General features: G+C 71.1%; 52 protein-coding genes and 2 pseudogenes (1 of these 54 cut by a window edge). 23 read left to right on the top strand and 31 right to left on the bottom strand.

All coding sequences use genetic code 11. The annotated features are described in order from the left end of the window. Positions 1 to 421 precede the first annotated feature (421 nt). Together QP939_RS51740 and QP939_RS51735 are read right to left on the bottom strand one after the other, a co-directional pair. Positions 422 to 1,630 (bottom strand): L,D-transpeptidase, encoded by a 1,209-nt coding sequence (locus QP939_RS51740; RefSeq protein ID WP_285454362.1) that lies wholly within the window; start codon positions 1,628 to 1,630, stop codon positions 422 to 424. 104 nt (positions 1,631 to 1,734) lie between these two features. Further along, on the bottom strand, positions 1,735 to 2,604 hold the full coding sequence (locus QP939_RS51735) for a patatin-like phospholipase family protein (RefSeq protein ID WP_285454361.1): 870 nt from the start codon (positions 2,602 to 2,604) through the stop codon (positions 1,735 to 1,737). Positions 2,605 to 2,673: 69 nt separating this feature from the next. Between QP939_RS51735 and QP939_RS51730 the strand changes: the two genes are divergently transcribed. The 3 genes from QP939_RS51730 (at position 2,674) to QP939_RS51720 (ending at position 5,042) form a co-directional block, all read left to right on the top strand. Next, a complete protein-coding gene (locus tag QP939_RS51730; protein ID WP_285454360.1) occupies positions 2,674 to 3,624 on the top strand; it encodes a LysR family transcriptional regulator in 951 nt (316 codons plus the stop codon). 99 nt (positions 3,625 to 3,723) lie between these two features. Further along, positions 3,724 to 4,290 carry a papain-like cysteine protease family protein gene (locus tag QP939_RS51725; protein ID WP_285454359.1) on the top strand — a complete coding sequence of 189 codons (567 nt, stop codon included), beginning with the start codon at positions 3,724 to 3,726 and terminating at the stop codon, positions 4,288 to 4,290. A gap of 2 nt (positions 4,291 to 4,292) precedes the next feature. Further along, positions 4,293 to 5,042: a hypothetical protein gene (locus tag QP939_RS51720; protein ID WP_285454357.1), complete on the top strand. Its 750-nt coding sequence runs from the start codon at positions 4,293 to 4,295 to the stop codon at positions 5,040 to 5,042. A gap of 88 nt (positions 5,043 to 5,130) precedes the next feature. On the opposite strand, the gene QP939_RS51715 is transcribed toward QP939_RS51720, so the two are convergent. The 4 genes and pseudogenes from QP939_RS51715 to QP939_RS51700 all read right to left on the bottom strand — a co-directional run bounded on the left by QP939_RS51715 (position 5,131) and on the right by QP939_RS51700 (position 8,335). Beyond that, complete coding sequence (locus tag QP939_RS51715) at positions 5,131 to 5,784, bottom strand: DedA family protein (protein WP_285454355.1); 654 nt, start codon at positions 5,782 to 5,784, stop codon at positions 5,131 to 5,133. Positions 5,785 to 5,828: 44 nt separating this feature from the next. Beyond that, a complete protein-coding gene (gene lipA, locus QP939_RS51710; RefSeq protein ID WP_285454354.1) occupies positions 5,829 to 6,830 on the bottom strand; it encodes a lipoyl synthase in 1,002 nt (333 codons plus the stop codon). A gap of 25 nt (positions 6,831 to 6,855) precedes the next feature. Then, positions 6,856 to 7,795, bottom strand: a pseudogene (locus QP939_RS51705) (oxidoreductase). Between the two features lie 18 nt (positions 7,796 to 7,813). Beyond that, the gene (locus tag QP939_RS51700; protein ID WP_285454352.1) at positions 7,814 to 8,335 is read right to left on the bottom strand and encodes a hypothetical protein; all 522 of its coding nucleotides are present in this window, start codon (positions 8,333 to 8,335) and stop codon (positions 7,814 to 7,816) included. A gap of 131 nt (positions 8,336 to 8,466) precedes the next feature. Here QP939_RS51700 and QP939_RS51695 point away from each other — a divergent pair, with 131 nt between their 5' ends. Together QP939_RS51695 and QP939_RS51690 are read left to right on the top strand one after the other, a co-directional pair. Further along, on the top strand, positions 8,467 to 9,078 hold the full coding sequence (locus QP939_RS51695; RefSeq protein ID WP_285454350.1) for a TetR/AcrR family transcriptional regulator: 612 nt from the start codon (positions 8,467 to 8,469) through the stop codon (positions 9,076 to 9,078). Positions 9,079 to 9,083: 5 nt separating this feature from the next. Further along, positions 9,084 to 10,019 (top strand): LLM class F420-dependent oxidoreductase, encoded by a 936-nt coding sequence (locus tag QP939_RS51690; protein ID WP_285454349.1) that lies wholly within the window; start codon positions 9,084 to 9,086, stop codon positions 10,017 to 10,019. An 88-nt stretch (positions 10,020 to 10,107) separates the two neighbouring features. Here QP939_RS51690 and lipB read toward each other — a convergent pair whose 3' ends face one another. From lipB to lpdA, 5 genes and pseudogenes are all read right to left on the bottom strand, one after another. After that, positions 10,108 to 10,851, bottom strand: coding sequence for a lipoyl(octanoyl) transferase LipB (lipB, locus tag QP939_RS51685; protein ID WP_285454348.1), 744 nt, complete (start codon positions 10,849 to 10,851; stop codon positions 10,108 to 10,110). Continuing rightward, positions 10,848 to 11,471, bottom strand: coding sequence for a phosphatase PAP2 family protein (locus QP939_RS51680; RefSeq protein ID WP_285454346.1), 624 nt, complete (start codon positions 11,469 to 11,471; stop codon positions 10,848 to 10,850). Before QP939_RS51680 ends, lipB begins: the two co-directional genes overlap by 4 nt. Next, the gene (locus QP939_RS51675; protein ID WP_285454344.1) at positions 11,468 to 12,343 is read right to left on the bottom strand and encodes a TIGR01777 family oxidoreductase; all 876 of its coding nucleotides are present in this window, start codon (positions 12,341 to 12,343) and stop codon (positions 11,468 to 11,470) included. The genes QP939_RS51680 and QP939_RS51675 overlap by 4 nt, the downstream gene beginning before the upstream one ends. 94 nt (positions 12,344 to 12,437) lie before the next feature. Next, a pseudogene (sucB, locus tag QP939_RS51670) lies at positions 12,438 to 14,214 on the bottom strand (2-oxoglutarate dehydrogenase, E2 component, dihydrolipoamide succinyltransferase). 56 nt (positions 14,215 to 14,270) lie between these two features. Next, positions 14,271 to 15,644, bottom strand: coding sequence for a dihydrolipoyl dehydrogenase (gene lpdA / locus QP939_RS51665; protein ID WP_285454343.1), 1,374 nt, complete (start codon positions 15,642 to 15,644; stop codon positions 14,271 to 14,273). 182 nt (positions 15,645 to 15,826) lie between these two features. On the opposite strand from lpdA, the gene QP939_RS51660 reads away from it, so the two are divergent. Next, positions 15,827 to 16,171 (top strand): oxidoreductase, encoded by a 345-nt coding sequence (locus tag QP939_RS51660; protein ID WP_285454342.1) that lies wholly within the window; start codon positions 15,827 to 15,829, stop codon positions 16,169 to 16,171. Here QP939_RS51660 and QP939_RS51655 read toward each other — a convergent pair. The 6 genes from QP939_RS51655 to QP939_RS51630 all read right to left on the bottom strand — a co-directional run bounded on the left by QP939_RS51655 (position 16,168) and on the right by QP939_RS51630 (position 23,151). Further along, a complete protein-coding gene (locus QP939_RS51655; RefSeq protein WP_285454341.1) occupies positions 16,168 to 16,620 on the bottom strand; it encodes a GNAT family N-acetyltransferase in 453 nt (150 codons plus the stop codon). The two genes, QP939_RS51660 and QP939_RS51655, sit on opposite strands and share 4 nt — an antisense overlap. A 10-nt stretch (positions 16,621 to 16,630) precedes the next feature. Further along, complete coding sequence (locus QP939_RS51650; RefSeq protein ID WP_285454340.1) at positions 16,631 to 17,590, bottom strand: SMI1/KNR4 family protein; 960 nt, start codon at positions 17,588 to 17,590, stop codon at positions 16,631 to 16,633. A gap of 10 nt (positions 17,591 to 17,600) precedes the next feature. Continuing rightward, positions 17,601 to 18,575, bottom strand: a complete 975-nt coding sequence (locus QP939_RS51645; RefSeq protein WP_285454339.1) for a TAXI family TRAP transporter solute-binding subunit — start codon at positions 18,573 to 18,575, stop codon at positions 17,601 to 17,603. After that, a complete protein-coding gene (locus QP939_RS51640; RefSeq protein WP_285454338.1) occupies positions 18,572 to 20,536 on the bottom strand; it encodes a TRAP transporter permease in 1,965 nt (654 codons plus the stop codon). Before QP939_RS51640 ends, QP939_RS51645 begins: the two co-directional genes overlap by 4 nt. 147 nt (positions 20,537 to 20,683) lie before the next feature. Beyond that, a complete protein-coding gene (locus QP939_RS51635; RefSeq protein WP_285454337.1) occupies positions 20,684 to 21,526 on the bottom strand; it encodes a transposase family protein in 843 nt (280 codons plus the stop codon). Positions 21,527 to 21,651: 125 nt separating this feature from the next. Then, complete coding sequence (locus tag QP939_RS51630) at positions 21,652 to 23,151, bottom strand: leucyl aminopeptidase (RefSeq protein WP_285454336.1); 1,500 nt, start codon at positions 23,149 to 23,151, stop codon at positions 21,652 to 21,654. 110 nt (positions 23,152 to 23,261) lie between these two features. Here QP939_RS51630 and QP939_RS51625 point away from each other — a divergent pair, with 110 nt between their 5' ends. Together QP939_RS51625 and QP939_RS51620 are read left to right on the top strand one after the other, a co-directional pair. Then, positions 23,262 to 24,107: a hypothetical protein gene (locus tag QP939_RS51625; RefSeq protein ID WP_285454335.1), complete on the top strand. Its 846-nt coding sequence runs from the start codon at positions 23,262 to 23,264 to the stop codon at positions 24,105 to 24,107. Beyond that, positions 24,100 to 24,762, top strand: coding sequence for a ribonuclease FAU-1 family protein (locus QP939_RS51620; protein ID WP_285454334.1), 663 nt, complete (start codon positions 24,100 to 24,102; stop codon positions 24,760 to 24,762). Before QP939_RS51625 ends, QP939_RS51620 begins: the two co-directional genes overlap by 8 nt. On the opposite strand, the gene QP939_RS51615 is transcribed toward QP939_RS51620, so the two are convergent. Then, positions 24,719 to 25,018: a hypothetical protein gene (locus tag QP939_RS51615; protein ID WP_285454333.1), complete on the bottom strand. Its 300-nt coding sequence runs from the start codon at positions 25,016 to 25,018 to the stop codon at positions 24,719 to 24,721. The two genes, QP939_RS51620 and QP939_RS51615, sit on opposite strands and share 44 nt — an antisense overlap. 96 nt (positions 25,019 to 25,114) lie before the next feature. Here QP939_RS51615 and QP939_RS51610 point away from each other — a divergent pair, with 96 nt between their 5' ends. Beyond that, positions 25,115 to 26,218: a branched-chain amino acid aminotransferase gene (locus QP939_RS51610; protein WP_285454331.1), complete on the top strand. Its 1,104-nt coding sequence runs from the start codon at positions 25,115 to 25,117 to the stop codon at positions 26,216 to 26,218. 63 nt (positions 26,219 to 26,281) lie between these two features. Here the strand turns inward: QP939_RS51610 and cobT are convergent, their stop codons facing one another. Then, positions 26,282 to 27,358 (bottom strand): nicotinate-nucleotide--dimethylbenzimidazole phosphoribosyltransferase, encoded by a 1,077-nt coding sequence (gene cobT, locus QP939_RS51605; protein WP_285454330.1) that lies wholly within the window; start codon positions 27,356 to 27,358, stop codon positions 26,282 to 26,284. 241 nt (positions 27,359 to 27,599) lie between these two features. On the opposite strand from cobT, the gene QP939_RS51600 reads away from it, so the two are divergent. Continuing rightward, positions 27,600 to 28,286 (top strand): IspD/TarI family cytidylyltransferase, encoded by a 687-nt coding sequence (locus QP939_RS51600; protein WP_285454329.1) that lies wholly within the window; start codon positions 27,600 to 27,602, stop codon positions 28,284 to 28,286. On the opposite strand, the gene QP939_RS51595 is transcribed toward QP939_RS51600, so the two are convergent. Further along, positions 28,283 to 28,654, bottom strand: coding sequence for a hypothetical protein (locus QP939_RS51595; protein WP_285454328.1), 372 nt, complete (start codon positions 28,652 to 28,654; stop codon positions 28,283 to 28,285). The two genes, QP939_RS51600 and QP939_RS51595, sit on opposite strands and share 4 nt — an antisense overlap. Before the next feature lie 219 nt (positions 28,655 to 28,873). Between QP939_RS51595 and QP939_RS51590 the strand changes: the two genes are divergently transcribed. The 3 genes from QP939_RS51590 to QP939_RS51580 are packed head-to-tail and all read left to right on the top strand — an operon-like array spanning position 28,874 to position 30,667. Continuing rightward, entirely contained in the window at positions 28,874 to 29,623 is a 750-nt protein-coding gene (locus QP939_RS51590; protein ID WP_285454327.1) for a GntR family transcriptional regulator, read from the top strand. Further along, a complete protein-coding gene (locus QP939_RS51585) occupies positions 29,620 to 30,462 on the top strand; it encodes a phosphoribosylaminoimidazolesuccinocarboxamide synthase (protein ID WP_285454326.1) in 843 nt (280 codons plus the stop codon). The genes QP939_RS51590 and QP939_RS51585 overlap by 4 nt, the downstream gene beginning before the upstream one ends. Further along, positions 30,455 to 30,667: a hypothetical protein gene (locus QP939_RS51580; RefSeq protein ID WP_285454325.1), complete on the top strand. Its 213-nt coding sequence runs from the start codon at positions 30,455 to 30,457 to the stop codon at positions 30,665 to 30,667. The genes QP939_RS51585 and QP939_RS51580 overlap by 8 nt, the downstream gene beginning before the upstream one ends. Here QP939_RS51580 and QP939_RS51575 read toward each other — a convergent pair. Together QP939_RS51575 and QP939_RS51570 are read right to left on the bottom strand one after the other, a co-directional pair. Then, the gene (locus tag QP939_RS51575; protein ID WP_285454324.1) at positions 30,664 to 31,653 is read right to left on the bottom strand and encodes an aldo/keto reductase family protein; all 990 of its coding nucleotides are present in this window, start codon (positions 31,651 to 31,653) and stop codon (positions 30,664 to 30,666) included. The two genes, QP939_RS51580 and QP939_RS51575, sit on opposite strands and share 4 nt — an antisense overlap. A 202-nt stretch (positions 31,654 to 31,855) precedes the next feature. Beyond that, positions 31,856 to 32,503, bottom strand: coding sequence for a DUF3043 domain-containing protein (locus QP939_RS51570; protein WP_285454322.1), 648 nt, complete (start codon positions 32,501 to 32,503; stop codon positions 31,856 to 31,858). 145 nt (positions 32,504 to 32,648) lie between these two features. Here QP939_RS51570 and QP939_RS51565 point away from each other — a divergent pair, with 145 nt between their 5' ends. Next, positions 32,649 to 33,026: a HesB/IscA family protein gene (locus QP939_RS51565; RefSeq protein WP_004562664.1), complete on the top strand. Its 378-nt coding sequence runs from the start codon at positions 32,649 to 32,651 to the stop codon at positions 33,024 to 33,026. A gap of 63 nt (positions 33,027 to 33,089) precedes the next feature. On the opposite strand, the gene QP939_RS51560 is transcribed toward QP939_RS51565, so the two are convergent. After that, positions 33,090 to 33,260, bottom strand: a complete 171-nt coding sequence (locus QP939_RS51560; protein WP_285454319.1) for a hypothetical protein — start codon at positions 33,258 to 33,260, stop codon at positions 33,090 to 33,092. A gap of 147 nt (positions 33,261 to 33,407) precedes the next feature. On the opposite strand from QP939_RS51560, the gene QP939_RS51555 reads away from it, so the two are divergent. Beyond that, a complete protein-coding gene (locus QP939_RS51555) occupies positions 33,408 to 34,400 on the top strand; it encodes a carbohydrate kinase family protein (RefSeq protein WP_285454317.1) in 993 nt (330 codons plus the stop codon). Positions 34,401 to 34,462: 62 nt separating this feature from the next. Here the strand turns inward: QP939_RS51555 and asnB are convergent, their stop codons facing one another. Beyond that, positions 34,463 to 36,397, bottom strand: a complete 1,935-nt coding sequence (gene asnB / locus QP939_RS51550) for an asparagine synthase (glutamine-hydrolyzing) (RefSeq protein WP_285454316.1) — start codon at positions 36,395 to 36,397, stop codon at positions 34,463 to 34,465. A 276-nt stretch (positions 36,398 to 36,673) separates the two neighbouring features. On the opposite strand from asnB, the gene ctaC reads away from it, so the two are divergent. After that, positions 36,674 to 37,615: an aa3-type cytochrome oxidase subunit II gene (ctaC, locus tag QP939_RS51545; RefSeq protein WP_285454315.1), complete on the top strand. Its 942-nt coding sequence runs from the start codon at positions 36,674 to 36,676 to the stop codon at positions 37,613 to 37,615. Positions 37,616 to 37,647: 32 nt separating this feature from the next. Then, positions 37,648 to 38,067, top strand: coding sequence for a cytochrome c oxidase subunit 4 (locus QP939_RS51540; protein ID WP_285454314.1), 420 nt, complete (start codon positions 37,648 to 37,650; stop codon positions 38,065 to 38,067). 83 nt (positions 38,068 to 38,150) lie between these two features. Here QP939_RS51540 and QP939_RS51535 read toward each other — a convergent pair whose 3' ends face one another. Continuing rightward, on the bottom strand, positions 38,151 to 39,110 hold the full coding sequence (locus QP939_RS51535) for a GlxA family transcriptional regulator (protein WP_285454313.1): 960 nt from the start codon (positions 39,108 to 39,110) through the stop codon (positions 38,151 to 38,153). Positions 39,111 to 39,193: 83 nt separating this feature from the next. Here QP939_RS51535 and QP939_RS51530 point away from each other — a divergent pair, with 83 nt between their 5' ends. Further along, complete coding sequence (locus tag QP939_RS51530) at positions 39,194 to 40,090, top strand: DMT family transporter (RefSeq protein WP_285454312.1); 897 nt, start codon at positions 39,194 to 39,196, stop codon at positions 40,088 to 40,090. On the opposite strand, the gene trpD is transcribed toward QP939_RS51530, so the two are convergent. The 3 genes from trpD to QP939_RS51515 are packed head-to-tail and all read right to left on the bottom strand — an operon-like array spanning position 40,083 to position 42,002. Then, positions 40,083 to 41,117 (bottom strand): anthranilate phosphoribosyltransferase, encoded by a 1,035-nt coding sequence (gene trpD / locus QP939_RS51525; protein WP_285454311.1) that lies wholly within the window; start codon positions 41,115 to 41,117, stop codon positions 40,083 to 40,085. The genes QP939_RS51530 and trpD overlap by 8 nt on opposite strands. A 5-nt stretch (positions 41,118 to 41,122) precedes the next feature. Next, positions 41,123 to 41,530 carry a response regulator gene (locus tag QP939_RS51520; RefSeq protein WP_285454310.1) on the bottom strand — a complete coding sequence of 136 codons (408 nt, stop codon included), beginning with the start codon at positions 41,528 to 41,530 and terminating at the stop codon, positions 41,123 to 41,125. A 58-nt stretch (positions 41,531 to 41,588) separates the two neighbouring features. Continuing rightward, positions 41,589 to 42,002 carry a hypothetical protein gene (locus tag QP939_RS51515; RefSeq protein ID WP_285454309.1) on the bottom strand — a complete coding sequence of 138 codons (414 nt, stop codon included), beginning with the start codon at positions 42,000 to 42,002 and terminating at the stop codon, positions 41,589 to 41,591. Positions 42,003 to 42,097: 95 nt separating this feature from the next. Between QP939_RS51515 and ctaE the strand changes: the two genes are divergently transcribed. From ctaE to qcrB, 4 genes are all read left to right on the top strand, one after another. Further along, positions 42,098 to 42,721 (top strand): aa3-type cytochrome oxidase subunit III, encoded by a 624-nt coding sequence (ctaE, locus tag QP939_RS51510; protein WP_285454308.1) that lies wholly within the window; start codon positions 42,098 to 42,100, stop codon positions 42,719 to 42,721. Between the two features lie 61 nt (positions 42,722 to 42,782). Then, positions 42,783 to 43,601, top strand: a complete 819-nt coding sequence (qcrC, locus tag QP939_RS51505) for a cytochrome bc1 complex diheme cytochrome c subunit (protein WP_285454307.1) — start codon at positions 42,783 to 42,785, stop codon at positions 43,599 to 43,601. Then, a complete protein-coding gene (gene qcrA, locus QP939_RS51500; RefSeq protein ID WP_285454306.1) occupies positions 43,598 to 44,752 on the top strand; it encodes a cytochrome bc1 complex Rieske iron-sulfur subunit in 1,155 nt (384 codons plus the stop codon). Before qcrC ends, qcrA begins: the two co-directional genes overlap by 4 nt. After that, positions 44,749 to 46,431: a cytochrome bc1 complex cytochrome b subunit gene (gene qcrB / locus QP939_RS51495; RefSeq protein ID WP_285454305.1), complete on the top strand. Its 1,683-nt coding sequence runs from the start codon at positions 44,749 to 44,751 to the stop codon at positions 46,429 to 46,431. Before qcrA ends, qcrB begins: the two co-directional genes overlap by 4 nt. Before the next feature lie 66 nt (positions 46,432 to 46,497). Here qcrB and QP939_RS51490 read toward each other — a convergent pair whose 3' ends face one another. Both QP939_RS51490 and QP939_RS51485 read right to left on the bottom strand, forming a co-directional pair. Continuing rightward, positions 46,498 to 46,779, bottom strand: coding sequence for an Lrp/AsnC family transcriptional regulator (locus QP939_RS51490; protein ID WP_020644676.1), 282 nt, complete (start codon positions 46,777 to 46,779; stop codon positions 46,498 to 46,500). Between the two features lie 41 nt (positions 46,780 to 46,820). Then, positions 46,821 to 47,558: a maleylpyruvate isomerase family mycothiol-dependent enzyme gene (locus QP939_RS51485; protein ID WP_285454304.1), complete on the bottom strand. Its 738-nt coding sequence runs from the start codon at positions 47,556 to 47,558 to the stop codon at positions 46,821 to 46,823. A gap of 44 nt (positions 47,559 to 47,602) precedes the next feature. Here QP939_RS51485 and QP939_RS51480 point away from each other — a divergent pair, with 44 nt between their 5' ends. Beyond that, positions 47,603 to 48,508, top strand: a complete 906-nt coding sequence (locus QP939_RS51480; RefSeq protein ID WP_285454303.1) for a helix-turn-helix domain-containing protein — start codon at positions 47,603 to 47,605, stop codon at positions 48,506 to 48,508. A 40-nt stretch (positions 48,509 to 48,548) separates the two neighbouring features. Here QP939_RS51480 and QP939_RS51475 read toward each other — a convergent pair whose 3' ends face one another. Continuing rightward, positions 48,549 to 49,131: the end of a DEDD exonuclease domain-containing protein gene (locus QP939_RS51475; protein ID WP_285454302.1), read on the bottom strand. It continues 1,121 nt past the right edge of the window; the window shows 583 of its 1,704 coding nt (coding positions 1,122–1,704); the start codon falls outside the window, past its right edge; the stop codon is at positions 48,549 to 48,551.

Below are 49,131 nucleotides of genomic sequence, written 5' to 3'. Positions count from 1 at the left end.
AGGAAGGGCCTGGGCCCGGTCGAGACGCGAGTCTCCCGGCCCAGGCCCTTTCTTTATGCCCGGAGAACGACGGCCGCGCGGGCGGAAGACCTGAGTGCCGGACCTGCGGGGCAGCAACGCAGGCGATCGATCGCGGGTCGGCGCCGGCGACGCGGGCAGAGGTGGGGCTCGGCTCCGATCTCGGCGGATCTTGGGCCGTGCCAAGGGAGACCCGCGAGGCCCGGCGAGATGCGGTTCTGCGCAGCGCCGTGGCGACATGCTCGAGCCTGCGGGCCGCGGCAGTGCGCCCAGCGTCGGGCACTGGCACAACCGCGGCGGCCTCCCGGCGCGAGCGCCCCGCCCACCCGCGTGCTCCAACCCCAAAGCCCACAACAAAAGGGCCGGGGCACACCGAGCCCCGGCCCTTCCTCCACGTCCAGCTCTACTTGAGCGCCGACCCGGCTTGCCAGTCGGCCCAGGACTTGGACCAGTCGCCGTACAGGTCCCACACCGGGAGCTGCGGCCCGCCGGAGTTGGTCACCTCCACCACGTCACCCAACCCCATGTTCTGGAAGAACCACTGGGCGTTCGCCCCGTTGAGGTTGATGCAGCCGTGGGACACGTTGGAACTTCCCTGCTGTCCCACGCTGTTCGGGTTCTCGTGGACGAACTCGCCGTCGTTCGAAATGCGCTCCGACCACTTCTCGTTGGACCTATACGCCTTCGGGTCGGGCGGGCAGACGCCGTACGTGCACGAGTCCATCGTGTAATTGGCCTGCTTGTCCGAAATGACGTGCGCGCCCAAATGGGTCGGCGTCGCGTCCTTGCCCATCGAGATCGGCATCGACTTGACCATCGCGCCGTTGTGGAAGATCTGCATCTGCTCGGTGTTCCCGTCCGCCTTCGCGATCCAGGAGTCGTGGACCTTGTACGTCTCCGAACGGTCCTCCGCGCCGAACACGCCGTTGCCGAAGTCGACGCCGTAGATCTTGGCCGTCACCTTCAGCGTCGTGCCCGCCTTCCAGTACTCCTTCGGCCGGTAGTGGACGTTCGAGTCGTCGATCCAGTACCAGCCGCCCTCCTGCTTCGGCGACGACTCCACCGTCAGGGCCTTCTCGACCGCCGCCTTGTTCTTCACGGCGATCTTGCCGAAGCTGAACACGATCGGCTGGCCCACACCCACACCCGTGCTCGCCACCGCGGACGGGGCCGGGATGAGGTTGGCGTTCGCCTGCTTCTTCGGCGCCAGCGTCGTGATCTGGTTGTCCTGCTCGATCGGCTTCCCGTCGGCGCCCTGGGCGTGCGCGACGATCTTGTACGTCGCCCCGTAACCCAGCGGCTCGGTCGACGTCCAGCTGGCCCCGTCGTCGGCCAGCTTGCCGGCGACCTTGTTCCCCTTCGCGGTGTTGGTCACCGTGACGTCGAGGAGCTTCCCGTTGGCCGCCTTCACCACCACCGGCGTCGCCGGGTTGACCCCGGTCCCGCCGGCGGGCTCGAACGACACCGCGACCGGGGTCGCCGACGCCGACGCGGACCCGGACGCGGGCGCTCCACCGGGTGAACCGCCGTCGTCACCGGACGAGCAAGCGGAAATCAGCAGTGCTCCGGCGAGGATTCCGGCCACCGAAAGTAAAATCTTCTTGGGGAGCATATTGTCTCTTTTTGGGAAATTGGGATCGGCGGGCATTCGTCAACAAAACTACGCGATAGCGATGACGTTCTTGGCGTCGGATCGGTGCATCGGCGTGACGCGGATCACGTCACGACGAGCCCCGGTGCTCCGTAGAGTCCGGCGCCGTCCACCGAGATCCCCTCGAGGAACTCGCGCGCGGCCGTGTACGCCTCCTCCGCCAGTGCTTCCGTGTGCCCGAAATCGAGCGGGTTCACACGCACCGGCGCCGGCCCCGGCAGGTACACCACCGGCACCTGCGCCGCGGCCAGCGGCGCTTCCAGCACGGCCTGGTTCCGCATGCTGATCATCGCGGTGAACATCATCACCTCGGCGAACGTCCGCGGCTCGCCCGGCAGCTTCCCCGGGAACGCGCAGTCGAGCACCACCAGCGACTTCGCGCCCATCGCCAGCGCCTGGCGCATCGGGACGTTCGCGACGAGCCCGCCGTCGTAGAGCAACCGGCCCTCGTGCTCCACCGGCGGGAAGATCCCCGGGATCGCGCAGCTGGCCAGCAACGGCTCGAGCAGTCGCCCGGACCGGATCAGCAGCGGCTCCGCCGTGTCGACCTGGGTGGTGACGACGCCGAGCGGCAGCGCCAGGTCCTCGAACCGCGTTTCGGCGCCGAGGTGGTCGGCGACGATCCCCGCCAGGCCGGAATTGGGGAACAGGTGCGTCTTGCTCTGCGTCAGCGTCCGGACCCGGCTCAGCACGCCGCCGGGGAACGCCTCGTCGCGCGTCATGTGCGCCCAGATGTCGTGCAGGCGCGCCAAGGCGTCGTCGCCGGGCTGGGCCAGCACGGCCGCGTTGAGGGAGCCGACCGACGTGCCGACGACGACGTCCGGGGCCACGCCGGCCTCGGTCAGCGCGCGCAGCATGCCGACCTGCATGGCGCCGAGGCTGCCGCCCCCGCCGAGGACGAACCCGACCGGCCGGGGAAGATCCGCGAGACTCATACCGCCGAATGTAGTAAGCCCGACTTTCGCAGGTCGTGCGGGCCGTGAAGACGGCGTTAACCTGCTGGCGTGGCCGAGCTGGAGCTGCGCCATCTCAGGGCCGTCCGCGCCGTCGCGGACGGCGGCAGTGTCAGCCGCGCCGCCACCGTTCTCGGCGTCAGCCAGCCCGCGCTCACCGCGCAGCTCAAGCGGATCGAGCGCATCCTCGGCGGCGAGCTGTTCGTCCGCGGCCCCAGCGGTGTCCGGCCGACCGAGCTCGGCCGGTTCGTGCTCGCCCGCGCCGACGCGCTGCTGTCCGACATGCAGGCCCTCGTCGCGTCCGCGCGGCGGCACGGCGAAACCGGCGCGGAAACGCTGAAGATCGGGTACGTGCCGCTGCTCATCATCGGCCGGTTCATCGAGGAGCTGGGGGAGCTGGACCTCGACGTCCAGACCTACGCCGAACCCGCGTCGCTGACGCTGCTGAAGCTCCTCTCGACCGGGCGGGTCGACGTCGCCCTGCTGGAACACTTCGACGGCACCGAGGCGCACCACTTCGCCGGGCTGACCGTGCGGACGCTCGCCACCGAGCCGATCTTCGTCGGCATCGCGCAGGGGCACCCGGCGATCCGCGACGGCGTCGTCGACCTCGCCGACCTGGCGGACTGCGACTGGATCCTGCCGCCGCCGCACGAAAACTGCGTGCGCGTGCGGTTCCTGCAGGCGTGCGCGGCGGCCGGGTTCAGCCCGCGCGTGCGGCACTTCACGTCGGAGGCGGGGACCGCGGGCACGCTGATCGCCCAGGGCGCCGTCTGCCTCGCGCAGGCGGCTTCGGCGCCGCCGCCCGGGCTGGTCGCGCTGCCGCTCGCCGGGGACCCGCTGTGGACGACCCTGCTGTTCGCCACGCGTGACGACGACGCCCGCACACCGACGACCGACAAGGTGTTCCGGTGCGCGGAAGTGGCGTATGCGGCGTCGCGGCAACGGAATCCGCATTTCGCGCGCTGGTGCCGGGACCACGCGCTCGCGGTCGCCCGGTAGGCGGCATAACGCCGGTGTTATCCCCGCTGGGATTACTGCCCGGCGCGGCGACGGGAGAGGCTCACGAAGTCCCCACCTGTTGCCGACAAGGAGCAACGAATGCGCTTCAGACGAGCAACGGCGCTCGGTGTGCTGTGCGCCGCCCTCACCGGCCTGCTCTCCCCGCCCGCGACCGCGGCACCCGAGGCCGCCACGACCCTGCCGATCAGCCAGCTGGTGCAGGAGCAGAACCAGTGGTGCTGGGCCGCCAGCGGCCTGACCATCGCGCGGTTCCTCGGCTACGGAACCAGCGTCAGCCAGAACACCTTCTGCGACTACTCCCGCGGCTACCCGGCCGGTGCGCAGTGCCCCAACCAGGCCGGCGAGCTGACCTGGGTGCAGCGCGGCTACCAGGCGCTCGGGCTGCGGCCCGGCACGGTGACCGGCGCGCTCAGCTTCGCGTCGGTGCAGAGCGAGATCACCGGCCGCCGCCCGATCGAGACGGGCATCTACTGGACCGCGGGCGGCGGCCACGCCCAGGTGATCTACGGCTACGACAGCAGCGGCCTCGTCTACTACGGCGACCCGTGGCCGAGCAGCCAGCGCTACAGCGCGATGGCGCACTCGAGCTACGTCCGCAATGGACAGTTCCAGTGGGCGCAGTCCCTCTACCGGATCGGGGCGTGACCATGAAGCTCTTCCGTGGATTCGCCGTCCTGCTCGCCGGTGCGGCACTCGCGCTCGGGTTCGGGGGCCAGGCTTCGGCTTCGTCGCCGTCGGATGAGGTCGTCGCGGCGGTCAAGTCGGCGGACGCGCAGCTTTCGGCGTTCTTCAGCCAGCTCGACCGGCGGGCGGGCGTCTCGCGCGCCGACGTCTCGCAAGTGCCCGAAGTGGACGGTGCGCCGGTGAGCGTCTATTCGCTCGATCCCGCGTTCGTCGCCGGGACGCCCGGGGCGAAGCCGGCGTCGTTCGCCTACTACGCGGTGCGGACGCGGGCCTCGACCGGCCGTCAGGCGACGGTGTGGGTGACCCGCGACGCGGCCGGCTGGACCGCGACCAACTTCACCACCGGCACCGAGGAGCTGACCTACCCGGCCCGCGCGGGTGGTGCCGAGGTGTTCACCGAACCGCAGGTCAACGCGTGGTACCGGATCCGCGACGGCCGCGTGCTGCCGCTCAACGACCCGGCCCGCGGCCGCGTGGGCGACGGCGTCACGGTGGCGGCGTACCAGCAGCTGGTGCACCGCCTGTACGGCGACAAGCTGCCCGGTTCGGCCTACCGGGCACAGGGCAAGCTCGGCGGGTACGACCTCGCCGCGACGCCGGCGCCGTCGCCCGCGCCGGGCACTGGATCCTGGCCGTTCGTCGCCGGTGGGGCGCTGCTGGCGCTCGGCTTGATCGGCTGGGCCACCGGCAAGGCGGCGCGCGCCCGCCGCTGACGCCGGGAGGGCTTTCCGGCAGCTGCCGCGAATGACTCATTCGGGACCTCCGAGGTCCCGAATGAGTCATTCGCGACCTCCGGGTGGGTCAGGGCACGCGCTCGGGCTCGGGTTCGGGCTCCGGCTCGGCCAGCGCCTTGCGCTTCTTCAAGCGCAGCAAGAAGAACACCGCGACCGCCGCGAGCACGCCGACCACGACCAGGCCGCCCGTGTTCAACGCGCCTTCGATGCGTTTCGCCGCTTCGCCCAGCGCCGCGCCGATGCTGATGTGGACCAGGGACCAGCAGAACGCGCCCGCCGCGGCGGCCGGGAGGAACTTGCGGAACGGCAGGCCCGACGTTCCCGCCGCGGCCGGGGTCAGCGTGCGGATCACCGGCAGGAACCGGGCGAAGAACACCGCCCACGTGCCGCGGCGTTCGAGGACGCCCGTCGCCTTGTCCCACGCGTCGAGGCCGTACTTGCGGATCAGCTTCGTCTCGCGCAGGCGGGGACCGAAGCGGCGGCCGATGAAGTAGCCGAGCGCGTCACCCGCCGTCGCGCAGAGCGTGACGACCGTCCACAGTGCCGCGAACCGCGCGACCGTGTTCGCCGTCGTCGCCGCGATGAGGAGCCCGGATTCGCCGGGGGCCAGGAAACCCAGCCCGATCGTGCATTCGGCGAACACGAGGCCGCCGGTCGCCGCGACGAGCCCCGGTTCCGGGAGTCCTTGCAACCAGCCGAGGAGGTCCGAAACCAGGGCCATGCCGCCACTTTACCGATCCTTTAAGGTCGGTGGGGTGACGTGCGTCACCGTGCCAGCAGCGACGCCGCTTCCTGGGCCGCGGGGCCTTCGGCCGCCAGGTGGGCCAGGTTCTCCGGGAGAACCTCGCCGCGGTGGGCCTTGGTCTGGGCGTAGAGCCGTCCCGCGCGGTAGGACGAGCGCACCAGCGGCCCGGCCATGACCCCGGCGAAGCCCATCGCCTCGGCGGCCTGGGAGTGCTCGACGAACTCCTCCGGCTTCACCCACCGGTCCACCGGGTGGTGCCGCGGCGAGGGACGCAGGTACTGCGTGATCGTCAGGATCTCGCACCCGGCGTCGACCAGATCCTGCATCGCCGGAGCCACCTCTTCAGGGGTCTCACCCATGCCCAGGATCAGGTTGGACTTCGTCACCAAACCGGCTTCACGCGCCTTCGTGATGACTTCCAGCGATCGCGCGTAGCGGAAGCCGGGGCGGATCCGCTTGAAGATCCGCGGCACCGTCTCCACGTTGTGCGCCAGGACCTCCGGCCGCGACCCGAACACCTCAGCCAGCTGAGCAGGGTCGGCGTTGAAGTCCGGGATCAGCAGTTCAACGCCGGTACCCGGGTTCAGCGCGTGGATCTGGCGGACAGTCTCGGCATAGAGCCAGGCGCCGCCGTCCTCAAGGTCGTCCCGGGCCACGCCGGTGACCGTCGAGTACCGCAACCCCATCGCCTGCACGGACTCCGCGACCTTCCGCGGTTCCGTGCGGTCGAGGGCGGCGGGCTTACCCGTGTCGATCTGACAGAAGTCACAACGGCGGGTGCACTGGTCCCCACCGATCAGGAACGTGGCCTCACGGTCTTCCCAGCACTCATAGATGTTGGGACACCCAGCCTCTTCACAGACCGTGTGCAAACCCTCGCGACGCACCAGACCCTTGAGTTCGGTGAACTCCGGACCCATCCGCACCCGCGTCTTGATCCACGACGGCTTCTTCTCGATCGGCGTCTCACTGTTGCGAACTTCCAGGCGCAGCAGCTTCCGGCCTTCAGGCGCAGCACTCACGCCCTCAACCGTACGCCCGTCCGGGCTACGCGGGGTCGGGGGTGACGCCCGTCAACTTGGCCGTGACGTCCCACAACGCGGACCCCAGCGACTCGCTGCGCGCGGCCGCGAGGGGCGGCACCTTCACGGGCCGTCCGCGCAGGTTTCCGAGCCCGCCGGGCGCGAAGTAGTCGCCGCCCTCGACGCCGTCGGCGGTGGCCGCGTACAGCTGCGGCAGGGCTCCCTGGCGGACGTTCTGCGCGAACAGCGCCTCGCCGATGCGGTGGGCGCCCGCGATCGCCGAACGGACCAGCGTGTTCGAGTACGAGCGGGCCATGCCGCTGCCGAGGCCGGTCGCCGTGTAGCCCGGGTGGGCCGCGACGCTGATGACGTCGCCGCCGGACGCGCGCAGCCGCCGGTCGAGTTCGAGCGTGAAGACCTGGTTCGCGAGCTTCGACTGCCCGTACGCGGCGGCCGCGTGGTAGCGGCGGTGCTCGCCGTTCGGGTCGTCGAGGTGGATCCGGGCGCCGACCGCGGCCAGGCTCGACAGCGTGACGACCCGGCCGCGGAGGGCGGGCATCAGCAGCCACGTCAGCGCCGCGTGGCCGAGGTAGTTGGTGCCGAACTGCAGCTCGAAGCCGTCGGCGGTGCGGCCGCGGGCGGTCGCCATCACGCCCGCGTTGTTGACCAGGACGTCCAGCGCGTCGCCGGTGCGCTCCCGCACCGACGCGGCCGCCGCGCGCACCGAAGCGAGCTCGCTCAGGTCCAGTGGGACGAGCTCCCGGTTCGGCGCCCGCGGCGGCCGTCTTGATGATGTCCAGTGCCTTCGCCCCGCGTTCGGCGGAGCGGCAGGCGAGGAACACGCGGGCCCCCTTGGCCGCGAGCACCTCGGCGGTGCGCAGGCCGAGCCCCGAATTCGCCCCGGTGACGACCACCGTGCGGCCGCTCTGGTCGGGGATGTCGGCGTCGGTCCAGCGCTCCGTCATGCGTGTACTAAACCCTGTTTACGCACTGGGCGCGAGCAGGCGCCGCAGGTGTCCCATGACGGGACGGCGGCGAGGTGTTTCCGAGCGGCTCGTGCGCAGCAGCGCCTCGAGCGCGTGGCCCACCTTGACGATCTCGTCGGCCGGTTCGCGCGGGTCGGCCAGCCCGGCCGTGACGGCGAGCATCCGCAGCTCACCCTCGTGCATCCGGCGCAGCGACGCGTACCGCTCGTAAGCGTGGTCGAGCACCTCGCGCAGGGCCTCGTGCTCCTCGACGGCGGCGCGCCACGCGCGGGTGACGGCGTCGACGTGGTCGCCGAGGCCGTCGGCGTCGTCCGGGTCGGTGACCTCGGCACGCAGGCGGCCGCTCAGCGTCCTCGTCCACTGGTACTGCAGCGCCAGCAGGACGTTCTCCTCGGTGCCGAAGTGCTCTTCGGCGCCGGGGACCTCCTCCAGCGGCAGCGGCTCGGCCGGGTTGCGGCCCGCCAGGCGGACGGTGGCTTCGAGGATTTCTTGACGTCGGTAGAAGTCGGTCCAGCTCATCGTGTGGCTCCCCTTCCGTGGCCCGGGTCATACCGCGGGTCTGCGGCATACTCCCGGTACGGACCTGACACGGCGAACATACCATGAGTATGGAGAGATCCTCCGGGCGTAAGGTTGTGAAGGTGGCGACAATGAGGTCCAGACGACTCGACTACTCCGAGTCGACGCGGTCGGCGCTGGTCGACAGCGCGGTGGAACTGTTCACGAAACGGGGCTACGCGGGCACGTCGCTCGACGAGATCGCCAAGCGCGCACGCGTGACGAAGGGTGCGCTCTACCACCACTTCAGCGGCAAGCAGGCCCTCTTCGAGGCCGCGTTCGACCAGGTCGAAAGCCTCGTCTACGACCGGCTCGACAAGATCGTGAACGGCGACGGCACGCCGTGGGAACGCGCGCTCGGCGGGCTCAACGCGTTCATCCGCGCCTGCCTCGACCCCGCCTACCAGCGGATCGCCATCCACGAGGCGCCGGTCGTGATGGGCTGGGAACGCTGGCGCGAAGCCGAGGAGCGGTGCAGCTTCGGGCTCGTGCGCTCCGGTCTGCAGTCCCTGATCGACGCGGGCGAGGTCGAGCCGGTGCCGGTCGAGGTCACCGCGCGGCTGCTGTTCGGCGCCCTGTCGAGCGCGGCGACCGAAATCGCCAGTTCGCCCGACCCGAAGAAGGTCGGCGCCGAGATCGAGGACGTCATCGTCCGCATGCTGGTCCGCCTGCGGCGCACGGAGCCCGACGTCTCTATAGGCTGATCTTCGTGGACTTGAGGATCTTCACCGAGCCCCAGCAAGGGGCCAGCTACGACGACCTGCTGCGCGTCGCCGAGGCGACCGAAGCCGCCGGGTACGACGCCTTCTTCCGCAGCGACCACTACCTGAAGATGGGTTCGGCCGACGGCCTGCCCGGCCCGACCGACGCCTGGATCACCCTGGCCGGCCTGGCCCGGGAGACCAACCGGATCCGGCTCGGCACGCTCGTCACGGCGGCGACGTTCCGGCACCCGGGTCCGCTGGCCATCTCGGTCGCGCAGGTCGACCAGATGTCCGGCGGTCGCGTCGAGTTCGGGCTCGGCGCCGGCTGGTACGACGCCGAACACGCGGCGTACGGCCTGACGCTGCCGCCGCTGAAGGAGCGCTTCGACCGCTACGCCGAGCAGCTCGAGATCGTCACCGGCCTGTGGAAGACGCCGCCGGGCTCGACGTACTCCTTCGCCGGGCGGTACTACACGCTGACGGACTCGCCCGCGCTGCCGAAGCCGGCGCAGCAGCCCGCGCCGCCGGTGATCATCGGCGGGAGCGGCAAGAAGCGCACCCCGGAGCTGGCCGCGCGGTTCGCCGACGAGTTCAACCTGCCCTTCGCCGACCCCGAGACGTCGGCGGCGCAGTTCGCTCGCGTCGAGGCGGCGGCGCGGGAGATCGGCCGCGACCCCAAGGAGATCCTGCGGTCGGTGGCGCTGACCATCGCCGTGGGACGCTCCGACGCGGAGGTCGGGCAGCGGGCTTCGGCGATCGGCCGGGACCTCACCGAGCTGCGCGCGAACGGCCTGGCCGGGACGCCCGCCGAGGTCGTCGACCGGATCGGGCAGTGGCGGGAGAAGACCGGGATCACCCGGCTCTACCTGCAGCTGCTGGACCTGTCGGACCTCGACCAGCTCGAGCTGATCGCGGCCGAGGTCGCCCCGCAGCTGGACTAGCGCCCCAAGGTGGCCTTCGGTGCGTCCGACGCACCGAAGGCCACCTTGGGTGCGTCAGACGCAACCAAGGCCACCTTGGGGCGCTTGGTCAGTTCTGCAGGGCGAAGGTGACGCCCGGCGCCTTCGGGGCCTCGGGGCGAGGCAGCCAGCGGTCCTCGCTCACCGGCAGGTCGCCTTCCAGCGCCGCCAGGACCGCGTCGCGGGCCAGCGGCAGCACCGCCTCCACGCTGACGTCGCGCTGCAGCTCGTACGACAGCGACGTCACGCCCGCGTCGCGGATGCCGCACGGCACGATGCTGTCGAACGCCTTCAGGTCCGCGTTGCAGTTGAGCTCGAAGCCGTGCATCGTCACGCCGCGCTGGACGCGGATGCCGATCGCCGCGATCTTGCGCTCGATGCCGCGGTCGTCGGCCGGGATCCAGACGCCGCTGCGGCCCTCGACCCGGCCGCTGTGCACGCCCAGCTGGTCGCACACGTGGATCAGCGCCTCCTCGAGCCGCCGCACGTAGTGGACGACGTCGATCGGGTCGCCGAGCTTGATGATCGGGTAGCCGACCAGCTGGCCGGGACCGTGCCAGGTGATCTTGCCGCCGCGGTCGACGTCGATCACCGGGGTGCCGTCCGTGGGCCGGTCGGCCGGCTCCGTGCGCTTGCCCGCGGTGTACACCGACGGGTGCTGCAGCAGGAGCATCGTGTCCGGCGCGGTGCCGTCGGCGCGGGCGGTGAGGTGGCTCCGCTGGAGCTCCCAGGCTTCGGTGTAGTCGATCGTGCCGAGTTCGCGGACGTCGACGGGCTCGGTGCTGGCGCGGCAGGAAGTGCGGGAAGGACTCACCCGTCGAGGCTACGCCCGTCACCCGGGGGAAGCAGCCGCAAGGCGCACGCTGAGAGCAGCCCGACACCCGTCACGGCCAGCACTGCGCCGATCGTGTCCGACACCCAGTGCACGCCGAGCAGGACCCGGCACAGCGCCGACAGCACCACGGCAACCGCCGAGGCCAGCGCGACGCGCTTGACGAGCCGCGGCCACAGCCACGCGCACAGCAGCACCAGCACGAACCCCGTGCTCGCCACCGACGTCACGTGCCCGCTCGGGTAGCTCAGGTCCGGGTAGTCGCGCGGGCGCTCCCGCAGGAAGAGCGGCTTGAACGCCAGGCTGGTCAGCCGGCACAGCACCAGCACGACGGCCAGCCGCACGCACAACCCCGTGTGCTGCCGCTGCCGCAGCGCCAAGGCGACCAGTGCCACGCCGAGGATCCAGGGGAGGACCGGGCCGAGGACGTCGCTGCCGATCTCGGCCGCCTTCCCGAGCGGCTGCGTGTAGACGCCGTGGAGGGCGCTGGCGACCTGGGAATCGAGCGTCAGCGGGTGCCGCGCGACGCCGAGGCCGAGCGCGACGAACGCCGCCGCCAGCGCGAACCCGACGACGAGCCAGCGCTTGAGCGGGACGGTCATGCCGCGGCGAGCGCGCTGTCCAGGGTCCGGTGGCGGAACTCGTACCCGGACCGCTCGAGCGCCGCCGGGACGGCCCGCTGCCCGAACAACGCCATCTCCTCGCCGGCCTGGCCGAGCACGGTCTTGAGCGCGATCCCGGGCACCCACCACGGCGCCGGCCGGTGCAGCGCCCGGCCGACCGCGCGGGTGAACTCGGCGTTCGTCACCGGCGCCGGGCCGGTGAGGTTCACCGGGCCCGCCAGGTCGTCGTGCGTCAGGACGTGCGCGATCGCGCCGACCTCGTCCTCGAGGGCGATCCACGGCATGAACTGGCGGCCGTCGCCGAGCCGCCCGCCCAGGCACAGCTGGAAGAGCGGGCGCAGCGTGCCGTACAGGCCGCCCTTCGCCGACAGCACCAGCCCGGTCCGGATGCGCACGACCCGCGCCTCGCCGGCCGCCGACGTCGCCCCTTCCCACGCTTCGCAGAGTTCGGCGAGGAACCCGCGCCCGCGCGGCGCCGACTCATCCACAATGGACGATCCGGCGTTCCCGTAGTACCCGACGGCGGAAGCGTTGACGAGCACCCCGACGCCGTGTTCGGCGACGGCTTCGGCGAGCACCTCGGTCGGCTCGACCCGGCTGTCGGTGAGCTCCTGCTTGCGCATCGCGCTCCAGCGGCCGGGGAACAACGGCTTGCCGCCCAGGTTCACGACGGCGTCCACGCCTTCGAAGGCACCGTCGGCGATGGTGCCGGACGGCGGGTCCCAGCGGAATTCCCCGCCGCCGCGCGCTTCCCGCCGCACCAGGCGGCGGACTTCGTGCCCGTCGCGCAGCAGGCGCTCGCCCAGCGCCGACCCGATCAAGCCGCTCGCTCCGGCGATGAGTACTCGCATGCTTCGATCGTTGCGCATCCGCTGCGCGAACGCACTCCCGGACACGGCGAAGGCCGCCACGGAAAAACCGTGGCGGCCTTCGTCAGCGGAGACTTCAGAGGCCGAGTTCGCCCTCGAAGTTGCCCTCTTCCAGGCGCTGCTTGATCGTCATCAGGAAGCGGCCCGCGTCGGCCCCGTCCACCAGGCGGTGGTCGTAGGTCAGCGGCAGGTACGCCATCGACCGGATGGCGATCGTGTCATTGCCGTCGGCGTCCGCGATGACCACCGGGCGCTTGACGACCGCGCCGGTGCCGAGGATGCCCGACTGCGGCTGCACGATGATCGGCGTGTCGAACAGCGCGCCGACGCTGCCGATGTTCGTGATCGAGAACGTGCCGCCCGACAGCTCGTCCGGCTTGATCTGGCCCGACCGCGCGCGGCCCGCCAGGTCGGCGATGCGGTGCGCGAGCCCGGCCAGGCTCAGCTCGCCCGCGTCGTGGATCACGACCGAGAGCAGCCCGCGCTCGGTGTCCACCGCGATGCCCAGGTGCACGGCGCCGTGGTAGGTGATCTCCTTCGTGTCCTCGTTGTAGGACGCGTTGACGTTCGGGTGCTGCTTGAGCGCCTCGACCGTGGCCTTCGCGAAGAACGGCAGGAACGTCAGGTTGACGCCCTCGCGCTCCTTGAAGGCCGCCTTCGCCCGCGAGCGCAGCTTGGCGATCTTCGTGACGTCGACCTCCTGGACCTGCGTGAGCTGCGCGGCGATCTGCAGCGACTCGCGGGTCTTGGTGGCCGTGATCTGGCGGATCCGGCTGGCCTTCTGGACCGTGCCGCGCAGCGCGGCCAGTTCCGGCGACACCGGCGCGGCCGGACGCGCGGCGGGCGCCGACGGGGCGGCCGCGGCGGCCGGGGCGGCGGCGGGCGCCGGGGCCTGCTGCTTCTGCTTCTCCTCGGCCGCGGCCAGGACGTCCTGCTTGCGGATCCGGCCGCCGACGCCGCTGCCGGTCAGCGACGCGAGGTCGATGCCGTGCTCGGACGCCAGCTTGCGGACCAGCGGCGTGACGTACGGGCCGTCCGCCGAGCCGTCCTTCGCCGCGGCGGCCGGGGCCGCCTGCGTCGCGGCCGAGGCCGGGGCGGCCTGCGGCTCGGGCTTCGGTTCCGGCTTGGGCTCGGGCTTGGCCTGCTGGACCGGCTCAGGCTTCGGCTCCGGCTTGGGTTCCGGCTTCGGCTCGGGCTTGGGCTCCGGCTTCGCCTCGGCCTTCGGTGCCGCGTTCGCGTCACCGATCACGGCCAGGACGCCGCCGACCTCGACGGTCTCGTCCTCGCCCGCGCGGATCTCCAGCACGGTGCCCGCCACCGGCGACGGCACCTCGGTGTCGACCTTGTCGGTGGAGATCTCGAGCAGCGGCTCGTCGACCTCGACCGAGTCGCCGACCGCCTTCAGCCACCGCGTGACGGTGCCCTCGGTGACGCTCTCGCCCAGCTCGGGCAGCTTCACCTCGGTGCCCTCACCACCGGCGGCCGGCGCGGTGTCCGGCTTGCTCGGCGCGCTGTCCTGGGCCTGCGGCTCCGGAGCGGACTCCTGCTGCGGCTCGGGCTGCTGCTCTTCCTGCGCCGGGGCGGCGGAGGCGGAGGACTCCGGCACGCCGCCGGTGCCGTCGTCGATCACGGCGAGCTCGCCGCCGACCTCGACGGTCTCGTCCTCCTGGGCGCTGATCTTCACGACCGTGCCCGCCACCGGGGAGGGCACCTCGGTGTCGACCTTGTCGGTCGAGATCTCGAGCAACGGCTCGTCGACCTCGACGGTGTCGCCCTCCTGCTTAAGCCACCGGGTGACGGTGCCTTCGGTGACGCTCTCCCCGAGCTTCCGGCAGTGTGACGGAGTAGGCCATCGTTCGCTGACTCCCTTTTCAAGATTCTGCGGTGTCTGGATTCTGCGGTCAGGACGTCAGCTGTGCACGTGCAGCGGCTTCCCCGCGAGGGCGAGGAACGCTTCACCGAGGGCCTCGGTCTGGGTCGGGTGGGCGTGGATGAGGGGCGCGACGTCCTCGGGGAAGGCCTCCCAGCTGTAGATCAGCTGCGCCTCGCCGATCAGCTCGCCGACGCGGTCGCCGACCATGTGGACGCCCACGACCGGGCCGTCCGGGGCCTTGACCAGCTTGACCCCGCCGGAGGTCTTGAGGATCTGGCTCTTGCCGTTGCCGCCGAGGTCGTAGGTGAACGTCGTGACGTCCGAGCCGTACTTGTCCTTGGCCTGCGACTCGGTCAGCCCGACCGACGCGACCTCCGGGTGCGAGTAGGTGACGCGCGGGATGCCGCTCTCGTCGATGACGCGCGGGTTCAGCCCGGCGATCTCCTCGGCGACGAAGATGCCCTGCTGGAAGCCGCGGTGCGCGAGCTGCAGGCCCGGGACGATGTCGCCGACGGCGTAGACGTTCGGCAGGTTGGTGCGCAGGCGGTCGTCGGTGAGGACGAAGCCGCGCTCGATCTTGACGCCGGCCTCCTCGTAGCCGTGGCCCGCCGAGTTCGGCCCGCGGCCGACGGCGACCAGCAGCAGGTCGGCGTCGATGGTCTCGCCGGACTCCAGCGAGACGCTCACGCCGTTGTCGTCCTGCTTCGCGCCGGTGAACTTCACGCCGGTCTTGAAGGCGATCTTGCGGCGGCGGAAGGCGCGCTCGAGCTGCTTGGACGCGAACTCGTCCTCGTTCGGGACCAGCCGCGGCAGCGCCTCGACGATGGTGACGTCCACGCCGAAGGAGGCCCAGACGCTGGCGAACTCGACGCCGATGACGCCGCCGCCCAGCACCACGACCTTCTTGGGGACGTAGTCGAGGGCGAGGGCCTGCTCGCTGGCGATGATGCGGCCGCCGAGCTCCAGGCCGGGCAGCGTGCGCGAGTACGAGCCGGTGGCGAGGATGACGTTCTTGCCGGTGTAGCGGGTGCCGTCCACCTCGACGGTCGTGCCGCCGACGAACGTGCCGCTGCCCTCGACGAGGTTCACCTTGTGCGCCTTGGCCAGGCCCTGCAGGCCCTTGTACAGGCGGGCGACGATCCCGTCCTTGTACTTGTTGACCCCGGCGATGTCGATGCCCTCGAAGGCGGCCTTGACGCCGACCGCCTCGGCTTCCCGGGTCTCGTCGGCGACCTCGGCGGCGTGCAGCAGGGCCTTGGTCGGGATGCAGCCCCGGTGGAGGCACGTCCCGCCCAGCTTGTCCTTCTCGATCAGCGTGACGGAAAGGCCCAGCTCGGCCGCGCGGAAAGCCGCGGCGTAGCCGCCCGATCCGCCTCCCAGGATCACAAGGTCGGCGGAGGTGTCGGTCACTTCAATAACTCCTCGGCAAGCGGTGGGGTGATGCTCTGTCGCCGCACGCGCCCGGTATAACCGCGCGCGCGACATCCGCCATCTTGTCACTACGCCGAACGGGACTGCGACCTAGCCGGGTGTGCGACACCGACCACACGCGGACATCGGGATAATGAGTGGCGTAGGTCTCGGGAGGGAAGGTGGTCGTGGTGGGGCTCTTCGACTCGCTGCGCAGGCGGGCCAAGGGTGGTCAGCGGGCCGGTACGCTGCGGAAAGCCAGCTCCGAGGACACCCGCCACCTCGACGAGTGGGCGAGCGCCCGCCGCGGCGTCGAGGCCTATGTGGAGCCCCGGACGAACGTCACGGAGACCACTGTGGTGTTGATCGCCCACGACGGCGAGTGGACCCGCCGCCGCATCGGCAGCCTCGAAGCGGCCCAGCAGTTCGGGCAGCGCCGGTCGATCCCGGTCTACGAGGTCGCGCGGGTCGGCTACCCGAAGCGCATGCGCGAGTACACCGAGCGCAAGAAGCGCGGCCAGGTCTAGAGCTCGATCCGCCCGACGACCTCGCCGTGGTGGGTCTGGCCCGTGGGCCGGAAGCCCAGCTTGAGGTAGAACCGTTCCGGGCCGTCGTCGCCCGGGAGCCACAGCACGGTCGCGAGGGTGTTGCCCCGTGTCCGGGCCTCGTCGAGGACGGTTTCGACGGCGAACTTGCCGTAGCCGCGGCCCTGGACGCAGGCGCCGACGTTGAGCCGCCAGATCGCGCAGCGGAAGAAGTCGAGCTCGGCCCCCGGGTCGAAGCGGCCCATCACGAAAGCGACGGGTTCGCCGTCGGCGGCGATCACCCGCGGCCAGGCGATCTCCGGCTGGGCGTACGCCTCGGCGAGCGAGACCGCGACGGGGGCGACGAACTTCTTCTGGTGCGGCTGGACGGCCAGCTGGCACGCGGCGGCGACGTTCTCGGGGGTGATCTTCTCCACGGTGAGGATGGTCACCGGGCCCAACCTAGCCTGCCTGGGCGAGCAGGGCGGCGTGGCGGACGAGCGCGGCCCGGAAGGACGCGTGGACGGTCGTGCCCAGGACCGGGTCGACTTCGATGATGTGCCCCGCCGACAGCAGCAGCACTGCCGGTTCCGCCAGGACCACCACCCCGTCCTCCGCGCGCAGGTCCGCCGTCCCCAGCAGGCGCGGGAAGACCACGTCCGGGGGCAGGCCATCACACGTGCGGAGGAACTCGCGGTGGTCCTCCGGCAGCTCCACCCCCAGCCGCAGCTCCGCCGAGCGGATCGCCGCCTCCGACGCCGGGGGAGGGAGGAGGGGCCGGCCGCGCAGGCGCATGATCTCCGCGACCAGCTCCGGCCACGTCCCGAGGTCCGGCGGATATCGCGAGTGCAACGCCGCGACCAGCGCGCCCGCGCACGTCCCGGCCCACTCACCCCAGCCCAGCGGGTCCGCCCCGGCGACCAGTGCCGGGGCCAGCGACCGCGTCGCGGCCAGCGTCGCGACGTCCGGGTGCGGGCCCACCGAAGCCGCCCAGCGAGCCAGGTCCCCGTCGGCCAAGGCCGTGCGGATTCGGTCCGGGCGCGCGGACGCGACGTGCTTGACCACCTCCGCGACCGGCCCCGGCGGGAGGACACCCTCCAAATCGGACACCGGCTTGCGCAACGAAGCCGTGTGCGCGCGCTCTTCCGCGTCGAGATCCACCGGCGGCAGGCCCTCGGCCCACTCCGGACGCCCGCCCCGCGCCTCGAACAGCATCGCCCACGCCCTGGCCCGCACCGGGTCGGCGGCCAGCGCGGTCACCGGCCGTTCGGTCCGGGCCAGCCACTGCGTGACCAGCCGGTCCGCTTCGTCGAAGGCGCCGGAGACCGCGAGCAGCAACGCCGCGTAACCGACTTGGTCGTCGACGCGCGCCTCGGGCGCCGTCAGGACGTCGCGGACCGCCGCTTCGAGGTAGTCCTGCACCTCACCGACCCTAGCCGAGCGCCTGCTTCGCGCCCGGGTGCAGCGGGACCGGGTCCGTCTGCGTCGCCAGCTGCTTCGACATCTCCTTCGCCGCCGGGTGGACCTTCGCCAGCTCCGCCTGCTTGTCGAAGATCAGCTTCGTGATCGCGCACGCGTTGCCCGCCGGGAAGTCCTCGCGCACCAGCAGCAGGTTCGGCACCACCACCGTCGGGACGTCCGACGGCTGCGCGTACGTCGCCGCCGGGATCGTCCCCTGGTCGTAGACCGGGTTGACCTCCTTCAGCTTCGGCAGCAACGGCGTGATGTCGAGGAACTTGACCTTGCCCTTCATGGCCGTGGTGATGTCGGTGATCTGCGCGGTCGGCAGGCCGCCGGACCAGACGAGCCCGTCGAGCGTGCCCGCCTTCATCCCGTCCGCGGTCTTCGCGAGGTCGAGCCGCTGCGCCTGGACGTCGGTGTCCGGCTTGAGGCCCGCCGCCTGCAGCAGGCGGTTCGCGATCACCTCGGTGCCCGACTTCGGCGAGCCCGTCGAGATCCGCTTGCCCTTCATGTCGGCGACGCTGTTGATGCCGGCGTCGCTGCGGACCAGGACCTGCGTCGAGTTCGGGTAGATCCGGGCCAGCGCCTGGATCTTCTGCGGCTTGCCGTCGAAGGAACCCTTGCCGTTCACCGCGTCCGCCGCGGTGTCGGCCAGCGAGAACGCGACGTCATAGTTGCCCGCCACCAGCTGCTGGATGTTCTGCACCGACGCGCCGGTTTCGGCGGCGGTCGCGCGCAGCTTCGTGTTGTTGCTGATCAGCTGGGCCAGCCCGCCGCCCAGCACGTAGTACACGCCACCGCTGTTGCCGGTGGCGATGGTGATCCGGCCGTCGGCGGTCTCGCAGGACCCCGAGCCACTCGGCGCGGCGGAGTCCGTCTGCTGCTTCCCGCCGCAGCCCGTGACGGCCAGAGCGAGTACCGCGACGGCGGCCAATGCGCGTTTCATGCTGTCCTCCTCGTGATCACGGCGTGGGCGAGCACGGCGACGACACCGAACGCGGCGCCCACCGCGATCGGCACCGGCTCCAGGTAGAGCAGGCAGAGAGCGGCCGGGACGAACAGCAGCCGCACGGGCAGGCGCACCGGCCCGAACAGCCAGCCGCCGGTCACCACGGCCAGCGCGGCGACGGCCACCGCGGACACCGCCGCCACCCACAGCACGGTGAGCGCGTCGGACTCCAGCAGCAGCGCGGCGCCGTTGTCGGTGAGCACGAAGGCGATCGGCACCAGGAACGCGGGCAGCGTGTACTTCCAGCACTGCCACATGGTGCCGAGCACCGAGCCGCCGGTGATCGCGGCCGAAGCGACGGCTGCCAGCGCGGTCGGCGGCGTCACTTCGGAAAGCACCGCGTAGTAGAAGATGAACATCGCGCGCTCGGCGTCGGCGACGCCCAGCGTTTCCAGCGCGGGCCCGATGACGACCCAGGCGATGATGAAGCTCGCCGTGACCGGCACGGCCAGCCCCAGCACGCCGACGGCGACCGCCGAGAGCAGCACGGTCAGGATGAGGATCACCGTGCCGTTGTCGGTGAGCAGCCCGGCCAGTTCGACGAGCGCGTCGGCGAGCTCGAGGCCGAGGCCGGTCTTGGTGATGGTCGAGGTGATGACTCCGGCCGCCGCGCACACCGCGATGACCGGCAGCGCCCCGCGCACCCCGGCCGAAAGCGCGTCGACCATGTCCTTGGCCCAGCCCTTGACATCGTGGCGGCGGGCGATGAGCGCGAACAGCGCGGCGACGCCGGTGGCGTAGACGACCGCGGCGAACGGCGGGATGTCCAGGGCCAGGAACACGACGATGATGGCCAGCGACAGGAAGTGGTAACCGCCGCGCAGCAACAACTTCCACGGATCACCGCGGGGGACGTCGACCGGCTCGGCCTTGAAGCGCCGCGCGTCGGCCTCCATCGCGAACACGATGCCGAGGTAGTAGAGCAGCGTCGGCACGGTCGCCCAGATCAGCACGGTCAGGTACGACGTCTGCAGGTACTCGGCGATGATGAAGGCCGCGGCGCCCAGCGTCGGCGGCGAAAGGATCGCGCCGATGCCCGACGCGGCGAGCAGCCCGCCCGCGTTTTCCCTGGGGTAGCTGGCTTTCTTGAGGATCGGCCAGGTGATCGAGCCGAGGCTGACGGCGGTCGCCGTGCCGGAACCCGAGACCGTGCCGAGCAGGAATCCCGACAGGACGGTCGTGCGGCCGGGCGCGGTGCGGGACTTGCGGAACGCCGCGAACGAGATGTCCACGAAGAACTGGCCGGCACCGGAGGCGTTGAGCACCGCGCCGTAGAGGGTGAACAGCACGATGTAGCTGCCCGCGACGTCCAGCGGGGTGCCGTAGAAACCGCTGGCGTCGTTGAAGAGCGCGTTGACGATCTGGCTGAAGTCGATCCCGGCGTGCGCGATGCCCCAGTTCTGCGGGAGGTAGCCGCCGTAGTAGGCGTAGGCCAGGAAGAGCAGGCAGACGATCGGCAGCACCAGCCCGGTCGTGCGGCGGGTGGCTTCCAGGATCAGGACCAGCAGCAACGCGCCCGCGACGATGTCCAAGGGCGACAGGATGCCCTGGCGGTTCAGGAAGTCGTCATACCCGGTCAGGACGGGGTAGAGGCCGACGGCGAGCGCGACGACGGCCAGCGCCCAGTCCACCGGGCCGGGGTCCTCGCTCGCGCGGATCCGCGGCCGGTAGCAGAGGAACACCAGCGGCAGCGTGCAGCCGAGGAAGAGCACCAGGTAGAACTGGTTGCCCTTGGCGAAGGGGAAGAAGACCTGCTTGAGCACCAGCACGGCGACGGCCAGCGCGACGAAGTAGACGACGCGGTCCGGAATCCGGGACAGCTTCCGCGCCGGGCGTTCCTCGTCGTGCTCGGCGGCGATTTCGGCAGGGGATTCACGGTCCACCGGCTCGGTCGTCACCCGGCCACCGTACGGTGTCGCGGATCACATCGAAAGCGGCAATTCGATCACCTGCCCCAAGCGCCCCAATGTGGCATTGGGTGCGTCCGACGCACCCAATGTGGCGTTCGGTGCGTCCAACGCACCGAACGCCACATTGAGGTTTTCTCAGTAGCGTCCGTGGTGTTCGTGGTGGGTGAGGACGAGTGCTGCTTGGACGATGTGGCCGATGCGGTGGGGGCAGAGGCTGATGTGGTGGAGTGCGCGCCAGCGGGTTTTGAGGATGGCGATGGCGCGTTCGCCGAGGGCTCGTGCTCGTGATTGCAGCAGGTTGTAGACCCGCTGACGAGGGCCTAAAGGTGGTTGACCTGCGGCTTTCTTGATCGGGGTGTGGATGCCGGTACCGGCTGAGTGGTAGGCCTTGTCGGCCAGGGTCGGCAGGCCCTGCCCGGCGGCGGCGGTCAGGGCGCCGACGATGTCCAGGTCGCGGGCGGCGGAGAGGTCGTTGCGGGAGCCGGGCAGCACCGCCGAGACCCAGAGCGGGAATCCGTCGGGGGTGGCCAGGAACTGGATGTTGCCGCCGAAGGCGCGGTGCTTGCCGGAGTACCACAGGTGCACGGTGGCGCCGCGGTTGCGGCCTTTGGTTTTGATGGTGGTCGCCGCGACCCGGTCACAGGGGATCAGGGTGCCGTCGAGGATGACGTGGGTGTCGCCGGTGGCGCGGCGTTCGTGCAGGACCTGGTGCAGGTCCGGGGCGTGGGCGGCCAGGGCGGTGATCGCTTCGTGCAGGTAGCGGTAGGCGGTAGCCACGCTGATGCGGTGGTCGGTGGCGAGGCGGTGGATTGGGGTGGCGTCGCGGAACCAGCGCAGCACCAGCACCGCCTGCCGGTACGGGGTCAGGGCCCGCCGGCCCCGGCGTGTGCCACGACGCCGGCGTTCGGTGCGCAACACATCGGAGACGAACCAGACCAGCTCGCGCGCCACATCGAGCGTGGCACCATAATCGATCACGTGGGGCCTCTGGAACCTCGGACTTGATCTTCGCAAATCCAGTCCTACCAGGGGCCCCACGCCCACATCTCAAGGCACGCGCACCCACTACTGAGAAAACCTCATTGGGGCGCTTGGGAGCGGGGTCAGCCGTTGGCGGCGATGTCCGCCAGGACCGCGGCGATCGTGCGGACCGGGACACCCGTGCCGCCCTTGCCGGTGTAGCCCCACGGGGAACCCGTGTTGAACGACGGGCCCGCGATGTCGATGTGGACCCAGTCGAGGCCGTCGGCGACGAACTCGCGCAGGAAGATCCCGGCCGCGAGCATGCCGCCCCAGCGGTGGCCCGTGACGTTGGCCAGGTCGGCCAGCCGCGAGTCGAGGTCGGCGCGCAGCTCCTCCGGCAGCGGCATCGGCCAGCCGTTCTCGCCGGTGGCCTGCATGATCGCGGCGACGCGGTCGCGGAAGTCGTCCGAGCCCATGACACCCGCGGTGCGGTTGCCGAGCGCGACGACCTGGGCGCCGGTCAGCGTCGAGGTCTCGATGAGGTAGTCCGGGTTCTCCTCGGCCGCGCGGACCATCGCGTCGACCAGGACGAGCCGGCCTTCGGCGTCGGTGTTGAGGACCTCGACGGTCTTGCCGCCGTACATGGTCAGCACGTCGCCCGGGCGGTACGACGTCCCGGACGGCAGGTTCTCCGCCAGCGGGATGTGCGCGACGACTTCCAGGGGGTACTTCAGCTTCGCGGCCAGCACCACGGACGCCAGCACGCCGGCCGCGCCGGACATGTCCGAGGTCATGTGGTCCATGTTCGCGGCGGGCTTGAGCGAGATGCCGCCGGAGTCGAACGTGATGCCCTTGCCGACGAGCGCGACCTTCTTGGCGGCCTTGGCCGGCTTGTAGGCCAGGCGCAGCAGCCGCGGCGGGCGGGACGAGCCGCCGCCGACGCCGAGGATGCCGCCGAAGCCCTTGCGCTTCAACGCCTTCTCGTCGAGGACCTCGAACTCGAGGCCGTTGTCCTCGGCCAGCTTCTTCGCGCGGTCGGCGAAGGATGCCGGGTACAGGTCGTTCGGCGGGGTGTTGATCAGGTCGCGGGCGACGAGGACGGCCTCGGCGATGGTGCCCGCCGCCTTCAGCGTCGCCTTGTGCTCGCGGGCGGTGCCCGCCGACGGGCTCGCGAAGTCGACCTTCGCGACCGGGGCGTCGCCCTTCTCGGAGCGGTAGGCGGTGAAGACGTACGAGCCGAGGATCGTGCCCTCGACGGCGGCCTGCAGGTCGAGCTCCGACAGCGTGACCAGCGCGCGGTCGGTGCCGGCCAGCGCGCGCCCGGCGGCGCCCGCGGCGCGGCGGACCTGCTCGGGGGTGACGGCGTCGCCCTCCTTGCCGAGGCCGACGGCGAGCACGACGCCCGCGGGCAGCTTGCCCAGCGTCGGGACCTTGACGACCTCTTCGGCCTTGCCGCTCGCGCCGAGGGTGGCGAGCAGGCCGGCGAGGCGGCCGTCGAAGGCGGCGTCCACGGCGGCGGCGCCGGCCGCGAGCAGCGGGCCGTCCTCGCCCTGCAGGGTGCCGATGACGACCACGTCGGCGCGCGTCTTGGCCAGTGCCTCCCCGGTGTTGTCGGACAGGGCGAGCTTAGGCACGGTCACTTCTGGCTCCTCGCGCGTTCTCGGTGGTACCGGGCACCGGCCCGGTCGGGATCGTGAGCCATGCTAATGACGACGGAACCACGGGTGAACAGAGGTACGGGAGGGGCCGCGTGCGGCTGGGCGGTGGGTTGCTGGTGGCGCTGGCCGCCGGGGCGGCGGGCGCCGGCTGGTGGCTGCTCGCCGGGCTGGTGCTGGCGGCGATCGCCGCCGGCGTCTCGGCACGGGTGCCGGAACCGGGGGATGCCCTGGTCGACCGGGTCGTCGTGGCCGTCGCGCGGCTGGCGGAGGTAGTCGTCTACGCGATCGCGTTCGGGGCCTACGTCTTCCCGGCGCACCGCGAACTCGCCGCGGCGGCGTTCGTCGTCGTGGTCGCCGGGGCCGGGTTCGCCGGGCTGAAGATCCCGACGATCGTCGTGCGTGTCGCGGACGGGCTGCTGCTCGCCACCGGGCTCGTGCTCGTCGTGGTGTGCTTGGCCGTCGCGCCGGTGGGGACGACCGACGGCTTGCGGCCGCCGGACTTCGCGGGCGTCCTCGTCGCCGCTGTGCTGGTGCTGCCGTTCCTGCGGCCGCGCGGGCGCGAGAACGCGGGCCTGCGCGTGCTCCTGCTCGGCGGGTTCGCCGTGCTGGCCGCCTTCGCCGCGCTCTATCAGCTCGGCGCGGTGCGGCTCGGACTGGCGCTCACGTCGCTGCGGGACCTGCTGTCCGCCGCCGACGCGGACGCCTTGCAGCCGATGCTCACCGTCGTCGCCGTGGTCGCGACGGTCGTCCCGGCGCTCGCCGCGGGAACCGAGGTCCGCGAGCGAGCGGGCGTGCCCGGGGTCGCGGGGCTCGCTGTCGCCGCGGTGGCCGCGTGGTTCCTGCCGGTGCTGCCCGTGCTCGTCGTCGCCGGGCTGGCGACCGTGATCGAGCTGCTACTGGGCGTACGCGCGCGCCGGTACAGTGGGGCGCGTGACTGATCGACGCTGGCTCCCGGGGCAGACGGTGGTCGAACGGTTCCACCGCCCGGACGGCTCGATCGGCCAGGTCCACCCGCTGCGCGTCCTCTCCGACGACGGCCGCGTGCTGCGCGGCTGGATCCCGGCGGGCACCCCGATCGTCGGCAGCAGGCTCGCCGACGGCCGCCTGATGCGGGACGCCCCGCTGGAGCAGCGGTTCCGCATCCCGCGGGTACCGGTCGCGGACTCCTGGCACGGCGCGTCGACGCTGCGCCGGATCCCCGAAGACGAGTGGTCGTCGGTCTGGTGGTTCTTCGACCTCGACGGCCGGTTCAAGAACTGGTACGTCAACCTGGAGATCCCGCAGGGCCGCACCGCGGGCGCGGTCGACCGGATCGACGGCGTGCTCGACGTCGTCGTCGAGCGCGACGGCACCTGGCGCTGGGACGACGAGGACGAGGCCGAAGCCGCGCTGGAAGTCGGCCGCCTGACGCTGGAGCAGTTCGACCGGCTGCGCGCGGAGGGCGAGCGGATCGGCGCGCTGGCCGAACGCGGCGCCTACCCGTTCGACGGGACCGACACCGACTTCCGCCCGGACGGAGGCTGGCCGGTGCCGGAGCTGCCCGCCGGGCTCAGCCCGCGGTCAGGAGAAGGATCAGCGCCAGCACGGCGATGACCACCGCGAGGATCACGACCGACTTCGTCGGGATGACCTTCGGGAACACCTTGCCGTGGATGTGCCGCCACCACACGACGGCGAACACCCCGCCGACCAGGCCGAGGAAGCCGCCGAAGCCGCTGCTCAGCACGGCCCAGCCGACCATGCCGAGCAGGCCGACGCCGAAGGTCAGCAGCACCGCCGTGACGAACGTCTTGACGTCGGCCCCGGCGGTCTTGGGCCGGGGGACCGGCTCAGTGGAGTGGTAGGTCACGGGCTCATCGTAGTGTGGTCACGGCAACGCCGCGGGGCGCCCGGAACACATGGACATCCGACTAACGCGCCTCCGAGCAAGCGGTATCGTCAAGCCATGACGACCACGACACAGTTCGCCCATGTCCCGCACCCGAGTCCTGCGAGCGCGGACCGTGTCGCAGAGGTACTCGCAGCGCCCGGGTTCGGCACCTACTTCACCGACCACATGGTCACCGTGAAGTGGTCGAAGGCCGAGGGCTGGCACGACGCCCAGGTCGGCCCGTACGCCCCCTTCACGCTCGACCCCGCGACGTCGGTGCTGCACTACGGCCAGGCCATCTTCGAGGGTCTCAAGGCCTACCGCCAGCCGGACGGCTCGATCGCGTCGTTCCGCCCGGACGCCAACGCCGCCCGGTTCCGCCAGTCGGCCGAGCGGCTCGCGATGCCGCAGCTGCCCGAGGACGTCTTCGTCGAATCGCTGCGCGAACTCGTCGCCGTCGACGGCCGGTGGGTCCCCACCCGCCAGGGTGATTCGCTGTACCTGCGGCCGTTCATGATCTCGACGTCCACCGGGCTCGGCGTCAACAGCCCGGCGGCCGACTACGTGTACACGGTCATCGCGTCCCCGGCGGGCTCGTACTTCACCGGCGGCGTGAAGCCGGTGAGCGTCTGGCTGTCGACGGAGTACGTGCGCGCGGCACCCGGCGGCACCGGCGCGGCCAAGTGCGCCGGCAACTACGCGGCGTCGTTCGTGGCGCAGGCGCAGGCCGTCGAGAAGGGCTGTGACCAGGTGGTCTGGCTCGACGCGGTCGAGCGGCGCTGGGTCGAGGAGATGGGCGGGATGAACCTGTTCTTCGTCTTCGGCTCCGGCGAGAACGCCCGGCTGGTGACGCCGGAGCTGACCGGCTCGCTGCTGCCCGGCGTCACCCGCAAGTCGCTGCTGCAGCTCGCTTCGCGGCTCGGCCACAAGGTCGAGGAGCGCCGGATCTCCACCGACGAGTGGGAGAAGGCGTCGGCCTCGGGCGAGCTGACCGAGACGTTCGCCTGCGGCACCGCGGCGGTGATCACGCCGGTCGGGCACGTCAAGCACGCGAACGGCGAGTTCACCATCGCCGACGGCCAGCCGGGCGCGCTGACGATGAAGCTGCGTGAGGAGCTGACCGGTATCCAGGAGGGCACCCACCCGGACACCGACCACTGGATGGTCAAGCTCGCCTGAGTCGCCTTGTCGTGAAGGGCCCCCTCATGGTCTTCATGAGGGGGCCCTTCACGGCTTTGAGGGTCAGGAGGCGGGGGCGGGGGTGAGCGGGCCGGAGACGCCGGACTGCTCGTGCGTGGCCGTTTCGGCGAGGACGCGGGCGGCCATCATCAGCAGCGGCAGAGCGGTGACGGCGCCGGTGCCTTCGCCGAGGCGGACGTCGAGTTCCAGCAGCGGGCCGAGGTCCAGGTGCTCGAGGGCGAGGGCGTGCGCCGGTTCGGCCGTGCGCTGCCCGGCGACCCACCAGCGGCGCGCGCCCGGGGCGAGGTCTTCGGCGACGAGTGCGGCCGCGCAGGCGACGAGGCCGTCGAGGACCACCGGCGTCCGCCGGACCGCGGCCTGGGCCAGGAAACCGGCCATCGCGGCGATGTCCGCGCCCGCCGTGGTGCGGAGCAGGGCGACCGGGTCGGCGAGCACCGCACGGGCCCGGCGCAGGGCGTCGCGCACCGCGGTCGCCTTGCGCATCCAGGCGGCGTCGTCGATGCCGGACCCGCGCCCGACGACGGCGACCGGCTCGCTGCCGGTGAGCGCGGCGACGAGCACCGACGCGGGTGTGCTGTTGCCGATCCCGAGGTCGCCGGGGATGAGCAGGTCGGCGCCGCCATCGACCTCGGCGTCGGCGATCGCGATCCCGGCGCGGATCGCGGCCTTGGCTTCGTCGGTGGTCAGCGCGTCTTCGACGTCGATGGACCCGGAGCCGCGCCGGACCTTGAATTCGCCGATCGAGCGGGTCGCGGGCGCCTCGGTGTCGACGGCCATGTCGACGACGCGAACGCTCGCGCCCGCGGCGGCGGCGAGCACGTTGATCGCGGCGCCACCGGTGAGCATGGTGCCCAGCAGCTGCGCGGTGACCTCGGCGGGGTAGGCGGAAACGCCCTTGGCGGCAACGCCGTGATCACCGGCGAAGACGACGACGCGCGGCCGGGTGAACGGCCGCGGCGGCGACTGTCCCTGGCAAGCGGCGACCCAGACGCCCAGCTCTTCGAGCCTGCCCAGCGACCCGGCGGGCTTGACCAGCTTGTCGTGCAGGGCGATCGCCGCGGACCGGGCGTGGTCATCGGGCGGGGTGATCTCGGGGAACTCGATGCTGTCCGGCTCCACACCAGGCCCTTTCTCGTACACGGCAACGCTGCGGCCAACCTACCGGGAGCGCTGAAGTCCCCGGCGGCGCCCGCCGCTCCACGACGCGATGGCCGGCGCGCTGCCCGGTTCACCCGGGCTGGTGCGCGAGCGGCCGGAAGCCCGCTGCCGCATCGCCCGCGTTAGTCCCGCCGGGCGTGCGCCAGCCGGAAGCCCGCAGCATTCCCCGTCCTCGCCGCCCGCCCCGGTAGTCTCGCGGCTCGTGGAGACGACGGCGGCCGCGGTGGTGCTGGCCAGCGGCGCGGGCACCCGCGTCGGCGCGAAGCTGAACAAGGTCTACCTGCCCCTCGCCGGGCGGCGGGTGGTCGCCTGGTCCCTCGATGCCTTCGCGCGCGTGCCGGGGATCGGCGTGCTCGTCCTCGTCATCCGGCCACAAGACCGCGAACTCGCCGACGAGGTGCTCGAAAACGTCCTGCGCGACGTCGAGATCGTCCACGGCGGCGACACCCGCCAGGCCTCCGAGCTGAACGCGCTGCGCCACCTCGCCCCCCGGATCACAGGCGGCCGGGTCGACGCCGTGCTGCTGCACGACGCGGCCCGGCCGCTGGTCCACTCCGATCTGGTCGGCGCGGTGCTGGCCCGGACACGCGAGGACGGGGGGGCTGTGCCGGGCCTGGCCGCGGACGACGTCGTCGGGGTGGATGCCGGGCACCTGGTCGCCCAGGTGCCCGGCGCGATCCGCGTCCAGACGCCTCAGGGCTTCCGGGCCGGACCGCTGCTCGAGGCCTACGAACAGGCCGAGCGGGAAGGCTTTCTGGGAACGGACACTTCGTCCTGCATGGAGCGGTTCTCCTCCCTGCCGATCCGGTGGGTCCCGGGTGCTCCCGAGAACCTCAAGATCACCTATCCCCACGACCTCGTGGTCGCGGAGCGGCTGCTGGCTCGCTAAGCACAGGCGGGTGGCCCGCCGTCGCTCCCTTCCGGTGGCTCGGTGGTGCCCGTCGGCCGGATGGTGACGTCCTGCCGCAGCTCCGGCGGGATGCCGCAGTCCGGCTGCGGGCGCAGCGCCTGCAGCGGCGCGCCCGGGGTGCCGGGCTCCGCCAGCGTGAGCACCGCCCGCAGCGTCCACACCGGGCTGGCGTGGTACTGCCAGGTGACGACCCGCGGGCTGAACACGTCCGTGCCCGGGAACGTCGGGACGCGGTAGGCGCTGGCCCGGTGCTCGTCGCGGAGGATGATGACGTCCGCGCAGGTCGGCCACCGGTGGACCGCGGCGTAGATCTCCGGGGCCTCGCGGCCGCCGAACAGGTGCAGCACCCAGCGGCGGCGCCGGAGCCTCCTCGAGGAGTTCCTCGAGGCCCTGGCCGCTGGAGCCGCTGTGAGGTGTGGGCGGGGACACACTTTCGAGGGTAACTTGCGTACTAGAGCGCAGTCCAGCGCGTGTACTAGTACACCTGGGTGGTTCTGATCAGGGCTTTGTGGGAGACACCCTGGCGTGCTAGAACACTTGTGCGTCCGTCCCCGTGAGGAGCCGCCGTGCCCACCCTCGACCGCCCTGAGCCGCCGTACCTGCAGATCGCGGGCCGGATCCGTGACGACATCCTGTCCGGCCGCCTGCAGGAGGGCGACGCGGTGCCGTCCGCCCGCGAGATCGCGCGGACCTGGGCCGTCGCCATGGCGACGGCCACCAAGGTGCTGGCCACGCTGCGCTCGCAGGGGCTGGTGCGGCCCGTGCGCGGCGTCGGCACGGTCGTCGACCGCGGCGGCCTGCACCGCACGGCCCGCGACCGCAGCGCCGCTTCGGCCCGCACGGGCCGGATCTACCCGCCGGGCCACTACGCGGTGATCCGCTCGGCCGGGCTCGAACCGGCGTCCGAGCGCGCGGCGGCCGCGCTGGGCATCGAGGAGGGCGCGCCGGCGATCCGCCGTCAGCGCACCACCTACGGCCCGGACTCGCGCCCACTGTCGACGTCGACCTCGTGGTTCGACGGCGCGCTGTCGGCCAAAGCGCCGGCGTTGCTGGTGCCGGAGCGGATCGTCGAGGGCACGTCGGCCCACGCGGCCGCGCGCCTGGGCACGAAGATCGTCACGACGCAGGAACGGCACGCGGCCGGCCGCGCGGGCGGGGAGGAGGCGACCGAGCTGGGGCTGCCCGAAGGGGCGCCGGTGCTGCTCGGCCGGAGCAGCTTCCTGGCGGCCGACGGCACGGTCGTCGAGTACGGTGAATCCGCCGCCTTGCCCGACCACTGGGTTTTCTACGAGTACACGACTGAGGACGGCGAATGAAGCACATCCACGCGGGCAAGGTCCGTGACCTGTACGAGCTCGACGGCGGGGACATCCTGCTCGTCGCGTCCGACCGCGTCTCGGTCTACGACGTCTCGCTGCCGACGCCGATCCCGGACAAGGGCAAGCTGCTCAACCAGCTTTCGGCGTGGTGGTTCGAGCGGATGGCCGACGTCGTCCCGAACCACGTCGTGTCGACCACCGACGTGCCCGCGGAGTTCGCCGGGCGGGCGATGCGCTGCAAGCCGCTGAAGATGGTCCAGGTCGAGTGCATCGCGCGCGGCTACCTCGCGGGCCTCGGCCTGCGCGAGTACCAGCGCGACGGCAAGATCTCCGGCGTCGCGCTGCCGCCGGGCCTGCTCGAGGGCGACAAGCTGCCGGAGCCGATCTTCACGCCGACGACGAAGATCTCCGACACCGGCCACGACGAGTTCATGACGTTCGACGAGGTCATGAACGAGATCGGCGAGGACACGGCGAAGCGGCTCCGCGAGCTGACGCTGGAGATCTACACGAAGGGCGCCGAGCACGCGGCGAAGCAGGGCGTGATCATCGCGGACACGAAGCTGGAGTTCGGCTTCGACGTCGACGGCACGCTGACCCTCGGCGACGAGGTCCTGACGTCGGACTCGTCGCGGTTCTGGCCGGCCGACGAGTGGGAGCCGGGCCGCCCGCAGCACGCGTTCGACAAGCAGTTCGTCCGCGACTGGTCGCGGTCGACGGGCTGGGACCAGACCCCGCCGGGGCCGGAGATCCCCGCGGACATCGTCGAGCAGACGCGGCAGCGCTACACCGAGGTCTACGAGCGGATCACCGGGAAGACCTGGATCCGTGGGTGACTACGACCCGTACCGGCTGATCGACGACGTCGAGAGCCTGCTGGTCTCGCGCGGCCTCGAGCCGTCCCGGGTGCCCGGGCGCGGAGGCGACCGGCTGGCCGGTGCCAGTCGCCTCCTGCGCGGGTTCGGGCTGGAGCCCCGGCTGGCCCCCGAGGACGCGCTGGACCTCGACGTGCCGTTCCAGGGCCGGATCAACCAGGACTAGGGGCTCTTGGTCAGGCTGGGGTCGCGCTCGACGACGTCGCCGAGGACCTCGTCGATGGCCTGCAGGAGGTCGGCGTCGAGCTTCTTCCCGGCGGCCTTGACGTTCTCGTGCACCTGCTCCGGCCGCGAGGCCCCGATGATCGCCGAAGCGACGTTCGGGTTCTGCAGCACCCAGGCGACGGCCAGCTGAGCGAGGCTCAGGTCGGCCTGCTTCGCGAGCGGCTCCAGCTCGGCGACGCGCTTGAGGACGTTCTCGTCGAGGAAGCGGGCGACCATGTTGGCGCCGCCCTTCTCGTCGGTGGCCCGCGACCCGGCGGGGTACTCCTGGCCGGGCTTGTACTTCCCGGTCAGCACGCCCTGCGCGATCGGCGACCAGACGATCTGGCTGAGCCCTTCGCGTTCGGAGGTCGGGATGACCTGGTCCTCGATGACGCGCCACAGCATGTTGTACTGCGGCTGGTTCGAGACGAAGGGGATCTTCAGCTCGCGCGCGAGGGCGGCGCCGCGCGAGATCTGCTCGGCGGTCCACTCCGAGACGCCGACGTAGAGCACCTTGCCCTGCCGGACGAGGTCGGCGAAGGCGAGCATGGTCTCTTCGAGCGGGACGGTCCGGTCGAACCGGTGCGCCTGGTAGAGGTCGACGTAGTCGGTGCCGAGCCGCTGGAGGCTGGCGTTGGCCGACTCCATGATGTGCTTGCGGGACAGGCCCTTGTCGTTGGGGCCCTTGGGGCCGGTGGGCCAGAAGACCTTGGTGAAGATCTCCAGGCTCTCGCGCCGCTGCCCCTTCAGCCCGCGCCCGAGCACGGACTCGGCGGCGGTGTTGGCGTAGGCATCGGCGGTGTCGAAGGTGGTGATGCCCGCGTCGAGCGCGGCCTTGATGCAGGCGTGGGCCTGGTCTTCCTCGACCTGGGAACCGTGGGTGAGCCAGTTCCCGTACGAGATCTCACTGACGTTGAGGCCGCTACGGCCGAGACGACGAAACTCCATGCGTGCGAGCTTAGGCGGAAATCGTTTGCTTAGCTAACGATCCTGGAGTGACTCCAGCCTCGCCGCGCCCGCCCAGAGGTCGCGAATGACTCATTCGGGACCTCCGACGTCCCGAATGAGTCATTCGCGACGCTCGAGCGGCGCCCGGCGGGCAGCGAAAAGCCGGGTCGAGACTCGCTCGACCCGGCTTCTCGAAACCGGCTCAGTTGGGGATCGGGTCCCCGGGCTTCAGCCGCGGCTTGGGCACCCGCAGCTTGCGGATCTGCGACGCCCGCACGAAGGCGTACCACCCGATCGACCGCCCGCTGACGGCCTCCTTCGGGAACTTCTCCCGCACCAGCTTCGCGATCTTGCGCCCGTTGATGAAGCCCTCGATCGCCATCACCAGCAGCAGCGCCGTGCACAGCAGCGTGATGTACGACTGCACCTGGGGCAGCGGCACCAGCAGCGCCAGGAACACCAGGATCGCCAGCGGCATGAACAGGCCGAGCAGGTTGCGGCGCGTGTCGACCAGGTCGCGGACGTACGCCTTGACCGGCCCGCGGTCGCGCGGGAGCAGGTACTTGTCGTCGCCCGCCATCATGCGGTCGCGGCGGAGCTTGGCCGCCGCGCGACGGTCTTCCTTCGTCTGCGGGTTCGCCTTGCGCAGCTCTTTGTTGCGCTTCATCGCTTCGCGCATCGTGGTCGGCGGCGGCGCCACCGGCCCGCGCCGCTTCGCCTCCGCGTCACGGCGCTTCGGCGTAGCCTTGCCCTTACCGGGCGTGTACGCCTTGCCCGCGACGTCGACGGCTTCCGTCGTCTCCGGCTCTTCGGCGGCGGTGTCTGTGGTGCTTCGGCGCAGGAACCTCACCTCACCAGGGTATTGCAGGCGTCACGCCGCCGTTCACCAGGTCGATCGATGTGCGACCATGGTGGGGGAACAGATCGGACGCCCCGGGTGTTGAAGACGTCAGCACGAGGAGTATCCGCAGCGAGTTCGACTTAGAGGGAGTGCCATGACGACCGCTGAGCACGCCGGCGCGACGCAGGCCGAGACCGCCGAGGAGACCCACGGCGTCACGTTGACCGACGCCGCGGCTTCCAAGGCGAAGGCCCTGCTCGAGCAGGAGGGCCGCGACGACATGCACCTGCGCATCGCCGTCCAGCCCGGTGGCTGTGCGGGCCTGCGCTACCAGTTGTTCTTCGACGAGCGCACGCTCGACGGTGACCTGTTCCGCGACTTCGACGGCCTCAAGGTCGCCGTGGACCGGATGAGCGCGCCGTACGTGTCGGAAGCGGTCATCGACTTCGTGGACACGATCGAGAAGCAGGGCTTCACGATCGACAACCCGAACGCCACCGGCTCCTGCGCCTGCGGCGATTCGTTCCACTGAGCGGTACGCAAGAGGCCCCGCACTCCGATCCCGGAGGGCGGGGCCTTCTTCGTGTCCGCGGACTTACACGTAGGCGTCGAGCTCGGCGACCTGCGCGTGGCAGGCTTCGTCGACCTGCCACGGCTTGGCCGTGACGCGGGGCAGCGGCACGTTCTCGGCCTGCAGGTTCGCCGGGATGAGCGCGCAGTCGGCGATCAGCTCGGACAGGGTCTCGGGTTCGGTGACGGCGTTCACGATTCGTAACGCTATTGATCCGCTCTCGACTGGAGAAGGAGTACCAGCCGGTAGTGTCGGCTGGGCACGCGCGAACTACCCGGATGGGTCATGACCCGGGGTAACTTCGCGCCTTTTGCCGTGAGGTCGAACACAAAGGAGCAGCCGGTGGCAGAAAAAGCCAGGATCGCGGTGTCCGGCAGTATCGCGACCGACCACCTCATGCACTTCCCGGGGAGGTTCGCGGAGCAGCTCGTCGCCGAGCAGCTGCACCGGGTTTCGCTGAGCTTCCTCGCCGACGACCTCGTGGTCCGGCGCGGCGGCATCGGCGCGAACATCGCCTTCGGCCTCGGGGTGCTCGGCGTGCGGCCGGTGCTCGTGGGCGCCGTCGGCGCGGACTTCGCCGACTACCGCTCGTGGCTCGAGCGCCACGGCGTCGACACCTCCGGCGTGCACGTGTCCGAGGTCGCGCACACCGCGCGGTTCGTCTGCACCACCGACGAGGACCTCTGCCAGATCGCGACGTTCTACGCCGGCGCGATGGCCGAGTCCCGCAACATCGAGCTGCAGCCGATCGCCGAGCGCGCCGGCGCGCTGAGCCTGGTGCTGATCAGCCCGGACGACCCGGAGGGCATGGTCCGCCACGCCGAGGAGTGCCGCCAGCGCGGCTACGCCTTCGCTGTCGACCCGTCGCAGCAGCTCGCCCGGATGAGCGGCGAGCAGGCGCGCGCGTTCGTCGCCGGCGCGAAGTACCTGTTCAGCAACGACTACGAGTGGGAGCTGCTGCTCCAGAAGACCGGCTGGACCGAGGCCGACGTCCTCGACCAGGTCGGGCTGCGGATCACGACGCTGGGGGAGAAGGGCGTCGAGATCGTCGGCAAGGACGGGCTCAACCTCCAGATCGGCGCGGTCCCGGAGCGGGCGAAGGCCGACCCGACGGGCGTGGGCGACGGCTTCCGCGCGGGCTTCCTGGCCGGTCTCGACGGCGGCCTGAACGTCGAGCGCGCTGCCCAGCTGGGTTCGCTGATCGCGGTGCTGGTGCTGGAGACGGTCGGCACCCAGGAGTGGACGTTCGACCGCGCGGACGCCCTGGCCCGCATCGGCGAGGCGTTCGGCCCGGACGCGGCCGACGAGATCGCGACGGTCCTGCCCGCCGCCTGACGCACGCCGGTCGTGAGTGTTTAGGGCGGTTCTAACCGCCCTAAACACTCACGACGTGCGGGTCAGAGCTTGACCGGGTACACCGGCTCGGGGATCTCGGGCTTGATGCGGTGCTCGACGAAGATGCCGTGCCACAGCATGAACACGATCAGCGCCCACAGCTGGCGGCTGCGGTCGAGCTGGCCCGCCTTGTGCTCCTCCAGCAGCGCCAGGATCGCCTTCTTGTCCAGCAGCTCCTCGGTCTTCGAGTCCGAGATGATGCCGCGGGCCCAGTCGTACATCTCGTTGCGCAGCCACAGCCGGATCGGCACCGGGAAGCCGAGCTTGCGCCGGTTCAGCACGTGGGCCGGGATGATCTTCGCCAAGGCCTGGCGCAGCGCGTACTTCGTCGTGCCGTGGGCCAGCTTCTGGTCCAGCGGGATCGACGCCGCGACCTTGAACACCTCGGCGTCGAGGAACGGCACCCGCAGTTCCAGCGAGTTCGCCATGGTCACCTTGTCGGCCTTGACCAGGATGTCGCCGCGCAGCCACGTGTAGAGGTCGACGTGCTGCATGCGGGCCACCGGGTCCCAGCCGCGCGAGACGTCGTACCAGGGCGCCGTGACGTCCTTGAAGCCGACGCCCTCCTGGTAGGTCCGCAGTACCTGACGCAGCTGGTCGTCGCGGAAGTTGCGGGCGTTGCCGTAGTAGCGGTCCTCCAGCGGTAGTGCGCCTCGGCGCAGCAGGTCCTTGCCGCGGGTGCCCTCGGGGATCTTCGTCGAGACCTTGCCGATGAGCTTGCGCATGCCGCCCGGGATCTTCTCGAACGGTGCCAGCGAGATCGGCTCGTTGTAGATCGTGTAGCCGCCGAACAGCTCGTCCGCGCCCTCGCCGGACAGCACCGCCTTGACGTGCTTGCGGGCCTCGCGGGCGATGAACCACAGCGGGACCAGCGCCGGGTCGGCCACCGGGTCGTCGAGGTACCAGACGATGAGCGGCAGGACCTCCATCATTTCGTCCGCCGACACCGTCCGGACCACGTGCTTCACGCCGATCGCCGCGGCCGACTCGGCGGCGACGTCGACCTCGGAGTAGCCCTCGCGCTCGAACCCGGTGGTGAACGCGATCAGGTTCGGGTTGTGCTCCTTGGCCAGCGTCGCGGTGGCCGTCGAGTCGATGCCGCCCGACAGGAACGCGCCGACCGTGACGTCCGGGTCGGAAATCATGTGCTTGCCGACCGAGTCGCGCATCACATCGGCGATCCGCTGGTACAGCTCTTCGGCCTCACCAGGCCCGTTGACCGGCTTCGCGCTGAACTGCGGGTGGAAGTAGCGCGTGAACTTCACCGCACCGCCGGGCACCACCTCGAACGACGTGCCGGACTCGACGCGGCGGATCGCGGTGTGCAGCGACTCGGGCTCGGGCACGTACTGCAGGACCAGGTAGTGCTGCAGGGCCGTGCGGTCCAGCTCCTGCGCGACGCCGAGGACGTCCGAGAGCTCCAGCAGGCTCTTCTTCTCGCTGGAGAACGCCACCCCGCCGGGCCCGGCCGAGTAGAACAGCGGCTTGATGCCGAACGGGTCGCGCGCGCCGAAGACCCGCTTCTCCTGCGAGTCCCAGATCATGAAGGCGAACATCCCGCGCAGCCGCTTCACCCAGTCGGCGCCCAGGTAGTGGAAGCCCGCGACGATGGCCTCGCCGTCGCCCTCGGTCTCGAACTTCGCGCCGTACTTCTCCGCGAGCTCTTCCCGCAGCTCACGGTAGTTGTAGATCTCGCCGTTGAAGTTCATCGTGTACCGGCCGGGCGCCTCCGGCGGGCCCCAGACCAGCGGCTGGTGCGCGTGCTCGACGTCGATGAACGCGAGCCGGTTGAAGCCGTAGACGACCTCGGCGTCGGCCCAGGTGTCCTGCTCGTCGGGGCCGCGGTGGCGCTGGCAGCGCATGGCCGCGCCGACGGCGTCACGCGCGTTCGCCGCACCGGTCTCGGTCGCGCAGATCAGTCCAAGCAGGCCGCACACGGGTACTCACACACCTTCGGGGTCTTCACCGGGCTGGGGAAGAGCCCAGTATGCCGGGCAGGCCGTGGCGAGTAACACGCGCGTCGACTGAGGGTTATTCGGCCTAGGTCGGCGCTGCGGATCCGAGCGCCCTCATGCCAAGCGAGGCTCGCGCCGACCGACGGCTGAATAATCCTCATCAGTTACCCCTTAGTCAGCGGAGCGGGCCAACTCGGCTAGAGTCCGGCTGTCACAAAGATCGGTCGTAGGAGGCTCTGGGTGAAAGGGCGAGGCGCAGTGGGACAACCCAAGCGCACCCTGGGGAAGCGGACCGTGCGCGTCGCCGCGCTGGCCGTGCTGGTCGCGCTGACCGCGACGGGCTGCTCCGGCGACGAGATCCTGCGGTTCGGCTGGCCGGTGGGCGTCACGCACCAGGCCGACCAGATGCGCACGCTGTGGACCTGGACCGTGGTGGCCGCGCTGGTCGTGGGCGCCATCGTGTGGGGTCTGATCTTCTGGACCGCGACGTTCCACCGGAAGAAGAAGACCGCCGACGGCGAGCCGGAGGAGCTGCCCCGGCAGTTCCAGTACAACATCCCGCTCGAGCTGTTCACGGTCGTCGTCCCGACGATCATGGTCTGCGTCCTGTTCTTCTTCACCGCGACGACGGAGTCGAAGGTCCTGGACAAGATCCCGAACCCGGACGTCAAGGTCCAGGTCGTCGCCTTCCAGTGGAACTGGGAGTTCAAGTACGAGGACGAGAGCGCCAAGAAGGCGGACGGGCAGCAGGTCAGCACCGTCGGCTCGTCCGGCGAGATCCCGCTGCTGGTGCTGCCGGTCGGCAAGGTGATCGAGTACGACCTGATCTCCACCGACGTCATCCACTCCTTCTGGGTGCCGGAGTTCCACTTCAAGCGGGACGTCATGCCGAACCCGGACAAGAACAACCAGGACAGCTCCTTCCAGAACACGATCGACCGCGAAGGCTCCTTCGTCGGCCGGTGCGCGGAGCTGTGCGGCACGTACCACTCGGTGATGAACTTCGAGGTCCGCGCCCTGTCGCCGGACAAGTACGACCAGTACATCGCGCTGCGCAAGCAGACGAACCCGGCCACCGGCCAGTCGTTCACCGCGTCCGAAGCGCTGGCGAAGATGAACTGCGGCGAGCTGTGCACCCCGCACGCGGTGACCACCCAGCCGTTCAACACCGACCGCACGGCGCGGACGGCGTCCAACTGACGCCCCGGCGACAACAGGAGTAGGAACAGACCATGAAGGTCGAAGCCCGCATCTTCTTCATCGTGGCGATCTTCGCCGTGTTCATGGCCGGCGTGTACTGGGTGTGGACCGCGCTGGCCGCCACCCACGGCGCCGAGCCGGTGGGCATCGTCGCGCTCTTCCTCACCGGTGGCCTGGCGTTCCTGGCGGGCAGCTACATGCAGTTCGTCGCCCGCCGCATCGAGCCGCGCCCGGAGGACCGCGAGGACGCCGAGATCAGCGACGGTGCCGGTGAGCTGGGCTTCTTCAGCCCGGGCAGCTACTGGCCGGTCGGCATGGCGGCCACCGCGGCGCTCGCGGCCGTGGCACTGGCGTTCTTCCACATCTGGCTGCTGGTGATCGCCCTGGTCGCGCTGCTCATCACGATCGGCGGCCTGGTGTTCGAGTACCACACGGGCCCGTCGCACGACTGAACCAAGTGCGCTGAAGGGGACTTTCCTGGCATCTGATGCGAGGAAAGTCCCCTTCAGTGCGTCAGATGCGCTGAACGTCCCCTTCAGCCGCGGAAGGCCGTGCGGTAGGACGACGGGCTCGTCCCGCGGAGCCGGCTGAACTGGTGCCGCAACGCGGCCGCGGACGCGTATCCGCAGGCCGTCGCGATGTCCTCGACCGACAAGCGGCCCTCCTCCAGCAGCGCCTGAGCGCGGTCCAGCCGTCGCTCGGTGAGCCAGCGGTGCGGCGTCGTGCCCGTCGCGGCCGAGAAGCGGCGCAGGAACGTGCGCTCGCCCAGCCCGCTGCGGCGGGCCAGCTCCGCCACCGTGAACGGCTGGTCGAGCCGCCGCTCCACCCACTCCAGGGCCTCCGCGACCACCGCGTCGTCGGGCGCCGCCGTCGCCGGGACCGGGGCCTGGACGAACTGGGCCTGCCCGCCGGCACGGTGCGGGGCCGCGACCATCCGCCGGGCCAGCGTCGTGGCCGCCGTGACGCCGCGCAGGCGCCGGACCAGGTGCAGGCACAGGTCGACCGCCGCCACCGTGCCCGCGCTGGTCAGGATGCCGCCGTCGTCGGCGTAGAGGGCTTGGGGGTCGACGAGAGCTGCCGGGAACCGTGAGCGGAACTCCGCCTCGTACACCCAGTGGACCGTGCAGCGGCGGCCGTCCAGGAGGCCCGCGTAGCCCAGCGTGAACACGCCCGCGCAGAACCCCGCGACCCACGCCCCGCGCCCGGCCGCGTCCCGCAGGACCTCCAGCACGGGCTCCGGCGGCGGCGCCGTCCGGGGCGCGCACGTCGGGACGATCAGCAGGTCCGCCGTCGCCGCGTGGTCCAGGTCCTTCAGGCCGGACAGCCCGAAGCCCGACCAGCTCTCGACCGCGCCGCCGTCCGGCGAGCACACGGCGAAGTCCCAGCCCTCGATGCCGTCCGCGCTGCGGTCGGTGCCGAACACCTCGCACGCGACGCCCAGCTCGAACGGCGAAACGCGGTCGGCGAGCACCACCGCGACCCGGTTGACGTCCACGACCGCCAGTGTGTCACAAGTTTTGCGGCCGTTGTCATCTCTGACACTGGTCGCTCGACGCCGACGCGACGAACCTGGTCGGCATGACGAACTCCGAAACCCGCCCGCTGCTGCAGTGGTCCGCGGCGATGGCGATGTCCGGCACGATCGGCGCGGTCGTCCTCGAGAGCGGCGCGGCCGCCCCCGCCGTCGCGTTCGCCCGCTGCTTCGTCGGCGGCGCATTGCTGGTCATCTGGTGCCTCTCCCGCGGCTGGCTGCAGTCGTGGCGGCCGTCCCGGCGCGACCTCGGGCTGGCCGTGCTCGGCGGGCTGTTCCTGGTCGGCAACTGGGTGCTGCTGTTCGCCTCGTACGCGCTGTCGTCGATCTCGGTCAGCACGGTCGTCTACCACACCCAGCCGCTCATCCTGGTCGGCTTGGCCGCGGCCTTCCTCGGCGAGAAGGTGGCCAAGAGCCACCTGGCTCGGGCCGGGATCGCGTTCGGCGGTGTGGCGTTGATCTCGTTCTCGGCCCACGGCGAAGACGGCAAACCCGTGCAGCTCGCCGGAATCGGCCTCGCGCTCGGGGCCGCGGTGCTCTACGCGGGCGCGTCCTTCGTCGCGAAGCAGCTGAAGCACATCCGCCCGCACCTGCTCGCCGCCGTGCAGACGACCGTGGGCGCGGTCGTGCTGGCGCCCGTGCTGTTCGTCACGCCGTTGCCCGCGACGCCGTCGGGGCTGCTGTGGCTGGTCCTGCTCGGCACCGTCCACACGGCACTGATGTACGTGCTGATGTACGCCAGCATCGGCAAGCTGCCGACCACGACGGTGGCGCTGCTGTCCTACCTGTACCCGGTGGTCGCGGTGCTGGTCGACATCGCCTTCTACGGCCACCGCCCGAGCTGGCCCGAGGCGCTGGGCATGCTCGCGGTCCTCGCGGCCGCACTGGCACCCCAGCGCGGCCGCCGTCCGGCTCCGGAACCGGTGCGGGAAGCGGTCAGCTGAAGGCGATCCAGCGGTCCAGCATGGCCGCCGCGGCCCCGGAGTCGATCGCCTCGGCCGCGCGGGCCAGGCCCGCGCGCAGATCGTCCTCGAGAGACCCGGAGAAGCCCGTGAAGGCCGCCAGCGCCGCCGCCGCGTTGATCAGGACGGCGTCGCGGACCGGGCCCGCCTTGCCGCCCACCAGCTCGCGGACCACCTCGGCGTTGGCCGCCGCGTCCCCGCCGCGGAGGTCGTCGGCCGTCGCGCGGGGGATGCCCAGCTCGGCCGGGTCCAGGGTGCGCCGGGTGACGGCGCCGCCGGTGACCACCCAGACCGACGACGTCGTGGTCGTGGTGATCTCGTCGAGGCCGTCGTCGCCGCGGACCACCAGCGCGGTCGTGCCGCGGCGGGCGAACACTTCCGCCAGCACGTGCGTCTTGTCCTCGTACGCGCAGCCGATCAGCGCGCTGCCCGGCTGGGCCGGGTTGGTCAGCGGGCCGAGCAGGTTGAACGTCGTCGGGATGCCGAGCTCGCTGCGGACCGGGCCCGCGTGGCGCAGCGCCGGGTGGAACGCCGACGCGAGGAAGAACCCGATGCCGACCTCGGCGAGGCTGCGCCGGACGTCCTCCGGCGGCAGGCTGATCGTGACGCCGAGCGCCTCGAGGACGTCGGCCGCGCCGGACTTCGACGACGCGCTGCGGTTGCCGTGCTTGGCCACCGGCGCGCCGGCGGCCGCCGTGACGATCGTCGCCATCGTCGAGATGTTCACCGAGTTCGAGCCGTCACCGCCGGTGCCGACGATGTCGACGGCCGGCCGGTCCAGCTCGACCTTCCGGGCGTGCGCCAGCATCGTGGCCGCCATCCCGGCGATCTCCTCGGGCGTCTCGCCCTTGGCGCGCAGCGCCACCGCGAACCCGGCGATCCGGGCCGGGCTCGCCGCGCCGCTCATGATCTGGTCCATCGCCCACGCCGTGTCCTCTTCGGACAGGTCGACGCGGGCGACGAGCTGCTTGAGCAGGGGTGGCCAGGTGCGGGGGACCGGGGTGGTCACCGGGCTCAGCCGTTCACGACGGGGACCCGTCGCGCGCGCAGCACGTCGGCGACGGTCTCCGCGGCGGTCAGCGGGTCCAGCGGGTGCACCAGCACGGCGTCCGCCTGCGACCACGTCGCCAGCCACCGGTCGTCCTTGCGCCGCACCGCGACCACGATCGGGGGGCAATCGGCGATCTCGCTCTTGAGCTGGCGGCAGAGGCCGATGCCGCCGGTCGGCTGCGCCTCGCCGTCGAGGATCGCCAGGTCGACGTTGCCTTCGTCCACCTCGGACAGCACGTCGGCGATGCCCGCCGCCTCGACGTACTCCACGCGCCCCAGGTCCGCCGCCGGGCGACGGCCGACGGCGTTCACGATCGCCTCGCGCACCTCCGGCTTGTGGCTGAACACCAGGACCCGCATCGCCTCGCCCATTGAGCACGCCTCCGTCTCGTCACGTCTCGCGCCCCGATCGTATCGGCCGAGACCGACATCACGCGGTCGGCTCCGGCTGGAGCGCGTCCCAGCCCAGCGCGTCGCCGCCCAATCGTTGCGCCAGGCCCGCCATCCGCGACCGTTCCTGGGCGCAGTGCAGGGCGTCGAGCACCTGGACGCGCACCGCGAGCACCGACGTCAGCTCGCCCGAGGGGGACTGTTCTCGCAGCTCATAGCCGTCCTGGGCGAGGATCGACGCCGCCTCGGCGAGCCGGTCCGGCGGCAGGAGCAGGTGGTGCCGCAGGACGGCCGGTGCCGCGGCGACCCATGCGGGTGAACCGGCGAGGACGGCCGAGTCCGCGACGGCCGGGTCGAAGGCCTCGGCGACGATCGCCAGGCCGGGGTCGTCGGGCCCGAGAGCAGGCGTTTCGTGCCTCTTGACCAGCTTGAGCAGGCGGTTCACCAAACTCATGAGTAGCTCTCACCTTCCCGGGCATCCGGTGTGATCGGTTACGCAGACGGCTCGCCGTGGACCCACCCGGCGGAGCGGCGGCGCGAGAGGACATAATGCGACGCGTGACAACGGCAGCTCCCACCATCAGTCAGCGGGTCCACTCGCTGAACCGGCCGAACATGGTCAGTGTCGGCACCATCGTGTGGCTTTCCAGCGAGCTGATGTTCTTCGCCGGACTGTTCGCGATGTTCTTCACCGTCAAGGCGCAGAACTCCTCCGGCCAGTGGCCGCCGCCGCTGCACGGCGAGGCGTTCGAGCTCAACGTGGGCTACGCGGTCCCGTTCACGATCATCCTCGTGGCGTCCTCGCTGACCTGCCAGTTCGGCGTGTTCGCCGCCGAGCGCGGTGACGTCTACGGCCTGCGCCGCTGGTACATCATCACGTTGATCATGGGCGCGATCTTCGTCGCCGGCCAGGCCAACGAGTACCACAACCTGGTGGAAGAGGGGATGACGATCCCGTCCGGCCCGTTCGGCACGGTCTTCTACCTCGCGACCGGGTTCCACGGCCTGCACGTCATCGGCGGGCTCATCGCCTTCGTGTACCTGCTCATCCGCACCAAGCTGAGCAAGTTCACCCCCGCCCAGGCCACGTCGGCGATCGTCGTGTCCTACTACTGGCACTTCGTCGACATCGTGTGGGTCGGCCTCTTCGGTGTGATCTACCTCCTTCCGTAGGTCGCACCAGCCGCCACCACCTTCACCATCGGCCTGAACTGACAGCAAGGGTTGCCGCAAGATGACCACCAGCACCAAATCGTCGGAGCGCCGCTACCGCGCGCGGTCGAAGCTGCGGAGGCGGTTCGCCGGCCTGCTCGCGCTCGGTATCGCGCTGGTGGGTGCCGGCGCCCTGTACGCCGTGTTCGCCCCCGAGCCGCAGACCGCGCAGGCCCAGGGCACCCCGGCGCAGCTGCGCCAGGGCGAGCAGGTCTACAACAACACCTGCATCGCCTGCCACGGCGCCAACCTCGAGGGCGTGCAGGACCGCGGGCCGAGCCTGATCGGCATCGGCGACGCCGCGGTGTACTTCCAGACTTCTTCGGGCCGCATGCCCGCCGCGCGCCAGGAGGCGCAGGTCGAGCGGAAGCCGCCGAAGCTGACCGAGTCGGAGATCGACGCGGTCGGCGCCTACATCCAGGCGCACGGCGGCGGCGTCCAGCGGCCCGCCGAGAAGGGCGAGGCCCTGCGCGGCTCCGACCCGGCCCGCGGTGGCGAGCTGTTCCGCCTCAACTGCGCGTCGTGCCACAACTTCACCGGCCGCGGTGGCGCGCTGTCCGCCGGCAAGTACGCGCCGAACCTGGACCCGGCCAGCGAAGAGCAGATCTACACCGCCATGCTCACCGGCCCCCAGAACATGCCGAAGTTCTCCGACCGGCAGCTGTCGCCGGAGGAGAAGAAGGACATCGTCGCCTACGTGAAGTCGGTGTCGGACGGCAACAATGACCCGGGTGGTAACGGCCTCGGCGGGGTCGGCCCCGCTTCGGAGGGCGTCATCGCCTTTATCGTCGGGATCGCCGCGCTGATCGGCGTGACGTTGTGGATTGGATCGAAGGCATGAGTGCCGAGGGGCCTAAGCCGCCGACGGAGGCGGAGCTGGCTGAGATGGACCGGGACCAGCTGCTCAAGCTGGGCGGTCAGCTCGACGGCGTCGAGATCGTCGAGTACCCGACCCCGTGGCCCGTGGAGGGCACGCGGGCGGAGCGTCGCGCCGAGCGCCTGGTGGCGTTCTGGTTCGGCCTGTCCGCGCTGGCCGGTATCGGGTTCGTCGTCTCGCTGATCTGGTGGCCGTGGCAGTACGAGGCGCCGGACAACGAGAGCGGCCACTTCTGGTACAGCCTCTACACCCCGATGCTCGGCATCACGCTCGGCCTGGCCATCCTCGGCCTCGGCATCGGCGTGATCCTGTACACGAAGAAGTTCGTGCCCGCCGAGGTCGCGGTGCAGGAGCGCCACGACGGCGAGGGCAACGGCTCGGCCGAGGTCGACCGCCAGACGATCCTGGCGCACCTGGCCGACGCCGGGAACCGCAGCACCATCGCCCGCCGCTCGCTGATCAAGCGCTCGGCCATCGCCGGCGCCGGTGCCCTGGGCCTGGCCGCCGCCGCGCTGCCGCTCGCGTCGTTCATCAAGAACCCCTGGAAGAACACCGAGACCCGCGAGTCGCTCTGGCACACCGGCTGGCAGCCGAACTTCCCCGGCGAGAAGGTCTACCTGCGCCGCAACACCGGCAAGCCGCTGGAGGAGGGCGAAGAGGTCAGCCTGGTCAAGGCCGAGGACCTCGACGCCGGCGCGATGGAGACCGTCTTCCCGTACCGCGAGTCCGAAAAGGGCGACCCGGAGAAGCTGGCCGCGGCGCTGACCCGTGTCGACAACCCGGTCATGCTGATCCGCCTGCGCCCGACCGACGCCGCCAAGGTGGTCAAGCGGGCCGGCCAGGAGGACTTCAACTTCGGCGATTACTACGCGTACACGAAGATCTGCAGCCACGTCGGCTGCCCGACCTCCCTGTACGAGCAGCGGACCAACCGCATCCTGTGCCCGTGCCACCAGTCGCAGTTCGACGCCCTGCACTACGCCAAGCCGATTTTCGGCCCGGCGACCCGTCCGCTGGCCCAGCTACCGATCACGGTGGACGAAGAGGGATACTTGATCGCGCGAGGCGACTTCATCGAGGCCATCGGTCCGGCCTTTTGGGAGCGTAAGTCATGAGTTCACTCACCACGCCGACCAAGGGGTCGAGCCCGGTCGAAAAGGCGCTGGGCGACGCCGCGAACAACGCCGACCAGCGGTACCACCTGGCCAAGGGCCTGCGGCACCAGATGAACAAGGTGTTCCCGACCCACTGGTCGTTCCTGCTGGGCGAGATCGCGCTCTACAGCTTCATCATCCTGCTGCTGACCGGCGTGTACCTGACGCTGTTCTTCGACCCCTCCATGCAGGAGGTCGTCTACCACGGCAGCTTCAAGAACATGCAGGGCCTGGAGATGTCGCAGGCCTTCCGCACGACGCTGGACCTGTCCTTCGACGTGCGCGGCGGCCTGTTCATGCGGCAGCTGCACCACTGGGCGGCGCTGATCTTCGTCGCGTCCATGGCCGTGCACATGCTGCGCATCTTCTTCACCGGCGCGTTCCGGCGCCCGCGTGAGGCCAACTGGGTGATCGGCGGCCTGCTGCTGATCCTGGGCTGCTTCGAGGGCTTCTTCGGCTACTCGCTGCCGGACGACCTGCTCTCCGGTACCGGTATCCGCGCGACGCTGTCGGGCATCGTGCTCTCGGTGCCGGTGATCGGCACCTGGATCCACTGGGCGCTGTTCGGCGGGGAGTTCCCCGGCGACCAGATCATCCCGCGCCTGTACACGCTGCACATCCTGCTGCTGCCGGGCATCATGCTCGCCCTGGTCGGCGCGCACCTGGCGCTGGTCTGGTACCAGAAGCACACGCAGTTCCCGGGCGTGCGCCGCAAGGAGACCAACGTCGTCGGCGTCCGGATCATGCCGTACTTCGCGCTCAAGGGCGGGGCGTTCTTCACCCTGGTCGTCGGCGTGCTGGCGCTGATGTCGGGCCTGTTCCAGATCAACCCGGTGTGGAACTTCGGCCCGTACAACCCGGCGCAGGTGTCGGCGGGCTCGCAGCCCGACTGGTACATGGCCTGGGCCGACGGCATGCTCCGGATCTGGCCCGCCTGGGAGGTCTACCTCGGGAACTACACGATCCCGGCGGTGTTCTTCCCCGGCGCGATCGGCATGCCGATCCTGTTCGGCCTGCTGCTGGGCTACCCGTTCATCGAGCGGAAGCTGTCCAAGGACACCGCGCACCACAACCTGCTCCAGCGGCCCCGGGACACCCCGGTCCGCACGGCGCTGGGCGCGATGGCGCTGGGCTTCTTCATGGTCATCGAGCTGTCCGGCTTCAACGACATCATCGCCGACCAGTTCGACATCTCGCTGAACGCGACGACGTGGGCGGGCCGCATCGGCGTCCTGATCGTGCCGCCGCTGGCGTACTACTTCACCTACCGCATCTGCCTGGGCCTGCAGCGGGCCGACCGCGAGGTGCTGGAGCACGGCGTCGAGACGGGCATCATCAAGCGGCTGCCGCACGGTGAGTTCATCGAGATCCACCAGCCGCTGGCCGGCGTCGACAGCCACGGCCACGCGATCCCGCTGGAGTACCAGGGCGCGTCCGTGCCGAAGAAGATGAACAAGCTGGGCTCGGCCGGTCAGGCCGTGCCGGGCACGTTCTGGTCGCCGGACCCGGCCGAGGAGACCGCCGCGCTGCAGCGGGCCCAGGGCAACGGGCACGGCAACGGCCACTCGGTCACCCAGGGCGAGCCGGGCGAGTTCGAGAGCATCGAGACGGCCGAGGCCGCCAAGCGCTCGGACCACTGAGTTCCGCACACGACGAAGGCCACCTCCCGCGGGAGGTGGCCTTCGGTCGTTTCGGAGGGGCCTCGGTCAGTCCTCGACGCCGATGGCGAAGGCCGACTCGGTGTCGGCGCGGGAGTAGGACCGGAAGGCGATGTGCGTGACCGTGTCCAGCACGCCCGGCACCTTCCCGATCCGGCCGGGGATGAGGTCCGCCAGCTCCTCGTGCGCGGACACCTTGACGGTGGCGATGAGGTCGACGTCCCCGGCGCACGAGTAGACCTCGCCGACGCCCTCGATGTCGGCGATCGCCTGCGCCGCGTCCGGGATAGCGTCCGCTTCTACCTGGATCAACACGATCGCGGTGATCACCTGGGTCCTCCAAGACTTGTCTGCGGGTGTCGCCGGTGATCCTAGGCCGCCGTGTGGGCCAGCCAGTGCTCGGCCAAGGCGCGGTCGCCGCCGACCGAGACGCGGTCCAGGGGCAGGCGGCGCGTGAAGACCAGCAGCAGGTCCTGGAGCGGGCCGGCCAGGGTGACGTCGGCGTCGGCGGTGGCCCGGGTCCACCGGACGCGGTCGGGGGCGCGGGTGACGAGCCAGCCCTCGCCGTCGTCGGGCTTCAGCTGAAGGGTTTGGCCGGTGCCGCACAGTTCGGCGAAGCCGGGGCGGAAGCTCGCCGTGACGGGGTCGGAGAGCACCTCCAGCCACTCGCTGACGGCGTCGGCCGCCAGGTCCGGTTCGACGGCGAAGGCGGCGTTCGTGGCGATGGCGGCGTCGGCGTGGTGAATGGTGGTGTCGTGGAGCATCCGGCGGAGCCAGAAGGTCGCGGGCTGCGGGCCGAAGAACGTCCAGACGGGCGTGTCCCCGGAGGCGCGGACCGCGTCGGTGAGGTCTTCGGCGCCCTGGAGCAGCCAGTCGGACCACTTGTCGGGGGTGCCGGGGTCGGCGTCGAGGGGGTCGGGAACGGGGGTGGGGCCGGTCCGGACGTTGCCGGCGGACCAGCGGTGGGCCTGGCCGACGTGGCCGACGAGCACCCGCAGCGGCCAGTCCGGGCAGGTGGGGACGGGGGCGTCGGGGTCGGCGCCGGCCACGGTCCGGGCCAGTGCGGCGGTGTGGTGGTGCAGTCCCTCGGCGAGTCGTGCGATGTCCATGGTCGTACGGTAGGAACTCCACCTGGCTGGAGGTTCGACGGAAGGTGACCGGAGACACACTCGGGATCGGCGACCTGGCGACCCGCACGGGCGTGCCGGTCCGCACGATCAGGTTCTACTGCGACGAGGGACTCCTGGAGCCCGCGCGCAGCGTGGGAGGGCACCGCCGGTTCGACGGGGCAGCGGTGGACCGGCTGACGCTGGTCCGGCGCCTGCGCGGGCTGGGTTTGGGGTTGAGGTCGATCACGGAGGTCCTGGCGGGCCGCCGGTCGTTGGACGAGGCGGTGGCGGCCGAGCGGGCGGCACTCGACCGCGAGGTGGCGACGCTGGCCTGGCGACGGTCGGTGTTGCGCGCGGTGGAGGATTCGGCCCCGGCGGACCGGGCGGCGCGGCTCGAGCTGCTGTCGGCGGTTTCGGACGGGTATTCGGCGCACGAGACGTTGGTCCGGTTGTGGCGGCCGATGACCTCAGGGCCGCTGCCGTCGGAGACCGTGCGGATGTTTCTCGAGGTCAGTGCGCCTGTGCCGCCTGAGCAGCCGACGCCGGGGCAGGTGGTCGCGTACGCGTCGTTGGTGCTGCTGGCCGGTGACCGGGGGTTCGCGGTTCAGGTGCGGGAGAGCACGCTGGTGGGGCATGACCGGATCGCGGACCTGGGCGCTTTGCACGCCTCGGTCGCGGCGGCGTGCGAGCTGGCGTTTCCCCAGGTGACGGCTGGTGTGCGGCCTGCGCCGGGGGAGGCGTTGGACCGGTTCGTGGCCGCGCACGCGGCGGCGTGGGGGACAGAGGACACGCCGGAGTTCCGCCGGGCGTTGAACCGGCGGACGGCGGCTGATCGCGGGGCGAAGCTGCGGCGGTATTGGGGGTTGGTGGGGGAGGTCAGTGGGGAGGCCGCGCCGATGGGCGTGACGCACACCTGGCTGCTGGACGCGCTGGACGCCTCGGTCGCCTGAGGACGATCGGCTGAGCGCCACGGATCTGCCCGGAAACCCCTCAGCCCACGTGCTCCAGCGAATGCGCACTGGCCACCAAATCCAGCCACCCCTGCCACCCGGCCACCGCGGCAGGCTCCGCCCAAGGCCGTGTAGTCCGGACCAACCGCACCCCCGGCCGAGCCAGCCACCGCAACAACACCCCCACCTCCTCCGGCGGAGCCCCGTTCAACGGCCCCGGCTCCGGCAACACCGTCTCCGCGGAGGCGACCAAAGCCTCCACCACCGGCATCGGCGGGACCCCGCGCCGAGCCACGCCCGCCGACGCCAGCCTCCCGTACCGGATCACCGACAGCTCCCAACCCCCCGAACCGTCCGGCCCCGCCGCGATCAGCTCGCCGATCGAAGCCAGCGACGCCTGCCGGTGCGCCCGGCCCAACGCCCGGATCAACCCCGCCAGCTCGTCGCGGTGCCGTGCCGCCTGCTCGAAGTGCTGGCCCGCCGCCAGGCGCTCGACCTGGGCCGCCGCCGTGTGCAGGGGGCCTCCGTCGTACCCCGCGATCAACCTCGACACCGACTCCACCGCCGGGCCGTACGCCTCCACGCTCTGCCTGCCCGCGCACGGCGCCCCGCACCTCCCCAGC

The organism is Amycolatopsis nalaikhensis (assembly GCF_030264295.1).
Classification (GTDB): Bacteria; Actinomycetota; Actinomycetes; order Mycobacteriales; family Pseudonocardiaceae; genus Amycolatopsis; species Amycolatopsis nalaikhensis.
The sequence above is the reverse complement of the archived record's forward strand: the minus strand, read 5'-3'. Positions and strand labels throughout refer to the sequence as shown.

Excerpts from the sequence above, each read along its gene's own strand:
- QP939_RS51740 (WP_285454362.1), bottom strand. The coding sequence starts at position 1,630 with ATGCTCCCCAAGAAGATTTTACTTTCGGTGGCCGGAATCCTCGCCGGA.
- QP939_RS51735 (WP_285454361.1), bottom strand. The coding sequence starts at position 2,604 with ATGAGTCTCGCGGATCTTCCCCGGCCGGTCGGGTTCGTCCTCGGCGGG.
- QP939_RS51725 (WP_285454359.1), top strand. The coding sequence starts at position 3,724 with ATGCGCTTCAGACGAGCAACGGCGCTCGGTGTGCTGTGCGCCGCCCTC.
- QP939_RS51720 (WP_285454357.1), top strand. The coding sequence starts at position 4,293 with ATGAAGCTCTTCCGTGGATTCGCCGTCCTGCTCGCCGGTGCGGCACTC.
- QP939_RS51715 (WP_285454355.1), bottom strand. The coding sequence starts at position 5,784 with ATGGCCCTGGTTTCGGACCTCCTCGGCTGGTTGCAAGGACTCCCGGAA.
- QP939_RS51700 (WP_285454352.1), bottom strand. The coding sequence starts at position 8,335 with ATGAGCTGGACCGACTTCTACCGACGTCAAGAAATCCTCGAAGCCACC.
- QP939_RS51695 (WP_285454350.1), top strand. The coding sequence starts at position 8,467 with ATGAGGTCCAGACGACTCGACTACTCCGAGTCGACGCGGTCGGCGCTG.
- QP939_RS51680 (WP_285454346.1), bottom strand. The coding sequence starts at position 11,471 with ATGACCGTCCCGCTCAAGCGCTGGCTCGTCGTCGGGTTCGCGCTGGCG.
- QP939_RS51675 (WP_285454344.1), bottom strand. The coding sequence starts at position 12,343 with ATGCGAGTACTCATCGCCGGAGCGAGCGGCTTGATCGGGTCGGCGCTG.
- QP939_RS51645 (WP_285454339.1), bottom strand. The coding sequence starts at position 18,575 with ATGAAACGCGCATTGGCCGCCGTCGCGGTACTCGCTCTGGCCGTCACG.
- QP939_RS51610 (WP_285454331.1), top strand. The coding sequence starts at position 25,115 with ATGACGACCACGACACAGTTCGCCCATGTCCCGCACCCGAGTCCTGCG.
- QP939_RS51585 (WP_285454326.1), top strand. The coding sequence starts at position 29,620 with ATGAAGCACATCCACGCGGGCAAGGTCCGTGACCTGTACGAGCTCGAC.
- QP939_RS51575 (WP_285454324.1), bottom strand. The coding sequence starts at position 31,653 with ATGGAGTTTCGTCGTCTCGGCCGTAGCGGCCTCAACGTCAGTGAGATC.
- QP939_RS51565 (WP_004562664.1), top strand. The coding sequence starts at position 32,649 with ATGACGACCGCTGAGCACGCCGGCGCGACGCAGGCCGAGACCGCCGAG.
- QP939_RS51540 (WP_285454314.1), top strand. The coding sequence starts at position 37,648 with ATGAAGGTCGAAGCCCGCATCTTCTTCATCGTGGCGATCTTCGCCGTG.
- QP939_RS51530 (WP_285454312.1), top strand. The coding sequence starts at position 39,194 with ATGACGAACTCCGAAACCCGCCCGCTGCTGCAGTGGTCCGCGGCGATG.
- QP939_RS51520 (WP_285454310.1), bottom strand. The coding sequence starts at position 41,530 with ATGGGCGAGGCGATGCGGGTCCTGGTGTTCAGCCACAAGCCGGAGGTG.
- QP939_RS51515 (WP_285454309.1), bottom strand. The coding sequence starts at position 42,002 with ATGAGTTTGGTGAACCGCCTGCTCAAGCTGGTCAAGAGGCACGAAACG.
- ctaE (WP_285454308.1), top strand. The coding sequence starts at position 42,098 with ATGCGACGCGTGACAACGGCAGCTCCCACCATCAGTCAGCGGGTCCAC.
- qcrC (WP_285454307.1), top strand. The coding sequence starts at position 42,783 with ATGACCACCAGCACCAAATCGTCGGAGCGCCGCTACCGCGCGCGGTCG.
- qcrA (WP_285454306.1), top strand. The coding sequence starts at position 43,598 with ATGAGTGCCGAGGGGCCTAAGCCGCCGACGGAGGCGGAGCTGGCTGAG.
- qcrB (WP_285454305.1), top strand. The coding sequence starts at position 44,749 with ATGAGTTCACTCACCACGCCGACCAAGGGGTCGAGCCCGGTCGAAAAG.
- QP939_RS51485 (WP_285454304.1), bottom strand. The coding sequence starts at position 47,558 with ATGGACATCGCACGACTCGCCGAGGGACTGCACCACCACACCGCCGCA.